This is a genomic window from Stenotrophomonas cyclobalanopsidis (genome assembly GCF_008710035.1).
Lineage (GTDB): Bacteria > Pseudomonadota > Gammaproteobacteria > Xanthomonadales > Xanthomonadaceae > Stenotrophomonas > Stenotrophomonas cyclobalanopsidis.
Genome location: NZ_VYKI01000022.1, coordinates 1 through 55504, shown reverse-complemented (window position 1 = coordinate 55504; position 55504 = coordinate 1). Strand labels below are relative to the sequence as shown.

At 67.5% G+C, this 55504-nt stretch carries 50 protein-coding genes, 1 other RNA gene and 2 pseudogenes; 26 read left to right on the top strand and 27 right to left on the bottom strand.

What is annotated here, in order from left to right:
• Positions 1-215: pseudogene (locus tag FJU31_RS15025) on the top strand (IS110-like element ISStma4 family transposase); the annotation flags it as partial.
• Between the two features lie 191 nt (positions 216-406).
• Here FJU31_RS15025 and FJU31_RS15020 read toward each other — a convergent pair.
• The 6 genes from FJU31_RS15020 to FJU31_RS14995 form a co-directional block, all read right to left on the bottom strand.
• The gene (locus FJU31_RS15020) at positions 407-3367 is read right to left on the bottom strand and encodes an autotransporter family protein (protein WP_150455453.1); all 2961 of its coding nucleotides are present in this window, start codon (positions 3365-3367) and stop codon (positions 407-409) included.
• A 370-nt stretch (positions 3368-3737) separates the two neighbouring features.
• A complete protein-coding gene (locus FJU31_RS19485; RefSeq protein WP_246161366.1) occupies positions 3738-4076 on the bottom strand; it encodes a hypothetical protein in 339 nt (112 codons plus the stop codon).
• 474 nt (positions 4077-4550) lie between these two features.
• On the bottom strand, positions 4551-5537 hold the full coding sequence (locus FJU31_RS19480) for a fimbrial protein (RefSeq protein ID WP_246161364.1): 987 nt from the start codon (positions 5535-5537) through the stop codon (positions 4551-4553).
• Positions 5538-5560: 23 nt separating this feature from the next.
• Positions 5561-6556, bottom strand: coding sequence for a fimbrial protein (locus tag FJU31_RS19475; protein ID WP_246161362.1), 996 nt, complete (start codon positions 6554-6556; stop codon positions 5561-5563).
• A 36-nt stretch (positions 6557-6592) separates the two neighbouring features.
• Positions 6593-7102: a fimbrial protein gene (locus FJU31_RS15000; protein ID WP_150455452.1), complete on the bottom strand. Its 510-nt coding sequence runs from the start codon at positions 7100-7102 to the stop codon at positions 6593-6595.
• 34 nt (positions 7103-7136) lie between these two features.
• The gene (locus FJU31_RS14995; RefSeq protein ID WP_425473717.1) at positions 7137-9599 is read right to left on the bottom strand and encodes a fimbria/pilus outer membrane usher protein; all 2463 of its coding nucleotides are present in this window, start codon (positions 9597-9599) and stop codon (positions 7137-7139) included.
• A gap of 500 nt (positions 9600-10099) precedes the next feature.
• Here FJU31_RS14995 and FJU31_RS14990 point away from each other — a divergent pair, with 500 nt between their 5' ends.
• Complete coding sequence (locus FJU31_RS14990) at positions 10100-10615, top strand: fimbrial protein (protein WP_150455451.1); 516 nt, start codon at positions 10100-10102, stop codon at positions 10613-10615.
• Positions 10616-10668: 53 nt separating this feature from the next.
• A complete protein-coding gene (locus FJU31_RS14985; RefSeq protein WP_188115510.1) occupies positions 10669-11397 on the top strand; it encodes a fimbrial biogenesis chaperone in 729 nt (242 codons plus the stop codon).
• Positions 11398-12452: 1055 nt separating this feature from the next.
• Here the strand turns inward: FJU31_RS14985 and recG are convergent.
• From recG to FJU31_RS14950, 7 genes are all read right to left on the bottom strand, one after another.
• Positions 12453-14564, bottom strand: coding sequence for an ATP-dependent DNA helicase RecG (gene recG / locus FJU31_RS14980; protein WP_150455450.1), 2112 nt, complete (start codon positions 14562-14564; stop codon positions 12453-12455).
• 7 nt (positions 14565-14571) lie between these two features.
• Entirely contained in the window at positions 14572-14958 is a 387-nt protein-coding gene (locus FJU31_RS14975; RefSeq protein WP_145479312.1) for a RidA family protein, read from the bottom strand.
• Positions 14959-15180: 222 nt separating this feature from the next.
• Complete coding sequence (locus FJU31_RS14970; RefSeq protein WP_150455449.1) at positions 15181-17343, bottom strand: RelA/SpoT family protein; 2163 nt, start codon at positions 17341-17343, stop codon at positions 15181-15183.
• A 105-nt stretch (positions 17344-17448) separates the two neighbouring features.
• Positions 17449-17745 (bottom strand): DNA-directed RNA polymerase subunit omega, encoded by a 297-nt coding sequence (gene rpoZ / locus FJU31_RS14965; protein WP_079223054.1) that lies wholly within the window; start codon positions 17743-17745, stop codon positions 17449-17451.
• 110 nt (positions 17746-17855) lie between these two features.
• Entirely contained in the window at positions 17856-18521 is a 666-nt protein-coding gene (gmk, locus tag FJU31_RS14960) for a guanylate kinase (RefSeq protein WP_150455448.1), read from the bottom strand.
• Positions 18522-18714: 193 nt separating this feature from the next.
• Positions 18715-20328, bottom strand: coding sequence for a Fic family protein (locus FJU31_RS14955; RefSeq protein WP_150455447.1), 1614 nt, complete (start codon positions 20326-20328; stop codon positions 18715-18717).
• 172 nt (positions 20329-20500) lie between these two features.
• Positions 20501-21361, bottom strand: coding sequence for a YicC/YloC family endoribonuclease (locus FJU31_RS14950; protein ID WP_150455446.1), 861 nt, complete (start codon positions 21359-21361; stop codon positions 20501-20503).
• Positions 21362-21485: 124 nt separating this feature from the next.
• On the opposite strand from FJU31_RS14950, the gene rph reads away from it, so the two are divergent.
• The 7 genes from rph (at position 21486) to pepQ (ending at position 28676) form a co-directional block, all read left to right on the top strand.
• Entirely contained in the window at positions 21486-22211 is a 726-nt protein-coding gene (rph, locus tag FJU31_RS14945; protein WP_005410889.1) for a ribonuclease PH, read from the top strand.
• Positions 22208-22594, top strand: a complete 387-nt coding sequence (locus tag FJU31_RS14940) for a VOC family protein (protein ID WP_150455445.1) — start codon at positions 22208-22210, stop codon at positions 22592-22594. The genes rph and FJU31_RS14940 overlap by 4 nt, the downstream gene beginning before the upstream one ends.
• Positions 22594-23190: an RdgB/HAM1 family non-canonical purine NTP pyrophosphatase gene (gene rdgB / locus FJU31_RS14935; RefSeq protein ID WP_150455444.1), complete on the top strand. Its 597-nt coding sequence runs from the start codon at positions 22594-22596 to the stop codon at positions 23188-23190. The genes FJU31_RS14940 and rdgB overlap by 1 nt, the downstream gene beginning before the upstream one ends.
• Before the next feature lie 57 nt (positions 23191-23247).
• Positions 23248-24480, top strand: coding sequence for a radical SAM family heme chaperone HemW (gene hemW / locus FJU31_RS14930; RefSeq protein WP_150455456.1), 1233 nt, complete (start codon positions 23248-23250; stop codon positions 24478-24480).
• A gap of 144 nt (positions 24481-24624) precedes the next feature.
• Positions 24625-26898 carry a DUF1631 family protein gene (locus FJU31_RS14925; RefSeq protein ID WP_150455443.1) on the top strand — a complete coding sequence of 758 codons (2274 nt, stop codon included), beginning with the start codon at positions 24625-24627 and terminating at the stop codon, positions 26896-26898.
• Positions 26895-27269 carry a PilZ domain-containing protein gene (locus tag FJU31_RS14920; RefSeq protein ID WP_108769876.1) on the top strand — a complete coding sequence of 125 codons (375 nt, stop codon included), beginning with the start codon at positions 26895-26897 and terminating at the stop codon, positions 27267-27269. The genes FJU31_RS14925 and FJU31_RS14920 overlap by 4 nt, the downstream gene beginning before the upstream one ends.
• 75 nt (positions 27270-27344) lie before the next feature.
• The gene (pepQ, locus tag FJU31_RS14915) at positions 27345-28676 is read left to right on the top strand and encodes a Xaa-Pro dipeptidase (RefSeq protein WP_150455442.1); all 1332 of its coding nucleotides are present in this window, start codon (positions 27345-27347) and stop codon (positions 28674-28676) included.
• A 366-nt stretch (positions 28677-29042) separates the two neighbouring features.
• On the opposite strand, the gene FJU31_RS14910 is transcribed toward pepQ, so the two are convergent.
• The gene (locus FJU31_RS14910; RefSeq protein WP_150455455.1) at positions 29043-30365 is read right to left on the bottom strand and encodes an aminopeptidase P N-terminal domain-containing protein; all 1323 of its coding nucleotides are present in this window, start codon (positions 30363-30365) and stop codon (positions 29043-29045) included.
• A 5-nt stretch (positions 30366-30370) separates the two neighbouring features.
• Positions 30371-30919 (bottom strand): UPF0149 family protein, encoded by a 549-nt coding sequence (locus FJU31_RS14905; RefSeq protein WP_150455441.1) that lies wholly within the window; start codon positions 30917-30919, stop codon positions 30371-30373.
• Between the two features lie 151 nt (positions 30920-31070).
• On the opposite strand from FJU31_RS14905, the gene FJU31_RS14900 reads away from it, so the two are divergent.
• The 8 genes from FJU31_RS14900 (at position 31071) to FJU31_RS14865 (ending at position 35154) form a co-directional block, all read left to right on the top strand.
• Positions 31071-31292, top strand: a complete 222-nt coding sequence (locus tag FJU31_RS14900) for a TIGR02449 family protein (protein ID WP_108769879.1) — start codon at positions 31071-31073, stop codon at positions 31290-31292.
• On the top strand, positions 31289-31585 hold the full coding sequence (locus FJU31_RS14895; RefSeq protein ID WP_108769880.1) for a cell division protein ZapA: 297 nt from the start codon (positions 31289-31291) through the stop codon (positions 31583-31585). Before FJU31_RS14900 ends, FJU31_RS14895 begins: the two co-directional genes overlap by 4 nt.
• A gap of 97 nt (positions 31586-31682) precedes the next feature.
• Positions 31683-31868, top strand: a non-coding RNA gene (gene ssrS / locus FJU31_RS14890) — 6S RNA.
• 84 nt (positions 31869-31952) lie between these two features.
• Positions 31953-32546, top strand: coding sequence for a 5-formyltetrahydrofolate cyclo-ligase (locus FJU31_RS14885; protein WP_150455440.1), 594 nt, complete (start codon positions 31953-31955; stop codon positions 32544-32546).
• Positions 32543-33022: an EVE domain-containing protein gene (locus FJU31_RS14880; protein WP_150455439.1), complete on the top strand. Its 480-nt coding sequence runs from the start codon at positions 32543-32545 to the stop codon at positions 33020-33022. Before FJU31_RS14885 ends, FJU31_RS14880 begins: the two co-directional genes overlap by 4 nt.
• A 22-nt stretch (positions 33023-33044) precedes the next feature.
• A complete protein-coding gene (rpiA, locus tag FJU31_RS14875) occupies positions 33045-33692 on the top strand; it encodes a ribose-5-phosphate isomerase RpiA (protein ID WP_150455438.1) in 648 nt (215 codons plus the stop codon).
• Between the two features lie 20 nt (positions 33693-33712).
• Positions 33713-34156 carry a DUF192 domain-containing protein gene (locus FJU31_RS14870; protein ID WP_150455437.1) on the top strand — a complete coding sequence of 148 codons (444 nt, stop codon included), beginning with the start codon at positions 33713-33715 and terminating at the stop codon, positions 34154-34156.
• A 152-nt stretch (positions 34157-34308) separates the two neighbouring features.
• Positions 34309-35154 carry a SirB1 family protein gene (locus FJU31_RS14865; RefSeq protein ID WP_150455436.1) on the top strand — a complete coding sequence of 282 codons (846 nt, stop codon included), beginning with the start codon at positions 34309-34311 and terminating at the stop codon, positions 35152-35154.
• Between the two features lie 86 nt (positions 35155-35240).
• Here FJU31_RS14865 and FJU31_RS14860 read toward each other — a convergent pair whose 3' ends face one another.
• Complete coding sequence (locus tag FJU31_RS14860) at positions 35241-35465, bottom strand: rubredoxin (RefSeq protein ID WP_150455435.1); 225 nt, start codon at positions 35463-35465, stop codon at positions 35241-35243.
• 34 nt (positions 35466-35499) lie between these two features.
• Here FJU31_RS14860 and thiE point away from each other — a divergent pair, with 34 nt between their 5' ends.
• Positions 35500-36126: a thiamine phosphate synthase gene (thiE, locus tag FJU31_RS14855; RefSeq protein WP_150455434.1), complete on the top strand. Its 627-nt coding sequence runs from the start codon at positions 35500-35502 to the stop codon at positions 36124-36126.
• A gap of 16 nt (positions 36127-36142) precedes the next feature.
• Positions 36143-37432, top strand: a complete 1290-nt coding sequence (hemL, locus tag FJU31_RS14850; protein WP_150455433.1) for a glutamate-1-semialdehyde 2,1-aminomutase — start codon at positions 36143-36145, stop codon at positions 37430-37432.
• Between the two features lie 107 nt (positions 37433-37539).
• Here the strand turns inward: hemL and azu are convergent, their stop codons facing one another.
• Positions 37540-37989 (bottom strand): azurin, encoded by a 450-nt coding sequence (azu, locus tag FJU31_RS14845; RefSeq protein WP_150455432.1) that lies wholly within the window; start codon positions 37987-37989, stop codon positions 37540-37542.
• Between the two features lie 124 nt (positions 37990-38113).
• On the opposite strand from azu, the gene FJU31_RS14840 reads away from it, so the two are divergent.
• Positions 38114-38716: an HAD-IA family hydrolase gene (locus tag FJU31_RS14840; protein WP_150455431.1), complete on the top strand. Its 603-nt coding sequence runs from the start codon at positions 38114-38116 to the stop codon at positions 38714-38716.
• 75 nt (positions 38717-38791) lie between these two features.
• On the opposite strand, the gene FJU31_RS14835 is transcribed toward FJU31_RS14840, so the two are convergent.
• Positions 38792-40018, bottom strand: coding sequence for an acetylornithine transaminase (locus tag FJU31_RS14835; protein WP_150455430.1), 1227 nt, complete (start codon positions 40016-40018; stop codon positions 38792-38794).
• A 63-nt stretch (positions 40019-40081) separates the two neighbouring features.
• Between FJU31_RS14835 and FJU31_RS14830 the strand changes: the two are divergent.
• Positions 40082-40953: pseudogene (locus FJU31_RS14830) on the top strand (ion transporter).
• Between the two features lie 97 nt (positions 40954-41050).
• Here the strand turns inward: FJU31_RS14830 and FJU31_RS14825 are convergent.
• The 3 genes from FJU31_RS14825 to FJU31_RS14815 form a co-directional block, all read right to left on the bottom strand.
• Positions 41051-42001 carry a YiiG family protein gene (locus FJU31_RS14825; RefSeq protein WP_150455428.1) on the bottom strand — a complete coding sequence of 317 codons (951 nt, stop codon included), beginning with the start codon at positions 41999-42001 and terminating at the stop codon, positions 41051-41053.
• A 32-nt stretch (positions 42002-42033) separates the two neighbouring features.
• Positions 42034-43023, bottom strand: a complete 990-nt coding sequence (locus FJU31_RS14820; RefSeq protein WP_150455427.1) for a YiiG family protein — start codon at positions 43021-43023, stop codon at positions 42034-42036.
• 91 nt (positions 43024-43114) lie between these two features.
• Positions 43115-43957 (bottom strand): SDR family oxidoreductase, encoded by an 843-nt coding sequence (locus FJU31_RS14815; protein WP_150455426.1) that lies wholly within the window; start codon positions 43955-43957, stop codon positions 43115-43117.
• Between the two features lie 84 nt (positions 43958-44041).
• Between FJU31_RS14815 and FJU31_RS14810 the strand changes: the two genes are divergently transcribed.
• Positions 44042-44722 (top strand): hypothetical protein, encoded by a 681-nt coding sequence (locus tag FJU31_RS14810; RefSeq protein ID WP_150455425.1) that lies wholly within the window; start codon positions 44042-44044, stop codon positions 44720-44722.
• A gap of 95 nt (positions 44723-44817) precedes the next feature.
• Here FJU31_RS14810 and FJU31_RS14805 read toward each other — a convergent pair whose 3' ends face one another.
• Both FJU31_RS14805 and FJU31_RS14800 read right to left on the bottom strand, forming a co-directional pair.
• Positions 44818-45363, bottom strand: coding sequence for a DUF2867 domain-containing protein (locus FJU31_RS14805; RefSeq protein ID WP_150455424.1), 546 nt, complete (start codon positions 45361-45363; stop codon positions 44818-44820).
• Positions 45360-46022, bottom strand: coding sequence for a serine/threonine-protein kinase (locus FJU31_RS14800; protein ID WP_150455423.1), 663 nt, complete (start codon positions 46020-46022; stop codon positions 45360-45362). Before FJU31_RS14800 ends, FJU31_RS14805 begins: the two co-directional genes overlap by 4 nt.
• Before the next feature lie 85 nt (positions 46023-46107).
• Between FJU31_RS14800 and FJU31_RS14795 the strand changes: the two genes are divergently transcribed.
• Positions 46108-48102 (top strand): bifunctional DedA family/phosphatase PAP2 family protein, encoded by a 1995-nt coding sequence (locus FJU31_RS14795; protein ID WP_150455422.1) that lies wholly within the window; start codon positions 46108-46110, stop codon positions 48100-48102.
• A 235-nt stretch (positions 48103-48337) separates the two neighbouring features.
• Here FJU31_RS14795 and FJU31_RS14790 read toward each other — a convergent pair whose 3' ends face one another.
• The 3 genes from FJU31_RS14790 to FJU31_RS14780 form a co-directional block, all read right to left on the bottom strand.
• Positions 48338-48916, bottom strand: a complete 579-nt coding sequence (locus tag FJU31_RS14790; RefSeq protein WP_079223110.1) for an LON peptidase substrate-binding domain-containing protein — start codon at positions 48914-48916, stop codon at positions 48338-48340.
• Positions 48913-50277, bottom strand: a complete 1365-nt coding sequence (mpl, locus tag FJU31_RS14785; protein WP_150455421.1) for a UDP-N-acetylmuramate:L-alanyl-gamma-D-glutamyl-meso-diaminopimelate ligase — start codon at positions 50275-50277, stop codon at positions 48913-48915. Before mpl ends, FJU31_RS14790 begins: the two co-directional genes overlap by 4 nt.
• Before the next feature lie 330 nt (positions 50278-50607).
• Entirely contained in the window at positions 50608-51171 is a 564-nt protein-coding gene (locus FJU31_RS14780) for an adenylate kinase (RefSeq protein WP_150455420.1), read from the bottom strand.
• Positions 51172-51307: 136 nt separating this feature from the next.
• Here FJU31_RS14780 and FJU31_RS14775 point away from each other — a divergent pair, with 136 nt between their 5' ends.
• Entirely contained in the window at positions 51308-52564 is a 1257-nt protein-coding gene (locus tag FJU31_RS14775; protein WP_150455419.1) for a 6-phosphofructokinase, read from the top strand.
• 68 nt (positions 52565-52632) lie between these two features.
• Here FJU31_RS14775 and FJU31_RS14770 read toward each other — a convergent pair whose 3' ends face one another.
• A complete protein-coding gene (locus tag FJU31_RS14770) occupies positions 52633-53136 on the bottom strand; it encodes a hypothetical protein (protein WP_150455418.1) in 504 nt (167 codons plus the stop codon).
• A 288-nt stretch (positions 53137-53424) separates the two neighbouring features.
• On the opposite strand from FJU31_RS14770, the gene FJU31_RS14765 reads away from it, so the two are divergent.
• A complete protein-coding gene (locus FJU31_RS14765; RefSeq protein WP_150455417.1) occupies positions 53425-55452 on the top strand; it encodes a sodium-translocating pyrophosphatase in 2028 nt (675 codons plus the stop codon).
• The last annotated feature ends 52 nt before the right edge of the window (positions 55453-55504 follow it).

The window sequence follows — 55504 nt, the reverse complement described above, 5'->3', positions numbered from 1 at the left end:
GGGTTGGTGACGCCAATTTCCGCAAGAAGTTGTACATGCCGGCGCTGACCGGGAAGACCTACAACCCGACTCTGAAGGCCTTTGCAGAACGTCTCAGCGAGAAAGGAAAGCCATTCAAGGTCATCATGTGTGCGCTGATGCGCAAGCTCATACACCTGGTCTGGGGAGTACTGAAAAGCGGCCGACCGTTTGAGCCTGAAGTCGTCCTTGCCTAGGCAAGGACAACACGGTATCTACAGGGGGGCCGCGAAGGGATCTGACCCCGGCGCGAAGAGCAGCCGAGCGTGGGCTCGGCTCTACAGAGGGGGCCGCGAAAGGCCGCCGGGCATGGCCCGGCGCTACCGGTGGGAAGGGAGTCAGCGCCCTTTGCGCAGCAAAGGGATCTGACCCAGACCGGTGAGCGGGCTTACCAGCTGTAGCTGACGCCCATCTGTGCGCTGGTCTGGTGGTAGCCCGAGGCGCGCTGCAGCGTCAGGCCGCCCCACACCCCTGCCCCGCCCGCAAACTTCACCGACGCACCGCCACTGAACTCGCCACGGCTGCGCGGGATGCGCGCATCCACCCGCTCGTCATCCATCAGCACGCTGGAGGCAGCGCGCTGGTGCAGCCAGTGCACGGCAAGGTACGGCTGCACCTGGGCCGCCCCATTGCTCCAGCGGGTCACGCCGGACAGGCGCACACCGGCGCGGCCAGACACGCCCGACGCATCGCCGGCGGTGACCACCGTGCCGTTATCCTCGGTGTGACGCAGGCGCTCCCAGCGGTTGTAGCCGACCTGCAGCTGCGGCTCCAAGAACAGGCCGCCCTGCTCAGCACCGCCTACGCGCAACGCGTAGCCCGCTTCCAATGCGCCCTGCCACGCCTTGCTGTCATAGCGTTCGGGGGTAAGCGCCACACCTTCCACCCGGTTGCGGAACTGCGCGCGCTGCAGCGACCCATCCACGTACAGGCCGGCATAAGGATCAGCACTCGCCGCGCGCCAGGTGCCATACAGGCCCAGTGCTTCACCTTTCACCCGGCCACGGGCGTAATAGCCGGTCAGCACATTGGTGGACGTACTGCTGGCGGTGCCGCTGGACAGCATCACGCCGAATGCGCTGCCACCTTCGCTGCGCAGCAGATCCGCGCCCACGCTGAGCGCCTGGTGGTGGCCGCGCACATCCAGCTGGCGGCTGACCGCGTCGAATCCATTGCGGCCACCATCCACGCGCGCCCAGCCACGGCCGCCGTTCTGGCCCGCCTGGCGCTGGTGATAGCCCAACGCAAACATGTCCTGCGCCGCGCTCAGGTTGGCCAGATAAGTGCCGCCCTCTGGGCGCAGCACCGGGTCCGGGATCGGATCCACGGGCGGAACCACAGGCGGGTCGATCGGCGGGTCGATCGGCGGGTCGATCGGCGGGTCGATGGGCGGGTCGATGGGCGGATCAACCACTGCACCGCACTCGGGCAGCGTGGGGTCCACATCGCACGGGTCCGGCGGCAACAGCTGCGAGCGCAGGTACCAGTTGCCTGCGCCACCGGCCACCCCGCCTTTGTGCAGGAAGTACTCGTACTGACCGCCAACGGCACGCCCGGCCAGGTCGAAGCGGCCATCCGACAGGCCGTCCACGCGGATCACTTCAATGCCATTGACGGTCTGCGCACCGGCACCCCCGATGTTCTTCACCGAAACCCGTGCATCACCGGAGGTATCGCCACGCACGTGCAGGCGGTCGATGGGCGAGCCATCGCCCCCCAATGCCCCCTGGAACAGGAACGTGGCGCCTTCACTGTGCAGGTTGCCATCCACGGTAAGCGTGTTGAAGCGCCCACTGCCATCGGACAGCGCGACGCCACTGTCGCGCACCTGCAGTTCGCCCACTGTGGCATCGCCGGTCAGCGTCCACTGGCTGGCGCCCTCCAGTGCCAGCGACTGCAGCAGCTGCGACCTGCCCTGCCACAGCGATCCATCGGCCAGGCGCATATGCACCTCCGACTGCGGCACCAGGCCGGCATCCTCATCCTCGGGCGTAATGACGATATCGCCGTGCAGCTGCGAGCCGCCCTGCAGCGCGACATCGAAGCGCCCAGCAACTGCGGCATCCAGTGCCAGGCCGATGCCGTTGCCGCCAGAGACCACCGCACCGTTGCCCAGGGTCAGGCCAGCATCGCGGCTGCTGCGCACCCAGATGCCGCCGTGCTGTGCACTCACCAGCGAGCCGCCGTCGATGCGCATGAGGCCCCTGTCGTTGATCACCGCCGCCCAGGCGCCCTCGCCTTCGGTGCGCACGTGGGTGTTGCTCAGGGACATTTCGCCGGTGCCGCCGGACACTACGCCGTGCGACTTGCTGCCGGTGGTCAAAACGCTGCTGTCGCGCAGGTGGATGCTGCCCCCTTTGCGCGCGATGGCACCGGCGGCGCCCACACCGGAGGTGCGCACCTGGCCGCCGCGCGCGTCGATGACCGGTCTGTCGCCAAAGGAGGTGAAGTCGGCATACAGGCCGTGGCTGTTTGCGCCGGACGTGGTCACCTGCACGCTGTCCATCTCCACCGCACCGCTGCGCACGTCGATGCCGACCGCGCGATCACCCTCGCTGATGACGGTACTGCGGGCCATTGCCAGCGTTGAATCGGCGACCATGTTGACGGTTGCGATACCGTCGCCGGTACTGTGGAAGCGGGAGTCCGCCACAGTCACCGCATTGCGGCGGCCATTGACGTCCAACGCAATCTCGCTGGCCTTGACGGTGCTTCCTGAGATATCGAACTGGTTGCCATCGGCCAGCCAGATACCCGACGCGCCTTCAATCGCAACGCCAGCCAGGGCCATGTTCGCGCCGGTGGCCGACACTGCACGACTGCCCAGGCCCATGGCCGAGATCGAGCCACCGGTCATGCTGATGTCACCGCCTCCGGCGAGGCCGACTGACGAAACGCCCTGCATGCGGATGTTCACGTCCTGCAGCGTGGCCCGGCTTCCGGTATGCGCCACGACGCCCATGCCGGTGCCCTTGTTGATCACGTCGGTCGCCGTCAGACGCAGCTCACCGCCCGTCGTCGCCAGGGCCGTCATGGCGCCAAAACCTGACGTGGTCATGGTCGAGCCTGTCAGCTCGATGCGGCTGCCGGCACCCTCGGCACGGGCGGCCGACGTGCTGTCGCCAGTGGCACTCACATTGACTGCCCCCAGTGGCACGATGCTGCCACCGTTGAGCGCGTGGAAAGCAGGGTTGCCCACGCCTGAAGCGCTGTAGTCGCCCGCTGCCGGGGTCTGATCATCCCCATCGGCAATGATCTGCTGTGCAAACACGCCTGTGGGAGCGGCTGTTGCGAGCACCGTGGCCAGCGCCACTGCAAGGGCCGAGTGCTGCATCTGACGGGTTCCCATGGTGGGGCCTCCGGTTGTAAAGACCGGCATAGTGGAGAGGGGGCTACCCGGCCACCATGGAAATCGTTGCAAATCGACCTCCGCAACGGCGTTGGCCCGCATCGACCGCGCGGCGGCGGGCCTGACCGTGCCGTTGGAAATGCTGCACGCCAGTGAGCGCCTGCGCGTGGATGGAGAGGAGGTGCAGAACGTGGGCGATGACGTACGCGAGGGCCTGCTGCTGGCGCGAAGAGCAGCCGAGCGTGGGCTCGGCTCTACAGGGGGGCCGCGAAATGTTGTCGGGCGTGGCCCGGCGCTACCGCCGCGCTGTGGGAATGGGGTCGGTTCCCTTTGCGCAGCAAAGGGCTCTGACCCCACCCAACGCATCGGCTTACCAGCTGTAGCTGACGCCCATCTGTGCGCTGGTCTGGTGATAGCCCGAGGCACGCTGCAGCGCCAACCCGCCCCACAGCCCTACCCCGCCGGCAAACTTCACCGACGCACCGCCACTGAGGTCACCTCCACACTGTCCAGATCCACCGTGCCGGCCCGCACATCGATGCCGACCGCACTGGACCCTTCGCTGATGATGGCGCTGCGTGCGGATGTCCACATCCTGCAGGTTGGCCGGGCTGCCCACCTGCGCCACAACGCCCATGCCCGTGCCGTTGTTGATCACCTCGGTTGCGGTCAGGCGCAGTTCGCCGCCGGTGGTCGCCAAGGCCGTCATGACGCCAAAACCGGAGGTAGTCAGGGTCGAACCGTTCAGCTCGATGAGGCTGCCGGCAGTCTCCGCACGCGCGGCCGATGCACTATCGCCGGATGCACTTACGTTGACCGCCCCAATGGCACGATGCTGCCACCGTTCAGTGCGTGGAAAGCATGGTTCCCAAAACTTGAGACGCTGTAGTTGCCGGCCGCCGGGGTTTGTTGATCGCCGTCAGCGATGACCTGCTGCGCGTGGACTGGACTGGAGATACCAATAGTGAGTGCGCTGGCCAGGACCAGCGTAAGCGGGGAGTAGCGGGTGTGCCGGGATTGCATGAGGGAACCTCCTGAATCGGGGCTGTGCAAGGTCGAGTGTCGCTTGGGAGCTACGCCATCGAAGGGATTGCACCGCGGAATGGAGCAGCGCAGCAGGGCCAGCGTTGTTCAGCCTCCGTGGAACAGCCGTGATGCGACATCGAGGCACGCCGGCGTGGGATTACCAATAGTCCACGCTGAGTACGGCTTCGCCCTTGATCAGGCCGGGTACAAGCGGCTCGTCGGTGCGGATGTAGCGTGCGGTGAACGGGAAATCATGGTTGCCTCCCGTGCCGGGGTTGAAGAACCAGGCCTTGCCGAACTGTACTTCCACGCCAGCGCTCAACAGCTGCATGCGTACGCCGCGTGCTGTCGAGTCGGCCGTTGCGGACAGAATGCTGCCACTGTTGGACGCATCGCCTGCATCGCGCAGCACCATATCTGCCCGTGGCTGTGCGGCGCCGCACTCCATCCGCAATGCCAAGGGCTTTTCCCGTGCGCTGTCACCCGGCCGCCCCAGCTCTGCAGCCGTGACGTCCTGCAGGACTTCAGCCACATCCCGCATGCTGCAGGTTGTCGGCGGAAACGCAATCGTGATGTCCACCGGCACTTTCACGTCAAAGCCGGGGTGAGCACTGGCGGTGATATCCAGCGAAGCCAACGTCTGCGTGTCGCGCATTTTCTGGCCGCGACTGAACATGAACGCATTGATGATGAAACTGTCGCTGCTGTTGCGGACAGGGTAGATCAGTGTGTTCGACCCAAGCCTCAACGCCGTTCTGGGGCCGTCATAGGTTGTTGCGAAGCCGATCAGCGGTGAGTCGGGCCCGGATTCGTACAACGGCATCCCGCCGTCTACGGGCCAGACCGGTACCTCAGGCAGATCCATGACCCAACGCAGGCCGGGCCCCTGGATGTTGACGGTCATCTCCAGGTTGGCACCCACCGGACACCCGCTGTAACTGACATTGGTGCCAGCATCCACCAGCATATGGATCTCTTCACGGTAGCCCGGCTTCTGCCGATCCTCCACGATGGGCCACGTGATCGTGGCGGAGCAGGCGTGTGCCAGGCCAGGCAGCGCCAGCGACAGCGCCAGGACCTGCACGCGTGCGCAGGCCAGCGGCCCAACGAACAGTGACGAAGAATGGCGAGAGCGGGAATGCATTGTCAGAATCCTCGGAAAACCACTCACCAGTAATCCACATTGAGTACGGCTTCGCCCTTGATCACGCCGGGCACCAGCGGCTCGTCAGTGCGGATGTAGCGCGCGGTGAACTGGTGGTCATGCACGCCGCCTACGCCCGGATCGAAATCCCAGGTCTGGCCAAACTGCACTTCTGCGCCATTGCGCAGCAGCTGCACGCGCACGCCTTCGGCATCGGAATCGGCCGTAGGCGTCAACTGGCTCCCGATGTTGCCCGCATCGCCGGCATCACTGAGCGTCATCCGTGCGCGCGGCGGGTCCACGCCGCAGTCCATGCGGATGGCCACCAGCTTTTCCTTGGCAGTGCTGCCAGGCACGGATAGTTCTGCGGTCTGCACATCGGCCAGCGATTCGGCTTTGTCCTGCAGGGGGCAGGTGGTGGCGGGGAACTGCAGATCCAGCCGCACCATCGATTGATGGTCAAGGGAGGGCTCCGATGGCGCGCGCAAGGTGATCGTGCCGGTCATGACCGGTGGCGTCCTCATGCGACCGCCGCGGGAAAAGACCACTACCCAGTACTGGATTGCAGCCTCAACGGCTCCCCCCCCGCTCATTTCGAACAGCCCGGGCATCTCCACGCCCACACGCAGCGGACCGTCCTCAGAATGAGCGACTTGATGATAGAACATCACCAGTGGCCCATCGGGTGCCGCTGCATACGCAGGATAGGCCTGTCCTTTGTAGGTCACTTCGCCTTGATAGGTAAGGCCAGGCATCTCCAGGGTCATGAAGACCGGCACATCCCGCTTCCCAGGGCAATCCCTGAAGGACCGCGCGGCAAGCTTCTTGTCAAACTGCACTTCGCCTGCATCCGGGTATGTGGCATAGATTTTGTCCAGCAGCAGGTCACGGTTCATGCCGTACTCGACACAGGCAATGGCATTGCCGGCGCAGAACAGAAGGCCAAACAGTGAAGCAGCCAGAAGCCTGCGGGCGCGGGGCCGGGTGAAGGGCCTCTCAGATGAGGTTTTGATGCTCATATCCATCTCCTGGGTCAGGTTCGAACCTGAAAGGGCTTATTCGTAGTCAGCAGTGACCACGATCTCGGTGGACACATCACCTGCGCTCGGCGTTTCGCCAGTGGGCAGGAAGTACGCCGCACGCAGGTCGTAGCGCGCCGTGGCACCGGTAACCGGCACGTCGATGCCGGTGTCGCCGTCCTTCAGGTAGTTGCTGCCGGTGGTGCCGGACAGCAGCGAGATCGACACGCCCCCGGCGGCATCGCTGGCCGCCGTGTTCTTCCAGCGGGTGGCATCACCATCGGCGGCGGTGCCGGCAAACGACAGCACCGCCTTGCTGACGCCCACGCAGCCACTGAACTGCAGCGCGCCGGTCTTGATCTGGCTGTCCGCACCCGGGGTCAGATCACTGGCCTTCACCGCATCCAGGGCGATGGGGGCGGCGGTGAGCGTGCAGGTGCCCGGCAGCACCTTGCCGCTGATGGTGAGCGTGGCCGTATCGGCCAGGGCCAGCGGTGCGGCAGCCAGCAGGGCGGTGTAGAGGGTGATGCGGTTGAACAGGTTCATGGTTGGAACTCCTTGCAGGTAAGAAAGAAAGGGATCAGAACGAGGTCCGCTCGGCAGCCTCCAGCGCAGCCTGCAGCCCCGGGCTGGGAGCGGGCAGCGGCGTGCATACCGCTTGGCTCCACGACAGGCCGTAGGCATCGGCTGCGTCAGGGGTGCTGTAGTCCAGGCGGCAGCGGTGCGGGCCGTCCGGATCGACAATCAACTGGCCCTGTTCGGGCGCGCCGCGCAGCTGGATGACACCGCCCTGCCCCACCGCACCGTAGCTGCGGCCACTCTCGTCCTCGACGCGCGCGGCAAACGGCAGCGGCTGGCCCAGCGCATCGGTGGTATCGATGAACAAGGTGCGCTCGCGCGTCGCAGTGAAAGCGACGCGCACGATGCTGCCGGCCGTGGGCGCCACCCGCTGCGAGGTCTGCAGCAGCTCCACGTCCATCGACAGGCCGGAAGGATCCAGCTCGATCTGGTTCCAGCGGTACGGGCTGACGTGCGGCAGCAGGGCATAGCCGTTGCGAGCGATGCGCACCTCATTGCCATAGCCGATGCGGGCACCTTGCGCGCCCTCGGCCTGCACCAGCGCAAAGCCGTCCCCCAGCGGCGCACCGACGTTGATGCCGCCACGATGCAGCACCACGCTGCCGGCGGCACTGGCGTTGACGGCACTGTAATCGCCGGCGCGGCTGAGGCCGGCGGTGACCGTGCCATGGCCACTGCGGTAGGACGCGTAAGCGCTGCTGCTGCCCGGCCCCTCGCTGGCCTGGCTGGCAGACAGGCTGTAGTTCAGTTGCTGGTCTGCGCCCAGGCTGCCGTTCAGGCCCAGCTGCGCCTGCCCGCCGCGCGCCGAATGGGCCAGCTGCGAACTCAGGCGCGGCGCGCGCGGTGCCGTGCCCAGCGGGATGCTGAGGGTGGCCGCGTAACGGGTGTCCTGTCGGCCCTCACCCACGCGCAGGCGCATGGCCGACAGGCCCACATTGGCCCGGCCGATCTGGGTCTGGAAGCGCAGCTGCAGATCGTTCTGCTGCTGCGTGCTGTCCCAGTAGCGCACGTGCCCGCCGCTGAGCGACAGCGTGCTGCGCTCGCCCAGGCGCTGGGAGAAGTTGACCTGGAAGCGCTGCCGCGCGCGGCCGGCAAACCCCCAATCATCGTTGTAGACCTGGGCGAAATCGTTCAGGCCCAGGTAGCCACGGGTGCTGTAACGCAATGCGGCCAGGCCGAAGTTGGTGCCCGTGGCGGCAATGTAGCGCTGGTAGTTCAGCCGGACGCTGTTGCCAGCCATCTGCTCGCCATGGGCCAAACGCGCACGCGCATGGGTGATGTCGGCACCAAACGCGCCGAGCGGCGTATTGATGGCACCACCCAGCAGCACGGACTGGAAGCCCTCGGCGATCTGCACCCCACCCAGCGCGGTGAAGTGGTTGCTGATGCCGCGTGCGTAGGTGCCTTCGGCAAAGCGCAGTGCTTCGCGCTCGCCGCGCGTATCACGCAGTTGGCCGGCGGTGGCGCTGAAGCGGCTGGCACCCGGCCGCAGTGCCTGCGGCACGGCCGAGAAGCTGACGTTGAACTGCTGCTGGCGGCCGTCAGCCTCGGTGACGGTCACCTGCAGATCGCCACCGAAACTGGTGGGGTACAGGTCTTCGATCGAGAACGGACCGGGCGCAACGCTCACCTCGTGGATGACGTGCCCGTTCTGCCGGATGGTGACCACCGCGTTGGTCTCGGCAATGCCCTGTACCACCGGCGCAAAGCCGCGCAGCGAGTCGGGCAGCATGCGCTCATCGCTGGCCACGCGTGCCCCGGTGAAGGACAACGACTCGAATAGCTCGCCACCGGTGCTGCCCTGGCCCAGCAGCAGTTGCGCGTTCCATCCCGGCAGATCGCGCTGCAGGGTGCTGCTGATCACGTCGTGGCGGGACCCATGGCTTCCCTGGCTGAAGGACGAGCGATGGCGCAGCCGCCATGCGCCCAGGTTCACCCCGGTGTTGAGGCCGAGATAGGTGTTCTGCTGGCCGTGGCTGCGGCTGTGGTTGGCGCTGTAATCGAAGAACGCTGCCGTGACGCCATGGTCGCGCTGTGCCGGCGCCACGTAGCCGCGGGCATCGCGCGCCTGCGCCGCCTGCGCCGCCTGCGGCACGTTGACCAGCAGCTGCAGGTTGCCGGCATCGAACTCCACCGTGGCACCGTCGATCAGCGTGGCCAGTGCAACGCAGCTCTCGTCGTCGTCCGGGTCCAGTTCGGCCAGGTAAGCCGCCTTCAGCGGCAATTGGCGTACCAGGCCGGCGGGCAGGCATGGCGTCGCCCCCAGCGGCGCAGGTGCGGGCACGAAGGTGATGTCGCGCCGTGCATGGAACTGGCCGTTGACCAGCACGTCCAGCGGATACACACCCGGCTCCATCGGGTTGCCCTGTGCATAGCGCTGCATGTCGATGGCCTTGCCGCCGATCAGGAAACCGTCACTGAACTGCAGCGGCGCTTGTTCACTGGCACGGGCATGGCTGGCCATCGCCATCACCACGGCGATGGCAATGGCCAGGCCCTGAAGGTGGGGGTCCCGGCACGGCGGACGAACAGAAGGAAGGGGGCGCTTGCACATGGCGAACCTCACTCGATGGGGCCAAAGCCGACATCGCTCGTTGTCGAAGTGGGCCGAAGCGTAGAGAGCGCCCGTGCGTCTTCCCATGCAATTTGTTGCAAAGCGACAGCGCCGCACGGAAACACAGGGCCCTGCGCACACGCCCTGTTTCCACGGCATTCAGGCTGGTTTTCACGCAGACGCGGCTGTCAATCGAAGCAGTTGCAGATGCCCGGCCTCACTGCTGCGACGGTCTGCCGCAGCCGGGAAGCGGGATTTCTAACTGCGAGCTTTATCGCAAGCACTTATTGCGCAGGTACGCAAGCACTTTGCAACTAATTGCATGTCCGGGCGGCAGACGACCGGGAACACTGCGCCCATCCGCTGGCGCATTCCCTGCGGGCCTCTGACTCCCAACCAAGGACATCTGTATGTCGAACCGATTGAACCTGATGGCTGCCGGCGCACTCGCACTGGCCCTGTCCCCCGCTGCATCCGCCGAAAAGCTGGAGATCACCGGCGAACTGATGGCCAGCACCTGCGCGGTGGATGCCACCGGCGGCACCATCACCGTGCCGATGGGCAAGGTGGATGTGGCGTGGGTGAATGGCGCTGAGCGTGCCGGCATGAAGAACTTCAGCATCGTGCTGGATTGCACCGGTGCCGGCGCCGCGCAGGACGTGGGCGTGCGCTTTGGCGGTACGCCCGATGGCAGCACCGGCAACTTGGCACTGACGGCGGCTTCCACCGCAAGCAACGTGGGCGTGGCGCTGTACGACGCTGCCGGCAACCACCAGAAACTGGGCGACGATCCGCTGCAGTGGGTGAACATCCCGGCCGCCGGCAAGGGCCAGCTGGACTACACCGCCTGGTACTCCTCGCCCGGCAAGGATGCGAAGGCCGGCACTGCCAACGCATCCGGCGATTTCGTGGTGCTTTACAAGTAAGCCCCCGCGCGCCGCCGGCAAGGGCGGCGCGCCCCCTACCCGAGGATGAAGCAATGAAAATGCGTGCAATGACGTGGACAACCGCGCTGCTGGCTGGCGCATTGGCGCTGCCGGCATCGGCAGCGGTGACGCTGCAGGGCACGCGTATCGTGCACGACGCCGCGCAGGGGCGCGACGTGACTGTCAAAGCGACCAATGGCGGCGAACAGGCGGCCATGGTGCAGGTCTGGATTGATGACGGCGACAGCCACGCACGGCCTGAAAACGTGCGCACTCCCTTCCGGCTTACGCCCGCCGAGCCGCGCCTGCTGCAGGCCCACCAGGGTCAGGCGTTCCGTATCACCTATGCGCCGCGCCCATCGGAGGCGCCGCTGCCGACCGATCGCGAATCGGTGTTCTATTTCAACCTGCTGGATATTCCGCCCAAGCCCGGCGATGCGGCAGGCAAGAACCTGCTGCAGTTTGCCGTGCGCACGCGGGTGAAGCTGTTCCATCGGCCTGCGGGATTGCCCGGCAACGCCCGCGACGCGGCAGGACAACTGCAATGGCGCGCGGATGGCAACGCGCTGCAGGTGAACAATCCCAGCGCCTACCACGTGACCGTGAGCAGCCTGAACCTGCCCGACGGGCGCACGGTGGAGGCAGACATGATCGCCCCCGGCGCCCAGGTGCGTCTGCCGCTGCCGGCCGGTGTCGCGCAACCGGCGTCGGTGACGTTCCAGTGGCTGGACGACTACGGCACCCCGCGCGACGCGCAGGCCACGGTGGCCAGCGGCCCGTAGAGCGGCAGCCGAGCATGGGCTCGGCGCTACCGATGCTTCGGCCACCGCGGCTTCTGTAGCGTCGAGCCTACGCTCGACTCACGCGCGCAGCGCAAACGGCCGCCGGGCATGGGCTCGGCGCTACCGATGCTTCGGCACCGCAGCTTCTGTAGAGTCGAGCCTACGCTCGACTCACGCGCGCAGCGCGAATGGCCGCCGGGCATGGGCTCGGCGCTACCGATGCTTCGGCACCGCAGCTTCTGTAGAGTCGAGCCCACGCTCGACTCACGCGCGCAGCGCGAAAGGCCGCCGGGCATGGCCCGGCGCTACCGATGCTTCGGCACCGCAGCTTCTGTAGAGTCGAGCCTACGCTCGACTCACGCGCGCAGCGCGAACGGCCGCCGGGCATGGCCCGGCGCTACCGATGCTTCGGCCACCGCGGCTTCTGTAGCGTCGAGCCTACGCTCGACTCACGCGCGCAGCGCGAACGGCCGCCGGGCATGGGCTCGGCGCTACCGATGCTTCGGCACCGCAGCTTCTGTAGAGTCGAGCCTACGCTCGACTCACGCGCGCAGCGCAAACGGCCGCCGGGCATGGGCTCGGCGCTGCCGATGCTTCGGCACCGCGGCTTCTGTAGAGTCGAGCCCACGCTCGACTCACGCGCGCAGCGCGAACGGCCGCCGGGCATGGCCCGGCGCTACCGACGCTTCGGCCACCGCGGCTTCTGTAGAGTCGAGCCCACGCTCGACTCACGCGCGCAGCGCGAACGGCCGCCGGGCATGGCCCGGCGCTACCGATGCTTCGGCACCGCAGCTTCTGTAGAGTCGAGCCTACGCTCGACTCACGCGCGCAGCGCGAAAGGCCGCCGGGCATGGCCCGGCGCTACCGATGCTTCGGCCACCGCGGCTTCTGTAGAGTCGAGCCTACGCTCAACTCACGCGCGCAGCGCGAACGGCAGCCGAGCATGGGCTCGGCGCTACCGATGCTTCGGCACCGCGGCTTCTGTAGAGTCGAGCCCACGCTCGACTCACGCGCGCAGCGCGAACGGCCGCCGGGCATGGCCCGGCGCTACCGGGTTACGCCGAGGCGTAGCGCACGGCGGTGCCGATCCAGCGGTTGACCACGCGGTCGGCCAGCGCCGGTTGCTGGGCCAGCAGGCGTTCGGCCAGGTCGTGCACGCCGGGCAGCAGGCCGGCGTCGCGGGCGAGGTCGGCTATGCGGAAACCGGCCAGGCCGGTCTGCCGGGTACCCAGCAGTTCGCCGGGGCCGCGCAGTTCCAGATCCTTCTCGGCGATGACAAAGCCATCATTGGTTTCGCGCATGGTCTGCAGGCGCTCGCGCGCCATCTGCGAAAGCGGTGCCTGGTACAGCAGCACGCAGCGTGACACCGCCGAACCACGCCCCACCCGGCCGCGCAGCTGGTGCAGCTGGGCCAGGCCGAGACGCTCTGCGTTCTCGATCACCATCAGCGAGGCATTGGGTACGTCCACGCCCACTTCGATCACGGTGGTCGCCACCAGCAGGTCGATCTCGCCGGCCTTGAACGCCACCATCGTGGCCAGCTTTTCCGCCGCCTTCAGGCGGCCGTGCACCAGGCCCACTCGCACGCCGGGCAGCAGCGCCTGCAGCGATTCGTAGGTGGCCTGCGCTGGGGTGGCATCCAGCTCTTCGCTTTCCTCGATGAGCGTGCAGACCCAGTACACCTGGCGCCCTTCCTGGCAGGCCAGCGCGATGCGTTCGATCAGTTCGGGGCGACGGTCGTTGTTCAGCGCCACGGTCTGCACCGGGGTGCGGCCGGGCGGAAGTTCATCGATGGCCGAGACATCCAGGTCCGCGTATTCGGACATCGCCAGCGTGCGCGGAATGGGCGTGGCGGTCATCACCAGCTGGTGCGGCACGCTGTGCGCGCCTGCCCCCTTGTCACGCAGGGCCAGCCGCTGGTGCACGCCGAAGCGGTGCTGCTCATCGACGATGGCCAGGGCCAGGTCCTGGAACACCACCGCGTCCTGCATCAGCGCATGGGTACCGACTACGACCTGCGCTTCGCCGTTGGCGACCTGCTCGATCACTTTGGCGCGTGCCTTGCCGGTGACCTTGCCGGCCAGCCAGCAGACGCGCACGCCCAGTGGTTCCAGCCAGCCACGCAGGTTGTTGAGGTGCTGTTCGGCCAGCAGTTCGGTGGGCGCGGCCAACGCCACCTGCTTGCCCTGCTCCACCGCCAGCATGGCGGCCAGCGCGGCCACCACCGTCTTGCCTGAGCCGACATCGCCCTGCACCAGCCGCAGCATCGGGCTGGGGCATGCGAGGTCTTCGCGGATCTGCTTGAACACGCGGGCCTGCGCGCCGGTCAGCGCGAACGGCAGCTGCTTCAGCAGGGCCTTGGCCAGCTTGCCCGGGCCGGCCAGCGGCGGCGCGTGATGCGCCTGCAACGCGATGCGCTGGCGGCGCAGGCTGAGGTGGTGGGCCAGCAGTTCTTCCATCGCCAGACGCCGCTGCGCCGGGTGGGTTCCGGCAGCCAGCGCGGCCAGATCAGCATCCGGTGGCGGCTGGTGCACGGTCAGCAGCGCACTGCGCAGCGACGGCAGGCCCAGGCCATCGAGCCAGCCTGCGGGCAGCAGTTCCAGCGTGCTTTCCTCGGGCAGGCGGTCCAGCGCCTGGCCGATCAGCTTGCGCATGGTCATCGGGCCAACGCCTTCCACGGTGGGATACACCGGGTCGAGGCGGTCGCCGAGTTCGGGGTCATCGTTGCGGCCCAGCACCTGGTAGCTGGGGTGGACGATTTCCAGGCCGAGGTGGCCCGGCTTGGGCGTGCCGAAGCAGCGCAGCCGGTTGCCCACCGCGAACTGGCCGACCTGCTGCTGGCGGAAGTGGAAGAAGCGCAGCACCAGGGTGCCCCGCCCTTCGTCTTCCACTGCCACCTTCAGCATGGGCCGGTAGCGCATGCCGCGTTCGACCGCGGTGACCCGCACTTCCACCTGCGCGGGCACGCCCGGACGCAGGTCTTCGATGCGGGTCAGCCGGGTGCGGTCTTCATAGCGCAGCGGCAGGTGCAGCCACAGATCCTGCAGGGTGGCCAGGCCACGCGCCTGCAGTTTGGCGGCCACGGCCGGCCCCACGCCGGCCAGCATCGCCAAGGATGCTTCGCCGGACGGTGACAGTGCCGGGGTGACCGCCGCCTTGCGTGCCACGGGTGGGTCAGTCGATGACCATCACCGCGTCGACCTCGAAGTTGGCGCCCTTCGGCAGGCCGGACACTTCGATGGTGGAACGGGCCGGGAACGGGGCCTGGAAGTAGTCCTGCATGACGGCGTTGACCTTGGCGAATTCGGCCAGGTCGGTCAGGTACAGGCCCAGGCGCACGACCTTGTCCAGCGAACCACCGGCAGCTTCGGCCACGGCCTTGAGGTTGTCGAAGGCGCGACGGGCCTGTGCTTCCACGTCACCCACGCCGACGATGTCGCCGGTGGCCGGGTCCAGCGGAATCTGGCCGGAGAAGTACACGGTATTGCCGGCGCGCACGGCCTGCGAGTACGGGCCGATGGCGGCAGGCGCGTTTTCGGTGTTGATAATCTGGCGGGACATGGGTCGCTCCGGTGCGTTTGGGGAAAACAGAGCGGTGATTGTAGCGGGTGGGCGCGATATCGGCTGGGTTCACGTTCGCGGAACATCATCCACGCATGGCCTGGATCTACTGGACTCGCCTGATGCACCGTCTGTAGAGCCGAGCCCATGCTCGGCTGCTTCAGGCAAGAGCAGCCGAGCATGGGCTCGGCTCTACAAAAACCATCCACGCATGGCGTGGCTCTATTGGCGGCGCACCGCCTGCACCACCGACAGGCGGCGCAGGCGGCGCATGACTTCGGCGAGGTGGTTGCGGTCGCGCACCTGGATGTTGAACGCCAGCACGGCGGCGTTGAAATCGCGGTCCAGGTAATCCACGCGCTCGATGTTGGAGTGACTCTGCGCGATGGCCGCGGCCAGCTGCGCCAGCACGCCGGTGCCGTTCTCCACTTCCACCACCAGCGACGTGTTGTAATCGCCCGACACAGTGGTGTCCCAGCCGATCGGCACCCAGCGTTCGGGCGACTTGCGCAGCTCGGCCAGGTTCGGGCAATCCACCCGGTGCACCACGATGCCCTTGCCGGCGGTGTGGTAGCCCATGATCTCGTCGCCGGGAATCGGCTGGCAGCAGCCGGCGAAGGTGACCACGCCGCGCTCGCTGCCGTTGATGAGGATCTTTTCCTGCGAGTACTGACGGGAATTCGGACCGCCGCGCAGTTCGGCGTAGGCCATCAGTGCCTGTGCGGCCTGCGTCGGCATCCAGTTGCCCAGCGCCACTTCGGCCAGCAGGGCCTCCAGGCGCGGAAAACGGTGTTCGGCCAGGAACGCATCCAGGCGGCCCTTGGGCAGGCGCTCCAGCGAGGAGTCCATCGCTTCCAGCGCGCGGTCCAGCATGCGGTGGCCCAGCTGCACGGCGTCCTCATGCTCCAGCTGTTTGAGCTGGTGGCGGATGGCGGTGCGCGCCTTGCTGGTGACCACGAATTCCAGCCATTGCGGCTTGGGCGTGGCCGAACGCGCGGTGATGATTTCCACCGACTGACCCGAAACCAGCTTGGTGCGCAGCGGCACCAGCTTCTTGTCCACGCGCGAGGCCACGGCCATGTTGCCGACGTCGGTATGCACCGCGTAGGCGAAATCGAGCGCGGTCGAGTTGCGCGGCAGGGCCAGGATCTTGCCCTTCGGGGTGAACAGGTAGACCTCGTCCGGGAACAGGTCGACCTTCACGTTGTCGAGGAACTCCAGCGAGGAACCGGCGGCGCGCTGCGAATCGATCAGCTCGACGATCCAGGCGTGGGCACGGCTCTGCGCGCTGTTGGGCGAATCGCCACCGAACTTGTAGGTCCAGTGTGCGGCCACGCCGCGTTCGGCGATCAGGTCCATCTCCTCGGTGCGGATCTGCACTTCGATGGGCGAACCGTAGGGCCCGAACAACACGGTGTGCAGCGACTGGTAACCGTTGGCCTTGGGAATGGCGATGAAATCGCGGAAGCGGCCATCCAGCGGCTTGAAGGTGGCGTGCACCGAACCCAGCGCGTGGTAGCAGCTGGGCACGCTGCGCACGACCAGGCGGAAGCCGAACACGTCCATCACCTGGTCGAAGGATTTGTTCTCGTCGCGCATCTTGTTGTAGATGCTCCACGGGGTCTTGATGCGGCTGACCAGGCGGTGTTCGATGCCCTCCTTCGCCAGCCGCTGCGACAGCTGTACTTCCACCTGCGCCATCGCCTCGCGGCGTACCACCGGCTGGCTGCGGATGTGTTTTTCGATGATGGCGTGGCGCCACGGATACAGCGCCTTGAAACCCAGGTTCTGCAGCTCGCTCTTGACCAGGCTCATGCCCAGGCGCTGGGCGATGGGCGCGTAGATCTCCAGCGTTTCGCGGGCGATGCGGCCGCGCGCTTCGCGGCTCTGCGCGCCTAGCGTGCGCATGTTGTGCAGGCGGTCGGCCAGCTTGATCATGATCACGCGCAGGTCGCGCGACATCGCCAGCAGCATCTTGCGGAAGCTCTCGGCGGCCGCTTCCTGGCGGTCGCGGAACTTCAGCTTGTCCAGCTTGGTCACGCCGTCGACCAGCTCGGCCACGGCTTCGCCGAACTCGGACGCCAGCTCCTCGCGGGTCAGCGGCGTGTCTTCGATGGTGTCGTGCAGGATCGCGGCGATCAGCGCTTCCACGTCCAGGCCGAGCTCGGCCAGCACCTGGGCCACGGCCACTGGATGGGTGATGTAGGGCTCGCCCGACTTGCGCGTCTGCCCAGCATGCGCCGACGCACCGACTTCCCAGGCACGGCGCAGCAGCGGCAGCTGTTCCGGCGGCAGGTAATGGGCGGCGCGTTCAAGCTGGAGGACGTAATCAGGTACGGCCGCGGCGGTGGGCGCGGCTACCTTGGCAGTGGGGCCTGGGTTCATGCCAGAAGCCTATGCCAGCGCGCCGATTACGGCAAATCCTGAATGCGAAACAGCCCGCACGGGGCGGGCTGTTCAGCGGTCAAGCAACGGCATTGATCGATGCGATCAATCGTCGTTCTTGGACATGTCTTCGTCGGCGACCACTTCAGCGGCAGCCCACTCCAGTGCTTCACGCTCGGCACGCTCGCGCTCGGCCTTCTCGACTTCGTCGATCAGCGCGTTGTCGATCTTGCGGGCGGCGATTTCGCGCAGTGCCAGCACGGTCGGCTTGTCTTCGGTGTCGTTGTCCAGGGTGGCCTGCACGCCGTTGGCGAGCTGGCGGGCGCGCTTGGAGGCCATCATGACCAGCTCGAAACGGTTGTTAACGACTTCCAGGCAATCTTCTACGGTGATGCGGGCCATACGGGCTCCCGGCGACCGGTCGGCCGCTCAGTCGAATGAGGGAAAGGGGACGGAGTGTACTGGCAAGGGCTGGACAAAATCAAGCCAGCCCCCACCCGATTCTTTTGGAATCAGTCAGTTGCGCCCGCATCGGGGGTCAGCAGGGCCTGGATCAGGCCGGCGTGGCGGACCTTCTGGGCCTCCCGGCGCAGGCGGCTGGCGGTGAAGATGGCGCACAGCTCGTCGACGGCGGTGTCGAACACCTCGTTGACGATGACGTAGTCGAACTCGTTGAAGTGCAGCATTTCATCGCGGGCGGCGCCCAGGCGCTGGGCGATGACCGCCTCGCTGTCCTGGCCGCGCTTGCGCATGCGGTCCTGCAGGGCCTGCTTGGACGGCGGCAGGATGAACACCGTCACCGTGCCCGGCACCAGCTGGCGCACCTGCTGGGCGCCCTGCCAGTCGATTTCCAGCAGCACGTCCTGGCCGGCGGCCAGTTGCGGTTCCACCGACTGGCGGGCGGTGCCCTTCCAGTCGCCATGCACCCAGGCATGTTCGAAGAAATCGCCGTCGGCGATCATTTCCTCGAACCTCTCGGCGCTGACGAAGTGGTAGTGCTCGCCGTTCACCTCACCCGGGCGCATGGCGCGCGAGGTGAAGGAAATGGACAGTGCAATCTGCGGGTCGCGCGCCAGGGTGGCGTTGACGATGCTGCTCTTGCCAGCGCCGGAAGGGGCGGCAACGATGTACAGCGTGCCGCGCGCAACGGCGGCCGACGGGGTGGACGGGGCGCTCATGCGCGGAGCCCAAGTTGTTGATTTCGCAAAATTTATCCTCGATGTTCCCGAACCGGCGCGGAGGATCGCGCCAGCACGGCGGGAGCTGCGCGGAACATCCTGGAACCAGGCCCGGCAGACGGCTCCGCGGGGTGCGGGCACGCAACTTTAACAGAGCGGACTGGAGGGGGCAGTTCCTGCCAAGCCGACGCCGCTAGCGGCCCGCCGGTTTACCGGGCTGATATCGCACAATCGCTGCACCCTGGCCCGGCACGGCTGTGGCATACACCTGCGATACGGCATCCACAATTGCCGCCCAGACACCCGGTTGCGCCAATACCGGCATTTCCTTGGCCAACACGTTGCTCAGTTCGCCGTGGTTCTGCTCGATCGAGCGCAGTACGCGATCTGCCTGCGGATCGGGCATCTCGACAACATCCTTCAGGACAGCACGTGCACGGGCGTGGTTGCGAAGATAGCGCGACTGCTCCGGCATCTGCTCGGTCAGGGTCCGGGCAATGATGTTGGACAGGAAAACGACGTGCGGCCCCAGATCAGGATGGCGCCAGACCGGCCGTACCTGTGCAGCGCCTTCAAACACAAGGTTCGAGGCGACTCCGTCGGGGTAGGTCGTCCGCGCAGCAGCAAAGGTCACGTCCTGGCGTACGGTCTCCATCAGTGGCTTGGAGACCTGGTCAAGCACCTGATCGTAGCTTCGCCGCTCACCCGCATCGTCGGTGATGACGGCGGAGATCGGGAGGATCACCGGCTCCGGGATGAGGCCATCCCTGCGCAGGATGTCGTTCACCAGGAATCGATGCACCCTGCCGTTGCCGTCGGCCAGAGGATGGATATAGACAAACCCGAACGCCGCCACGGCGCTGCGCATGACCGACGATTGGCCGGTCGTCTTTTCGAGAAAGACGCGGAGCCCGTCCAGCATGGGAACAACGTCCTCCGGCGGCGGCGCGACGTAGTGGACGATTTTCTGGTACCTGATGGTTTCGCCTACATAAACGGGCGACTGGCGGATGCCGAACTGCTCAAGGGTCGTAAGGGAGCCCAGAATTTCCTGTTGCAGCTCGGCCAGAGCGGCCCCACTCAACGGCGCGTCGCCCGCACCCGTACGGCGCGCCATCACGTCTGCAAAACGCTGCACCCGCCCTACTTGATCGCCTTCACCTTCGATTGCGAAGCTGGCCCGGCTCTCTCGCAGCGTCATCCATACAGCGGCACGGAGCAGCAATGCGTCGCCAAATTCCTCCGCCAGTTCAGCAAACAGCCCGCGCACGTCCAGATCTGCAGCCCGTTCCATGGCTTCGGTCTTGACCACGATGGGGCAGAACCACGGCGTCCCAGGCAGATTGTCATTGATCCGCCAGCGTGGGTTTCTGACCATGCGGTCGTGGGATGAGGCGACCAGTTTGGCCTCATCAATGGCGTTGACATAGTTGCCCGCCAACCGCTCAGGCACGACCAGCTCCACACCCGTCAGCCACTCGAACAGGAAAGCGGCCCTGCGCGCATACTGGCCCGTCGGCTCGCGCGCTACCCAGGCCTGCACCGGCTCTGGACCGGTCTTGGAGAACAATCGCGCCAGAAATTCCACATGCGGTACTTCATGACGCAGATGGAACTGCAGATGTCCGGCCAGATCGGCCGCTGGGCGCATGCTTTCCGGATAGGTCTCCAGCCGGAAGCCATTGATGTCACGGGTGGCGCGTCGGCTACCCACCTGACTCACCACGGGCAGGCGGCCACACGGCATGACACCGTGGGCCCTGGCCAGCCAGGCGGCACCGATGGGATCTGCAGGCACATCGTTCATACGGATGCTCCGAGAGGCGGGAACCTGCTCAAAACGGGGTCTGGCGACCCTGTTTCGTCCAATGCCGCTTAGGATTGCACAAATATAATTAGATTGCCGGCTACCTGCTCAAATTTGATTTTGCGGACCCGGGTTTGGCAATGCGCTGCGGCGCAGAGCCTGCCGCTGCACATCATTCGATGTTCTGCACCTGCTCGCGGATCTGGTCGATCAGCACCTTCAGCTCCACCGCGGCATTGGACGTGCGGCTGTCCACCGACTTCGACCCCAGCGTGTTGGCTTCGCGGTTGAACTCCTGCAGCAGGAAGTCCAGGCGGCGGCCGACCGGCTCGCGCTGCTTGAGCACGCGGCGGATTTCGACGATGTGGCTGCCCAGACGGTCCAGCTCCTCGTCCACGTCCAGCTTCTGCAGCCACATCACCAGCTCCTGCTCGGCACGGCCGGGGTCGACCGGGTGCGGCAGGTCGGCCAGGCGGGCGGCCAGCTTGGCGCGCTGACCGTCGCGAATGGCCGGAATCAGCGTGCGGACTTCATTCGCGATGCGCTCGATGCCGTCCACGCGCTCGGCAATGGCGGCGGCCAGCTTGTCGCCTTCACGTTCACGGGCAGCGACGAAGCCGTCCAGCGCCTGGTCCAGCAGCGACAGCGCCTCGGCCTGCAGGGCGGCCGCGTCGGTGGCCTCGCCCTGGGTCACGCCCGGCAGCTGCAGCAGTTCGGTGAAACTGACCTGCAGGTTGGGGAAATCGGAGGTCAGGCGGTGCGCGAGCTGGCCCAGCTGGCCCAGCAGCGCTTCGTTCACCTGCAGGCTGGCCGCACCTTCCGGCGCACGCAGGCGCATGACCAGGTCCAGCTTGCCGCGGCTCAGGCGCGCGGCGATGCGCTCGCGCAGCTGCGGTTCAAGCGCACGCAGTTCCTCGGGCAGGCGGGTGCCCACTTCCAGGAACCGGTGGTTGACCGAGCGCAGCTCGCAGCCCAGCGTGCCCCACGGGGTGACGCGCTCGCCGCCGGCATAGGCGGTCATGCTTCGAATCATGGAATGTGTCCGGTGCGTGCAAAGGGGGAATGGTACCCTAGCGCCCTCACCTGAGCCCCCCTGCCCGCCCCGTCAAGGTCGCGAGCATGGCGGCGTACTCCCATGCCCTTACGGAACCCGCACCATGTCCGATTCCCGCCCCAGTGGCCGCCAGCCCGACCAGCTCCGCCCGGTCGTCATCCAACGCGGCTTCACCCGCCATGCCGAGGGTTCGGTGCTGGTGTGCTTCGGTGAAACCCGCGTGCTGTGCACCGCCAGCGTGGAAAACCGCGTGCCGGGCTTCCTGCGTGGCAAAGGCGAAGGCTGGGTGACCGCCGAGTACGGCATGCTGCCGCGCGCCACCCACACCCGCAGCGACCGTGAAGCGGCGCGTGGCAAGCAGGGCGGCCGCACCCTGGAAATCCAGCGCCTGATCGGCCGCAGCCTGCGCGCCTGCGTGGACCGCAACGCGCTGGGCGAACGCACCATCACCCTGGACTGCGACGTGCTGCAGGCCGACGGTGGCACCCGCACCGCCGCCATCACCGGCGCCTACGTGGCCCTGGTTGATGCGGTGAACGTGCTGATGAAGCGTGGCGACATCAAGCGCAACCCGATCCTCGGCGCAGTCGCTGCCGTGTCGGTGGGCGTGTACCGCGGCACCCCGGTGCTGGACCTGGACTACGCCGAAGACAGCGACTGCGACACCGACATGAACGTGGTGATGAACGACGGTGGCGGCTTCATCGAGCTGCAGGGCACCGCCGAAGGCCACGCCTTCCGCCGCGATGAACTGGACGCGCTGCTGGGCCTGGCCGAAAAGGGCGTGGGCGAGCTGCTGGCCGCACAGCAGGCGGCGCTGTCGGCATGAACCGCCGCATCGCCCTGACCACCCTGGTGGTGGCCGACTACGACGAAGCCATTGCCTGGTACACCAGCAAGCTCGGCTTCGCCCTGTTGGACGACATCGACCAGGGCAGCAAGCGCTGGGTTGTGGTCGGGCCGACTGATGGCAGCGCTGCCGCCCTGCTGCTGGCCCGCGCCAGCACCGAGGAACAGCGCAGCCGCATCGGCAACCAGACCGGTGGCCGCGTCGGCTTCTTCCTCAACACCGATGACTTCCACCGCGACCACGCGGCGATGGTCGCCGCCGGCGTCGAGTTCCTGGAAGCGCCGCGCGAAGAAGCCTATGCCACCGTTGCGGTGTTCCGCGATCTGTACGGCAACACCTGGGACCTGTTGGAGCCCCGCTGATGAAGACGCTCGTGCTTGCCAGCCACAACGCCGGCAAACTGGTGGAAATGCAGGAGATCCTCGCCGACCTGCCGCTGCAGATCACCTCGGCCGCCGAACTGGGCCTGGGTGACGTGGAGGAAACCGGCCTGACCTTCGTCGAGAACGCGCTGCTGAAGGCACGCGCGGCCTGTGAAGCGACCGGCCTGCCGGCACTGGCCGATGATTCGGGCCTGATCGTCGATGCCCTCGGCGGCGCGCCCGGCCTGTACAGCGCGCGTTACGCCGGCCACCCGACCAATGCCGCGGACAACAACGCCAAGCTGCTGGAGGCGATGGCCGACATTGCCGATGGCCAGCGCACGGCCCGCTTCTATGCGGTCATCGTGCTGCTGCGGCATGCCACCGACCCGCAGCCGCTGATCTGCGAAGGCCGTTGGGAAGGTCAGATCATCCGCGAACTGCGCGGCACGAACGGTTTCGGCTACAACCCGGTGTTCCTCGATACCACCCACGGCCTGACCGCCGCGGAGATGGAGCCGGCGCTGAAGAACGCCATCAGCCACCGCGCCATCGCCCTGCAGCAGCTCAAGCAGCAGCTGGTCCGCTGGCTCTGACGCCCCTCTGATGACCCCAGGGAAGCCGGCCAGCGGCCGGCACTACCGATGAAACCCATGCCGCACGACCACGACCACTGCAACCACCTGCCCGGCGAAGCCTGTTCCGGCGACCACGTGCACGACACCGCGCCGCGCCTGGTGCCGCCGCCGCTGTCGCTGTACGTGCACCTGCCGTGGTGCGTGCGCAAATGCCCGTACTGCGATTTCAACTCGCACCAGGCCAAGGGCGAGCTGCCGTTCGAGGCCTACATCGACGCCCTGCTGCGCGACCTCGACCAGGACCTGCCCCTGGTCTGGGGCCGGGTGGTGCACAGCGTGTTCTTCGGTGGCGGTACGCCCAGCCTGTTCCCGCCGGAAGCGATCGACCGCTTCCTGCAGCAGGCCAGCGCACGCCTGCGCTTTGCCCCCAATGCCGAGATCACCCTGGAAACCAACCCGGGCACCGCCGAGCACGGTCGCTTCGACCGCTACCGCGCGGCCGGCGTGAACCGCCTCAGCTTCGGCATCCAGAGCTTCGACGATGCCGCACTGAAGCGCCTGGGCCGCATCCATGACAGTGGCGAAGCCGAGCGCGCGGTGAAGATGGCGCAGGACGCCGGCTACGACAATTTCAACATCGACCTGATGTACGCGCTGCCGGAACAGACCCTGGCCGGTGCCGAGGCCGACCTGGAGCGCGCCTTCGCACTGCAGCCGGCACACATCTCGCACTACCAGCTGACCCTGGAACCGAACACCGTGTTCTTCGCGCGGCCGCCGCAGGGCATCCCCGACGAGGACAGCGCCTGGGACATGCAGGAGCACTGCCAGGCGCTGCTGGCGCAGGCCGGTTTCGGCCAGTACGAAGTGAGTGCCTATGCCCGCCCCGGCCGGCAGAGCGCGCACAACCTGAACTACTGGCGCTTCGGCGATTACCTGGGCATCGGCGCCGGCGCGCACGGCAAGATCAGCTCCGGTGCCGAGGAACACGTGCTGCGGCGCTGGAAGCTCAAGCACCCGCAGGCCTACATGGACAGCGCCGGCAGCCCGGCCTCGTTCGGTGGCGACGAAGTGATCGCCGCCGACCGCCTGCCCTTCGAGTACATGCTGAACCTGCTGCGCCTGCACGAGGGCTTCGGCCTGCGCGATTTCGAATCGCGCACCGGCCTGCCGCGCAGCGTGCTGGACGCATCGCTGGCCGAGGCCGTGCAGCGCGGCTGGCTGGAGGTGAGCGGCGACCACGTGCGGCCGACCGAACTGGGCCTCCGCTTCACCAACGATGTGGTGAGCCTGTTTCTGGAGGAATGATCTTCCGGTGATACGTCCGCCGGGCATGGCCCGGCGCTACCGGATGCCCTCGGGTAGCGCCGGGCCATGCCCGGCGGCTGGCGCCTTCACCTGCCAGACGGTAGATTCCCATGTTGATTCGCGGGAATCCCGGAACTGCACCCGATGTCTGCCGCTTTCCCCTTTGCCACCCCTGACAGCGCGCGCTTGGCCGCCGCAGACCTGCCCCCCCGCGTGCGCGAGCTGCTGGGTGAACTGCTGGTGCTGTGCCGCCATGTGCTGACCGCGCCGCTCATCCTTACCGTGGAAGCGGCCGAACAGGCGTTGCTGCACGATTCCGACCGCGCACGCAATCCGCAGATGCAGGCCGAGCTGCTGACACAGCGTGGCCAGCTGCACGCGTTTGCCGGCACCTTCTGCGACCGCATGCTCGATACGCTGGCCGACAGCCTGGTGCAGCTGCGTGCGCCGCAGGACACCGCGCCGCCGAGCGTGCCCGCTCGCCCGCAGGGCTTGCTGGGCCTGTCGCTGGTGGATGACCACGAAGTGGACCGCAACCTGGTACTGACCGAAATGGTGCGCCGGGAAAACCAGCGCTCGGGCAATGCCCTGAACCTGCTCGGCCAGCGCCTTGCAGTGCTGGCCGCCGCCCCGGCGTTCGACAACGACACCCTGCCGCTGGCGCCGCAGGCGCTGTGCACCCTGGTGCGGCGCCTGGCCGAACAGGATGGGCTGAGCGCGGAACTGCAGCTGGCGCTCTATCGCAGCTTCGAACGCCAGCTGCTGGAACGCCTCGGCGATGTCCTGGAGCGCGCCAACACCCTGCTGGCCCAGCACGGCGTGCTGCCGGGCCTGGTCTACACCCCGTACCTGGCGCGCTCGTCCAGCACCCGCCGCATCATCACCCAGTCCGTTGGCGGTGGCCGCGCGACGCAGCCTGCACCGCGTTCGGCCGAGCCGTTGACCGGCTGGGGCAGCTCCGGCCGCGCGGGTTCGTGGTCGGCGCTGATGCAGAACGCCTTCGCCGACACCGTGCCGCCGGGTGCGGTCAACCCGGAACTGACCACGCCCCCGGCCAACCTGCTGCACGACCTGCTGCAGCAGGCGCGGCACGCCGCGCCGATGGCCATCGAACCGCCGTCAGTGCCCAGTGGCCTGGTGGATGCCGTGCTGGCGCGCCTGCAGGCACAGGCCGGTGCTGCCACCAGCATCACCGACCTGCAGACCGCGGTGACCGCGCAGCTGCGCAGCGAGCACGGTGCGCAGGCCCAGCTGGCCAGCCATGACCGCGACCACCTGGACCTGCTGCGCCTGTTGCTGCAGCAGGTGCAGCAGCAACAGCGCCCCGACCCCGTGCCGGCCGCCCTGCTGGCCCGCCTGCAGGTGCCGCTGGCACGCGCGGCGATGGCCGACCCTGCCTTCTTCGTGCACGACGAACACCCCGCCCGCGAACTGCTCAACACCATCGCCGAAGCCGGTGCCAACTGGCTGGGAGACGACGATGTGGACCCGCAGCTGATGCAGCGACTGGCGCAGAGCGTGCAGGGACTGCTGGGCGAGGACGCGCGTACGCCGGAAGCGTTCGCTGCGGCCAATGAAGACATCCAGCAGCACCAGCGCGCCGCCGCGCATCGCGCCGAGCTGGCCGAACGCCGTCATGTGGAAGCAGCACGTGGCAAGGAGCGGTTGGCCTTGGCCCGCCGCGAAGCCAGCGCGCAGATCGACCAGCAATGCCAGGCACAGGCGCCGCCGCGCTTCGTGCAGACCCTGCTGCGCGAGGCCTGGGCCGACGCGCTGACCCTGACCCGGCTGCGCCACGGCGATGACTCGGCGCAGTGGCAGGAGCGCCTGCAGCAGACCGAACGCATTGCCGTAGTCACCGCCGCGCCCGCCGGGGCCGACAGCGTGCCCGACGCGCCGCTGGCCGCGGAAGTGGAAGCGGCCCTGCTGCAGGTCGGCTACCACCCCGAGGAAGCCTCGGCGGTCGCCCGCCGCCTGGCTACGCCCGGCGGCGAGGACGAGCACACCTCGCGCACCGAACTCAGTGCACGCTTGAAGGCGCGCGCGCGGCTGGGCGAGCATGCAGCGGGCAGCACCCGCACCCACGACGCCGCACCGCGCAGCGCGGCCGAGCAGGCCTGCCATGAGCAGCTGACCCACCTGCCCTTCGGCAGCTGGTTCGACCTCGCCGACGAGGACGGCGGCGTGCGCCGCCAGCGCCTGTCCTGGTACAGCCTGCTGACCGGCCATGTGCTGTTCGTCAATCCACGCGGGCAGAAAAGCAGCGAGACCGACCTGGATACGCTGGCCCGGCAGATGGCCGCAGGCCGGGCGCAGCTGGTCACCGAAGAAAAAGGCCGCCTGGTCGACCGTGCGTGGCAGGCCAGCCTGTCTGCCCTGCGCGCGTTGGCCGGTCGTCGCCAGGAGCCTGACGCATGAGCCAGCTACCGCCGCAGGACACCCGCCGCGCGCCCCGCCGCCAGGTGTCCGACCTGGTCCCGGTCACCGACCAGATGCGCGACAGCGTGGTCGGCCGGCTGGGCAATGTTTCCGAAACCGGCATGCTGATGCTGGCCAGCCAGCCGCTGCGCGACGACGCGCTGTACCAGCTGCGCTTCCCACTGCCGCTGGGCGACGGCCGCAGCGCGGCCATCGATGTGGGCGTGCACCTGCTGTGGAGCGAGCCGGCGCATGCCCCGGGGCAGAGCTGGGCCGGTTTCCGTTTCCTCACTTTGTCGCGCGAACACCGGCAGCTGCTGCGTGCCTGGATCGGCGAGGACAGCGACGAGGCGCCGGTTTCGACAGGCTGAGTGCCGGTTCCTGCACAGCGGTTTTTTGCGGTATGCGGCAGAATCTAGGGCCGTTTTCCGTGTCGAGCCACCGCAATGATCCAGCAAGACCCTGGCGCCCTGTATTCCGACCACCTGGCCGTGCTGTGCCGACGCGCCGAACAGGCGCTGGCCCGCGGCGGCTTCGACCACCTGGTGGTGCCCAGCGGCACCCTGCACTACCAGATGTTCGACGATCGCGATTACCCGTACGCGGTGAACCCGCAGTTCAAGGCGTGGCTGCCGCTCACCCGCGTGCCCAACAGCTGGGTGGTGTTCACCCCGGGCAAGCGTCCGGCGGTGATCTTCCACCAGCCGTTCGATTACTGGCACGTAGTGCCCGACGCCCCCAGCGGCTGGTGGGTGGAGCACTTCGACATCCACATCATCCGCAAGCCTGAAGAGGCGCTGGCCCTGCTGCCCGCCGATCCGTCGCGCTGCGCGATCCTCGGCGAGCCGCAGAGCGCGCTGGGCGCCTACGTGCCGAACAACCCGGCGCCGGTGGTGAACCATCTGGAATGGCACCGCGCCTACAAGACCCCGTATGAAATCGCACTGATGCGCCAGGCGCAGGTGCTGGGCGTGCGCGGCCATCGTGCTGCCGAGGCGGCATTCCGCAATGGCGCCGATGAGTTCAACATCCACATGGCCTACTGCCAGGCCGTGGGCCAGGATGCCCACGAGCTGCCGTACGGCAACATCGTTGCGCTGAACGAGCACGCCGCGGTGCTGCACTATACCGAACTGGGCCGCACCGCACCGCAGCCGCTGCGCAGCTTCCTGATCGATGCCGGTGCCAGCGCGTACGGCTACGCCAGCGACATCACCCGTACCTACGCGGCCAAGGGCCATGACGAATTCGCGGCGATGATCGAGGCCGTTGATGCTGCCCAGCAGCAGATGTGCGCGGCGGTGCGCGCCGGCTTCGACTACAAGCAGCTGCACGTGGATGCGCATCTGTCGCTGATGGGCGTGCTGAAGGACTTCGGCGTCATCAAGGTCTCGCCGCAGACCGCGCTGGAAACCGGCGTCAGCGCCGCGTTCTTCCCGCACGGCATCGGCCACCTGATCGGCCTGCAGGTGCACGACGTGGCCGGTTTCGCGGCCAGTGAGGAAGGCGGCCGCATCGAGCGCCCGGCCGGCCATCCCTACCTGCGCCTGACCCGCGTGCTGGAACCGGGCATGGTGGTGACCATCGAACCGGGCCTGTACTTCATCGACATGCTGCTGGACGAAGTGAAGGCTGCCGGCCATGGCGATGCGGTCAACTGGGACCGTGTGGACTTCTTCCGCCCGTATGGCGGCATCCGCATCGAGGACGAAGTGCTGTGCACCGAGGGCGAAGCGGACAACCTGACGCGGCCGGAGTTTGCGGCAGCCAACGGCTGAGCCCCTCGTGGCTGGGCGCGGGTGCGGCGGGATTACTGACGCCCGGAGAACAATGTAGAGCCCAGCCATGCTCGGCTGCTTTTCGCCAGGAAATTCCTGCGCTTCGCGCGTAAGCCGAGCATGGCTCGGCTCTACAGAAAAGCGGTATCCATGCATGGCATGGATCTACTGCGTTGCCTCAACCCGCCATCACCGCTTCGATACTGACGCCTGGCCGGGCCGGCCCAACCACGTAGAACACTGTAGAGCCGAGCCATGCTCGGCTGCTTTTCGCCAGGAAATTCCTGCGCTTCGCGCGTAAGCCGAGCATGGCTCGGCTCTACAGAAAAGCGGTATCCACGCATGGCGTGGATCTACTGCGTTGCCTCAACCCGCCATCACCGCTTCAATCTCGTCCGCACTCCGCGCCAGCCCTTCGGTCAGCACGCGATGGCCGTCATCGGTGATCAGCACATCATCCTCGGTACGGATGCCGATCCCGCGCCAACGCGGTTCCACCGTCGTGTCATCCGCGCCGATGTACAGGCCCGGCTCGATGGTGAAGGCCATTCCCGGTTCCAGCAGGCGCGAATCGCCGGCCAGGCGGTAATCGCCCACGTCGTGCACGTCCAGGCCGATCCAGTGCCCGGTCTTGTGCCGGTAGAAACGCTGGTACAGGCCCTCGGCCAGGTTCTTCTCCAGCGTGCCCTTCAGCAGGCCCAGCCGCAGCAGGCCTTCGGTAAGCGTCTGCACTGCCGCCAGGTGACCGGTCTCGTAGGCCACGCCCGGCCTGGCCTGCGCAAGCGCTGCCGCCTGCGCCTCGCCCACCAGGTCATGCAGCGCGCGCTGCTCGGCACTGAAGCGACCGTTCACCGGGAACGTGCGGGTGATGTCGCTGGCGTAGCCGCGGTACTCGGCACCGGCATCGATCAGCACCAGCTCGCCATCGCGCGAACGCGCGTTGTTGTCGCGGTAATGCAGGATGCAGCCGTTGCGGCCCGCACCAACGATGCTGCTGTAGGCCGGCACCGCATCGCTGGCGCGGAACACGCGTTCCAGCTCGGCCTGCAGCTCGTACTCGTGGATGCCCGCCTTCGCCGCCCGCATCGCGGCCAGGTGCGCACGCACGCTGATCTGCGCGGCGTGGTGCATCAGCGCCACTTCCGCGCCGGATTTGAACAGGCGCTGCTCATGCAGCAGGTGGCCCAGTTCCAGGAACTCATGCGGCGGCTGCGCGCCGTGGCGCACCTGCGAACGCACGCGGTTGACCCAGCCGATCAGCTTCAGGTCGAAATCCGCGTCGCGGCCGAAGTGGTAATAGACGCGCGAACGCCCTTCCAGCAGGCCCGGCAGGATGTCGTCCAGGTCATCGATCGGGTACGCATCGTCCATGCCGTACTGCGCCACCGCCCCGTCCTGGCCGGCGCGACCGCCGTCCCAGGCTTCGCGTTCGGCATCGCGCTCGCGGCAGAACAGGATGGCCTCGCCGTGGGGGCGGCCGGGAATCAGCACCAGCACCGCTTCCGGTTCCGGGAAGCCGCTCAGGTACTGGAAGTCCGAGTCCTGCCGGTACGGGTAATGGGTATCCAGGCTGCGCACCTTTTCCGATGCGGCCGGCAGCACCAGGATCGCGTCGTCGCCCGCCATGTCCATCAGCTGGCGGCGGCGACGCTTGTACTCGCCGGCCGCGATGCCGGTGCGCTGCTTGATATCCATCAGTTCAAGCGCTGGCGGTGGCGCGCGGCCAGCACCACGTCACCGTGCAGCAGCAGCACCGCCACGCGGATGAACTCCTCGATCTCGGACAGGGCTTCGTCGTCGTCCTCGCCCCCGGCCTCGAAATCTTCGCTGGAGGCACGGGCCAGGCTGGCCATGTCGGTCAGCGCCTCCTCGCCCTCTTCGGACAGGGTCGGGCGGCGGCCGCCGCTGCCAAGGCCAAAGCCACCGAGGAAACTGCGGGTCCAGGCGAACATCGCGTCGGCCTGCGCGGCCACGTCGTCGTTGTCGGTCAGCAGCAGTTCGAAGGCGAAGTCGCGGTCTTCCAGCTGCTTGATGGTGGCTTCCAGCAGCTGCGCCAGCGCACTGCCAGCAGCAACCGGGGCCAGGTTGTCGTCGGCCAGCACGCGGGCCGGCCAGTCATTGCCGGGGGCGCCGCCGGCGGCCAGCCAGCCGCACAGGCCGCCATGCAGCTCGGCAGCGGTCGCGCCCAGGCCCAGTTCCTGGCTGGCGCGGGAAACGTCGTCGACGGAGGGAAGTTCGGTCATCGTGCGGCTCGTTCGTAAGGGAAACCCGGGGCGCGCACGCGCGCGCCCGTGAGCCCGGTAGTGTAGCAACCCAACCGGGTCCTCCCCGTGGCAGCCCGGCCCTGCTGCGGCAACGCTTGACCGCCCTTGCCCGGCTTGCCTATCGTGCGGCATGGAACCCGCCGACCCCCTTGCCCAGTTGCAGGCCTTCGCCGCCCGCGTGGAAGCGTTGCTTGAACGCAACCAGCGCCTGGCCGAGGAGAACCGCAGCCTGCGCCACCAGCAGGAACAGCTGGTGACCGAGCGTTCGACGCTGCTGGCCAAGAACGAGCAGGCCCGCTCGCGGGTGGAAGCGATGATCAGCCGGCTCAAATCCCTGGAGCAGCACACATGAGCGCCGAACCGGTCAGTGTCCGCATCCTCGATCGTGAATACACGGTGGGCGTCGGTGGCGATGAGCGCGACAGCCTGATGGCCGCCGCGCGCCTGCTGGATGCGCGCATGCGCGAGATCCGTGGCAGCAACCGCATGGCCGCGGTCGACCGCGTGGCCGTGCTGGCCGCGCTCAACCTGGCCCACGAGCTGCAGCTGCTGCGCGATGAGAACGCCCGCCAGGCGGTGGCCCTGCAGCAGACGCTGGCCGATCTGAACCGGCGGCTGGACCGGGCGATCGACAGCAGCACGTGAAGATCGCGCGCAGTGCGTCTTTTCATAGCTGAATTAGCACGTACTGTTGCCGACGAACGGCCTATCCAGGTCCTGCGCGCTGGCTATAATGGCAACGCGTTCTCTGCGGTACTCGACGGCATGTGCAAACATTCGCCTTGTCCCTTAAGAACGACACCGGGAGCGCGACAGCGCCGGGAGTGCAGGTCCGCCTTGTAGCGGGAAGCCCGATGGTTCTCCAGCGTTCCCACTTGAGCCCCCGGGTTCAAGGTCGTTTCGCATGCATCGACATTGCGGAGAATGCAATATTCCAGCAAGGGCGGCGTCTTCGGGCGTCGCCCTTGTTCTTTCCGGCACAATGACGGCTGTTCCCCCGCCGCACGCTGCCATGACCGACCCGCGCCAGGCCCTGCGCCACGACCTGCGGCAACGCCGCCGTGATCTTTCCGCGCCCGCGCGCATCGCCGCCGCCGAATCGCTGGCCGATGCCCTGCTCGCCCTGCCCTTCGCCCCGCGCTCCGGCCCGGTGGCCGGCTACTGGGCGCTGGATGGCGAGATCGCCCTGCACCGTTGGCAGCTGCAGCTGCCCGAAGGCCTGACCTACTGCCTGCCGGTGCTGGCCGGCGAAGTGCTGCGCTTCGCGCCGTGGGGCCCCGGCCAGCCGCTGACCAGCAACCGCTACGGCATTCCGGAACCGGACGTGGCCCTGGAAGACACTTTGGAACCGGCGCAGATGGCGCTGGTGGTGACCCCGCTGGTCGGCTTTGACAGCCACTGCCGGCGGCTGGGCATGGGGGGCGGCTGGTATGATCGCAGCTTCGCCTTCCGCCACGGCCGGCCGGCGCCGCCCTGGCTGGTCGGTGCTGCGTTCGCGGTGCAGCAGGTCGAGTCCTTGCCGGTGGCGTCGTGGGACGTGCCGGTGGATGCGATCTGCACCGAAGACGGCACCCTGCTCCCCTCCGCTGCCCCCGTGAACGCATGACCGCCCGCAAGCGCTATTGGCTGATGAAGTCCGAACCGGACGCTTTTTCCATCGATGACCTGGCCAAGGTGAAGGTCGAGCCCTGGAACGGGGTGCGCAACTACCAGGCGCGCAACTTCATGCGCGATGGCATGCAGGTCGGCGATGGCATCCTGTTCTACCACTCCAATACCAAGGTGCCGGGCATCGTCGGCCTGGCCACGGTGGCCAGCGCGGTCTACCCGGATGACACCCAGTTCGACCCGAAATCCGACTATCACGACCCCAGGAGCACGCGCGAAAACCCGCGCTGGATGCTGGTGGACGTGGCTTTCGAGCGCAAGCTGAAGCAGGTGATCGCGCTGGACGAGATCAAGCTGCACGCCGACGAGCTCGGCGAGGGCTTCCCGCTGGTTGCCAAGGGCAACCGCCTGTCGGTGTTCCCGGTGACGGCCGCGCAGTGGAAGCTGCTGCTGTCGCTCGAAAAGAAATCCTGATTCCCTGCCTGAGAGTCCTCCCATGTCCGAAGCCAAGCGCCTGGCCGCCGAGAAAGCCATCGACTACGTCCAGGACGGCATGATCGTCGGCGTCGGCACCGGTTCCACCGTGGCCTACTTCATCGACGCCCTGGCCCGTATCCAGCGCCGCATCAAGGGCGCGGTGTCCAGTTCCGAACAGAGCACCGCCCGCCTGAAGCAGCACGGCATCGAGGTGATCGAACTGAACCACGCCGGCAGCCTGTCGCTGTACGTGGACGGCGCCGATGAGTGCGATACCAACAAGTGCCTGATCAAGGGCGGTGGCGCCGCGCTGACACGCGAGAAGATCATCGCCGAGGCCAGTGAGCGCTTCGTCTGCATCGTCGACCCGAGCAAGCAGGTGCCGGTGCTGGGCAGGTTCCCGCTGCCGGTGGAAGTGATCCCGATGGCGCGCAGCCTGGTGGCTCGCCAGATCCGCGACATGACCGGCGGCCAGCCGACTTGGCGCGAGGGCGTGGTGACCGACAACGGCAACCAGATCCTGGACATCCACCACCTGGAGATCACCGACCCGGAAAAGCTGGAGCGCGAGCTCAACCAGCTGCCGGGCGTGGTCTGCGTCGGCCTGTTCGCGCGCCGTCGCGCCGATGTGGTGATCGTCGGCGGCGAACCGCCGGTCGTGCTCTGATTTTGCCGAAGGACGCTGACATGTCGCTGCGCTCGCTGCTGATCCTCCCCCTGCTAGCCCTGACCGGCTGCGCCACCGATGCTGCCCGCCACTGGGTGGAGCTGGGCGGCGCCCGTTACCAGGTGGAGCTGGCCACCAATGATGAAACCCGCGCCCGCGGGCTGATGTTCCGCGACCAGATGCCGGCCGACAACGGCATGCTCTTCATCCACGACCGCGAAGAAATGCAGGCGTACTGGATGAAGAACACCAAGATCGCGCTGGACATCCTGTACTTCGACAGCGAGCGCAGGCTGGTCAGCCAGCAGCGCGATGTGCCGCCGTGCTCGGCCGGCGACATGTGCCCGCCCTACCCGAGCAGCGGCCCGGCGCGTTACGTGCTGGAGCTCAACGCCGGCCAGGCCGAGAAGCTGAAGCTGAAGGACGGCACGCCGCTGACTTTCGGCCCGGGCATCGAAAAATAAGGGTTGGCCGGGCTGCGCCCGGCACCCGCGGTCGGAACCCGGGGTCGGATCCCTTTCGCGCGCGAAAGGGCTCTGACCCCGCTTCTTCATGGCAATGTACTTTTCACGCCTCACCGCTTGAAACCGCCTGCGATTGCCGCCAGTCTGTGGCCATGCAGGACCGGATCACTCTCCCCGACTGGGATGCACTGGCCGACGTCGATGACGAGGCGCTGCCACTGTTGCCGACCGCGCTGCTGATCGCGCGCGATGAATACCCTGACCTGCAGCCCGGCGTGTACGACGCGCTGGTGCAGAGCCATGTCGACCACCTGCGCGCGGAAGTGGACACCATCGAGCGCTGGCCGCTGAAGATGGCCGCGGTCAACCGCCACCTGTTCGACGAACTGGGCTACAGCGGCGACCACCAGGAGTACTACGACCCGCGCAACAGCTACCTTAACCAGGTGTTCGAGCGCCGGCTGGGCAACCCGATCTCGCTGGCCCTGGTGCAGATGGAAGTCGCCCGGCGCCTGGGCATTCCGCTGGATGGCGTGTCCTTCCCCGGCCACTTCCTGGTACGCCTGCCGGTGGACGACGGGGTGCTGGTGATGGACCCGTTCAACGGCGGTCGCCCGCTGGATGTGGACGAACTGCGCGAGCGCGCCAAGTCACACTTGGGCGGGCAGGCCCCGGACGACCAGGTACTGGCGCAGATCCTCGACCCGGCGCCAGCCCGCGCAATCCTCATCCGCATGCTGCGCAACCTGCACGGCGTGTATGCCGAAGCCAGCGAGTGGGACCGTGCCGCGCGCAGTGCCGACCGCCTGCTGAAGCTGGCCCCGGAACAGGACGATGCCCTGCGCGACCGTGGCCTGGCCTACCTGCAGCTGGACTACGTGGCCGGTGCCCGCCACGACCTGGGCCAGTACCTGCGCCGCAACCCCGAGGCCAACGATGCGCAGTGGCTGCGCGAGAAGCTGATCGACCTCGGCGGGCCGATGCCGCGGCTGCATTGAATCACCGGTGTGCGGACCAACGGTCCGCACCTACCACAACGGTCCGCCCCCACAGGTAGCGCCGGGCCATGCCCGGCGGCCTTCGATCAATCGATCTCGACCATCTCGAAATCGTCCTTGGTCACCCCGCAGTCGGGGCAGGTCCAGGTCTCGGGAATGTCCTCCCAGCGCGTGCCCGGGGCGATGCCCTCTTCTGGCAGACCGTCCGCTTCACGGTAAATGAAGCCGCAGACCACGCACATCCAGGTACGCAAGGTGGTGGGGGGGGCGTCGCTCATCGGATAATCAGGGCTGGATTCACGGGCCGCCATTGTCCCATCGCGGCCCACTCACCGGTAGCCATCGATGACTTCTGCTTCCCCGGCGCCCCGCGGCGTCTACCTGATCACCCCGGATGAACCCGATACCGCACGCCTGCTGGCGCGCACGGCGCCGCTGCTGGCCGCCGGCGCCACCTGGCTGCAGTACCGCAACAAGACCGCCAGCGACGCGCTGCGCCAGGAACAGGCCACCGCCCTGCAGGCGCTGTGCGCCGCCCACGGCGTGCCGCTCATCATCAACGACGACCCGCAGCTGGCCTTGGCCGTGGGCGCGGCCGGCGTGCACCTGGGCGGCACCGACGGCGACATCCCCAGCGCGCGCGCCCTGCTCGGCCCGGCCGCCATCATCGGCGCGTCCTGCTACGACCAGCTGGCCAACGCCGAAAAGGCCGTGGCCGCCGGCGCCAGCTACGTGGCCTTCGGCGCCTTCTACCCCACCACCACCAAGGTCACCCGCAGCCGCGCCCACACCGACCTGCTGCGGCAAAGCGCCGCACTGGGTGTGCCGCGGGTGGCGATCGGCGGCCTGACGCCGGACAATGTCGGTCCCATCATCGATGCCGGCGCCGACCTGGTGGCCGTGGTCAGTGGCATCTATGCCGCGCAGGACCCGGTCGCGACCCAGCGCGCCTTCCTCGCCCAGTTCGCGTAACACGCAGGAAAGTCCCATGAACCACGACCAGTCCCACGCTCTGTTCTCCCGCGCCCAGCAGCTGCTGCCGGGTGGCGTCAATTCGCCGGTGCGCGCGTTCAAGTCCGTCGGCGGCGAGCCGTTCTTCGTCGAGCGCGCCGATGGCGCCTACCTGTACGACGTCGACGGCAACCGTTACATCGACTACGTCGGTTCCTGGGGCCCGATGATCGTTGGCCACAACCACCCGGCCGTGCGCCAGGCAGTGAAGAAGGCCATCGACAACGGCCTGTCCTTCGGCGCGCCCTGTGCGGCCGAAGTGACCATGGCCGAAACCATCACCCGCCTGGTGCCGTCCTGCGAGATGGTGCGCATGGTCAACTCGGGCACCGAGGCCACGCTGTCGGCCATCCGCCTGGCCCGGGGCGCCACCGGCCGCAACCGCATCGTCAAGTTCGAGGGCTGCTACCACGGCCATGGCGATTCGTTCCTGGTCAAGGCCGGCAGCGGCATGCTGACCCTGGGCGTGCCGACCTCGCCGGGCGTGCCGGCCGGCCTGAGCGAGCTGACCCTGACCCTGCCCTACAACGACTTCGACGCCGCCACCGCGCTGTTCGAAGCGCAGGGCAGCGACATCGCCGGCCTCATCATCGAACCGGTGGTGGGCAACGCCAACTGCATCCCGCCGCGCGACGGCTACCTGCAGCACCTGCGCGCGCTGTGCACGCAATACGGCGCGCTGCTGATCTTCGATGAAGTGATGACCGGCTTCCGCGTGGCCCTGGGCGGCGCGCAGGCGCACTACGGCATCACCCCGGACCTGAGCACCTTCGGCAAGATCATCGGCGGCGGCATGCCGGTCGGCGCCTACGGTGGCCGCCGCGAGCTGATGCAGCAGATCGCCCCGGCCGGCCCGATCTACCAGGCCGGCACGCTGAGCGGCAACCCGGTGGCGATGGCCGCCGGCCTGGCGATGCTGGAACTGGTCTCGCAGCCGGGCTTCCACGACGACCTGGCCGCGCGCACGGCGCGTCTGTGCGAAGGCCTGGAAGCGGCCGCCGCCGAAGCCGGCGTGGCCGTGACCACCACTCGCGTGGGTGCGATGTTCGGCCTGTTCTTCACCGGCGAAAAAGTGGAGACCTATGCACAGGCCACCGCCTGTGACATCCCGGCGTTCAACCGCTTCTTCCACGCGATGCTGGACCAGGGCGTGTTCCTGGCGCCGTCGGCCTACGAGGCCGGTTTCATGTCCAGCGCGCACGACGATGCCGTGATCGAAGCCACCCTGGCCGCCGCCCGCATTGCGTTCAAGGCCGCCAAGGGCTGAGCCCTGCTCTGGTAGGTGCCAACCTTGGTTGGCACTGCCGCATCTGGTGGGTGCCAACCTTGGTTGGCACGCGTGCAGTCGAGCATGGCTCGACTCTACAAACGGCATCAACCGAAGACGAAGCTGCCCTTCATCATCGCGAAGTGGCCGGGGAACGAGCAGAAGAAGGTGTAATCGCCGCCCTTCTGCAGGCCCTTGGTCGAGAAATGCACGCGCGTGGTTTCGCCGCCGCCGATCACCTTGGTGTGCGCCAGCACGCGCTTGTCGGCCTTGGGCAGGTAGCTGTCGGCCAGGGTCATGCGCATGCCGGCCATCGCCACCGGCTGGTAATCGGCCGTGCGGGTCAGCACCCAGTTGTGGCCCATCGCCGTGGCTGCCAGCTTGCCGGTGTGGCGCAGGGTCAGGTCCACTTCGCTGCAGTCGGCAGCCACCTTGATCTGGCGTGTGCTGAAGCTCATCTGGTCGGTGCTGTCGATGCTCACCGCGCACACGCGCGCCATCGCCGACGGCGCCAGCATCAGCGCACCCAGTCCCACTGCCACCATCCAAGCCTTCATCGTTGCGTCTCCTGCGGGTTCACCGACCATTCTAGGCAGGGCCATGCGCCACCGGCTGCGACCGTCTGTCGCATGCACGCAGCAGAGAGTGTTCGCGCACCAACGGCAATGGCATGCTCAGGCGATGCGGATCGACCTGTTGCTGCTCGATGTGGATGGCGTGCTGGTGCAGTACCAGCGCGCGCAGCGCGTGCTGCATCTGGCACAGGCGCTGGATGTGAGCGCCGATGCCGTGCAGGCGGCGCTGTACGGCAGTGGGCTGGAAGCGGCACACGACAGCGGCGCGCTGGATGGCACGACCTATCTGGCGCGTCTTGGAGAACTGCTGGGCCGCACCGTGGATGCGCAGACCTGGATCGCCGCACGCCAGGCCGCCAGCCATCCGCAGGACGCGGTGCTGCAGCGCCTTGAACACCTGCAGATGCCGCTGGCAGTGCTGACCAACAACGGCGCGCTGATGGTGCAGGCGCTGCCCCAGCTGCTGCCGGGCCTGTTCCCGGCGCTGCACGGGCGGGTGTTCTGCAGTGCCGATTTCGGCCTGCGCAAACCGCAGCCGGCGGTGTTCCAGCGTGTGCTCGATGTGCTGCAGGTGGCACCTGCACACACGTTGTTCGTCGATGACCTGTTCGCCAACGTGCGCGGCGCACGCGCAGCCGGCCTGCACGCGGAAAGCGTGCGCGACGGGCGTGGGTTGGGGAAGGTGTTGAAGCGCTATGCAATCCTGTAGAGCCGAGCCCATGCTCGGCTTACGTGCAGCAGCCGAGCATGGGCTCGGCTCTACAGGGGTTCCCCTGCGCCGGGATCAGCGCGCGGCGATGAACGCGGCAACTGCCGCGCGCAGGCGCTTGAGGCCTTCGGCCACTTCTTCGTCGGTGATGTTCAGCGACGGGACGAAGCGCAGCACGTCCGGGCCGGCCTGCAGGGTCAGCAGCCCCTGGTCGGCAGCATGGTCGAGGATCGCACCGGCCTGGCCGGCGAAGGACGGGCTCAGCACCGCGCCCAGCATCAGGCCGCGGCCACGCACGCCACTGAACACGCCGAACTCTTCGCTGATGCGGTCAAAGCCATCGCGCAGCGCCTTCGACTGGCGGCTGACGTTGGCGGCGATCTCCGGCGAGGCCAGCTTGCGCAGGGCCACGCGGGCGACGGCCGCGGCCAGCGGGTTGCCACCGAAGGTAGTGCCGTGGGCGCCGAACTGCATGGTTTCGGCCACCTTCGGGCCGGCCAGCATCGCGCCGATCGGAAAGCCGCCGCCGAGGGCCTTGGCCAGGGTGACCATGTCCGGCACCACGTCATCCTGCCAGTGCGCGAACAGGGTGCCGGTGCGGCCCATGCCGGCCTGGATCTCGTCCAGCACCAGCAGGGCATCGTGCTGGTCGCACAGCTCGCGCACGCGCTTGAGGAAGCCGGGCTTGGCCGGCATCACGCCGCCCTCGCCCTGCACCGGTTCAAGCATGACCGCGGCAACGTCGCCGGCGGCCATCGCGGTTTCCAGCTGCACCTCATCGTTGAAGTCGATGTAGCGGAAACCACCGGGCAGCGGCTCGTAGCCTTCCTGGTACTTCGGCTGGGCGGTGGCGGTCACCGCGCCCATGGTGCGGCCGTGGAAGCTGCCGCGGAAGGTGATGATGACGCGCTTGTCGGCCGGGCGACCCTTGCTGGAGGCCCACTTGCGGACCATCTTGATCGCCACTTCGTTGGCTTCGGCGCCGGAATTGCACAGGAACACGCGCTCGGCGAAGCGGCTGGCCTGCACCAGTTCCTCGGCCAGGTGCAGCGGCGGCGCGCTGTAGAAAACGTTGCTGGTGTGCCACAGCTTGCCGGCCTGCTCGACCAGCGCAGCCACCAGGTCCGGGTCGTTATGGCCTAGGCCGCACACGGCGATGCCGGCGGCCAGGTCGATGAACTCGCGGCCCTGGCTGTCCCACACGCGGGCGCCCTGGCCTCGCTCCAACACCACCTGGCGGGGCTTGTACACCGGCAGGTAGTAGTGCGACAGGGAGATCAACGGGTCGGTAGCGGCGGTCATGGCGGTGAGCTGGTTTCGGGAATGCCCATTCTCGCCCCCCAGCCCCTGCGGCACAATGTGCGGATGCGCCCGTTTTCCGCCCCCAGCTGAACCCCGCCACCGCGTCCGGCTGGCGCCGCACCTGGTTCGACATCATCTACCGCCACGACACCCGGCCGTCGCGCAATTTCGACCTGATCCTGGTGGTGGCGATCATCGCCAGCATCGGGGTGGTGATGATCGACAGCGTGCAGCACCTGCACGTGGCGTGGTCGGACGGGCTGTACGTCATCGAGTGGGGCTTCACCGCCCTGTTCACGATCGAATACCTGCTGCGCCTGGCGGTGGTGAAGCGGCCGCTGCGCTACGCGGTCAGCATCTGGGGCATCATCGACCTGCTGTCGATCCTGCCTGCCTACCTGTCGCTGTTCATCCCCGGCGCGCAGAGCCTGCTGGTGGTGCGCGCGCTGCGCATCCTGCGGGTGTTCCGCATCCTCAAGCTGACCCGCTACATCGAGGAAAGCGGCATCCTGCTGCAATCGCTGTGGCGCAGCCGGCGCAAGATCCTGCTGTTCCTGTTCACGGTCATCACCATCACGATCATCGCCGGCACCCTGATGTACATCATCGAGGGCCCGGCGCATGGGTTCAGCAACATCCCGGCCAGCATGTACTGGGCGGTAGTGACCATGGCCACGGTCGGTTTCGGCGACATCGTGCCGCAGACCGTGCTCGGCCGTTTCGTCACCTCGGTGCTGATCCTGATCGGTTACAGCATCATCGCCGTGCCCACGGGCATCTACACCGCCGAACTGGCCAACACCATGCGCGATGCCGAGATGGCCGCGCGCCGGGATGCACGTGGCTGCCCGCAGTGCGGGCTGGAAGGCCACGAGCCCGACGCGCGCCATTGCCGCCGGTGCGGCAGTGCCCTGCCGGATATCTTCAACACGTAGATCCACGCCGTCCGGAACCAGTAGATCCACGCCATGCGTGGATGAGAGCACTGCACAGTGCGGACCAACGGTCCGCACCCACCAGAGTCGGTACCCGTCAGCGCATGCGGTTGCTGGTGGTCACCAGGTCGTTGTACGCATCCAGGATGTCCGACTGCGCACCTTCCGGGGCCGAGGTGAGCCAGCTGCCGGAGGCCTTGCGCTCGGCGGCCAGGCCTTCGGCGCTGATCGGCTTGCCCTGCTCGATGCGCTCGATGCCACGGCCGGCCTTGCGGATCAGCATCTCGGCCGAGCGCTGCACATGGCCCCACATCGGGTCGTCCTTGCCGATGCCGGCGGCCTGCATTTCCTTCACCAGCGCCTCGTAATCCGCCAGGCGCGTACGCAGCGCGGTGACGTCCGGCTTCTCCTCCTGGAAAGCCACCGCAAGCTGCTTGCCCTCGCCCACCAGGCGCAGGTGGTAATAGGCCATCGAGCGGCCTTCGCTCTTTTCGATCTGCTTCAGCTGCGCGGCACGGCGGTCTTCCTCGTTCTTTTCCAGCGCCACGTCCAGTGCGTCGCTGGCCTTGAAGAAGGCCGCATAGGCCTGCATCAGCGGTGCGTGCTGGCTGCGCATGCCTTCGCCGCCATCGCGACGGAATTCCTCGCGGCTGAAGTAGCCATCGGCCTGCTCGATCTTCGCGTACAGAGCCTGGAAGGCCTGCTGGTATTCACGCACCGGCGCATCCAAGGGCGTCGCAGGCGTCATCGCCAGCGCGTCGGTCAGCGGCTGGCCGCAGTACTCCACGCGGTGCGACAGCACCTTGCCCGGCGAGCGCGGCTGCGCTTCCTTGCCGGTCGGGCCGGCCTCGACATCCTTGATCCAGCCAGTGTAGGTCTCGTAGCCCTCGTGGATGGGCTGCTCGACACCGTTGTAGCACTCGATATAGGCATTGACCTTGGCCAGGCTGGGATCGGGCAGCGACAGGCCGGTAGACTTGTTGCAGCCGGACAGGCCGGCCACGGCACCCAGCAGCAGCACCGGCAGTACACGTACAGAAGCGTTCACTTCAGTTCCTTGCATGCAGAAAACAGGGGACCTTACTGGCGGTTGCTCTGGAAGACCAGCGCGTTATATTCCTGCATCAGCTTGCTTGGCGAGCCCTGCGGCGCCATCGACGGAGAGTCGAGCATGCCGCTCTCGAACCTGCTGTAGGGCCTTTTTTCGCTGACTCGCTGCAGCCGTTCCTTGCCCTGGCGGCGGAAGTTTTCCGCCTCGCGCTCGAAGCCTTCCCAGTCGGATTTGCCAGGCTCCTGATCTGCCACCTTGGCATGCGCTTCGTCCGAAATGCGGTTGAAGGCGTCAAGACGCTCCTGCGCCTTGGCCGTGTCGAACGCGTCCTGCGTCATCAGTTCCACGATGGCCTTGGCTTCCAGCATCATCGCCAGGCGGTAGTACTCGCGGGTGCGGCCCTCGGCCTGCTCCAGCACCTTCAGCTGCTCACGCTGCGCGGCATCGTTCTGGCGTTCGAGTTCAGCATTGAACTGCTCGCTCGCTGCGACAAACTGCTTGAACGCGACCATCAGCGGGCCGTGCATCTGCTTGGCCTTGGCAAACTGGTCGTCTTCGTAATCCTGCCGCTCGTAGTAGTCGTGGGCCTCCTTGCTGACCGGCGCCAGCGCCTTCAGCGCCTGCTGGTAGCGGCCGGCAGCGTCATCGAGCTCGGCCAGTGCAGGCTTGGCCGCAATCGCTGCCGTCAGCGGGGCGTCGCACTGCTTCATGTCGTAATCGCTGATCTCGAAGGGCCCGTAGATGCTCGATTCGCGGCCGGTCGGGCCTGCGTCGACATCCTTGATCCAACGCGTGTAGGACTGGATGCTGTCATGCGTTTTTGAATCCAGTGCGTTGAAACAGCCGATGTAGGCGTTGAGCTTGGCGGTCAGCTGCTGCTGCGCGTCCACGGCAGCCGTCGCAGCGCGCTGCTCGGCCGAGCCCGACGTGGCCTGGTCGCCGGCAGGTGTATTGCCGCAGGCAGACAGGGCAAGCGCGAGCGCAGCAGCCAGCGCGGTGGAAGAAAGAATACGGGGCATGCGGGCCTTCCTTGAAAACGATTACAGCCGCGTATTCTAACCGAGCCCGCCGTGATGGCCGGCTCAATCCCCGTAGCATTTCCTACCGCAGTCAGTCGAGGAACAGATCCGGCAGCAGCGGCCGCGACGCGTCCACGGCGTAGCGGGACAGATCGGTCACCCCGGCTTCGGCCAGCACCTCGTCATCGATCAGGAAGCGGCCGTGGAAACCGGCGGCCTCGCGCACCAGCACCGCGTGCGCGGCGTCGGCCATGATCTGCGGCGTACGGCAGCCGGCCGCATCCACACCGGGGATCATGTTGATCGCATCGGTGGCGATGACCGTACGCGGCCACAACGCATTGATCGCCACGCCCTGCGGGCCGAATTCCGCAGCCAGGCCGAGGCTGACGAAGCTCATGCCCATCTTGGCCAGCGTGTAGCCCGTATGCGGGCCCCACCACTTCGGTGCCAGGCTGGGCGGCGGGGCCAAGGTGAGGATGTGCGGATTGGGCGCCTGCAGCAGGTACGGCAGGCAGGCCTGCGCGCACAGGAAACTGCCGCGCGAATTGACCTGCTGCATGAGGTCGAAGCGCTTCATCGGTGTGTCCAGCGCGCCGCGCAGCCAGATCGCGCTGGCATTGTTGATGAGGATGTCGATGCCACCGAAGGTATCCACCGTCGCGGCCACGGCCGCCTTCACCTGCTCCTCTTCGCGGATGTCGCACTTCAGCGCCAGGCCTTGGCCGCCGGCCGCGGTCACGGCTTCGGCGGCGCTGTGGATGGTGCCGGGCAGCTTCGGGTTGGGCACTGACGACTTCGCGGCGATGGCCACGTTGGCACCGTCGCGCGCGGCGCGCAGTGCGATGGCCAGGCCGATGCCACGCGAGGCACCGGTGATGAAAAGGGTTTTGCCTCGCAGACTGCCCACGTTCCACACTCCAGCGTATGCCATGAGCCGCCAGTATGCCGCGCCGACGCGGAGTTCACCGCGCGTTGACGATACTGATGCCCCGGTCACACGCACGAGGTTTACGCCATGCGCCGTTCCCGCCTGCTGCTGCCTGCCTTGGGCCTGGCCCTGCTCACCGCCTGCCAAGGCCATTCGCCGGAACCCGGCACCGAACCCGCCACCGGCGATGCGCCTGCCGCCAACAAGGCCACCGATGGCTCACTGCGCTGGAGCGAGTCGGTGGTCTGGGATGGCGACCTCAACGCATGCCGCCAAGGTGAGAACAGTGCAACGCGCGCGTGCCTGGCTGAAACGATGAAGTCCGCCGGCGCCAGCGCCGATGCCGTCGCCGCTGCCGAGCAGTTGTCCACCGGCGGCGAGCTGGCCTATGTGACGGCCTGGCATGAACACGATGGCCTGGGCGTGGCCACGGTGGAGTATCCGTTCCGCGCCAACACCAACGAAGGCACGCGACTGGTGGATGCCGGTGGCAAGCGCATCGATGTCGACGCGGTGCAGCTGGACGACACCCTGCGTGCCGATCCGGGCGTGCAGGCCGTGCTGGCCGCGCATCCTCAGGCCACGCCGTTCGCACCCGCACAGGCGGCCGGTACTGCACCGCTTGATGGCGGCGGCATCCGCCTGCTGTACCGCACGCCGCTGCGCGACTGCCATGCCTGCCCGGATGTAGGCCAGCTGCAGATCGGTTATGACTTCGACGGCAAGCGCAATTTCATCGGCCAGCAGGTGGTGCCGGCAACGCCGTAGTGCAGGAACGTTGCGTGCCCGCCGGGCATGGCCCGGCGACAGGCAAGACGCTGCACCTGCCGTAGAGTCGAGCTTGCTCGACTGCTCCTGGCGCTTCAGTCGAGCAAGCTCGACTCTACCGAACCGCCTGGCTTCCGGCGGTACGCCTGCACCTGCTTCTTCAGAAGGTGCGGCACGATCCATCGATGCACCGGCGCCACCGGCAGCATGTATACCCGGCCAAACGCGTTGTGGGTATGCACCACGGTGGCCACTTCGAGCACGTCGCCGTGCCACTGCAGCACCAGCTGCACACGCAGGTGGCGGTCGTTGTCTTCCAGCACGATGGCGTCCTCATCCAGCGATTGCAGGGTGAAGATGCCCAGACGCTGGCCCGGTCGCGGCGCGGCGGTCTCCTGCACGGCGCGCAACGAACCCAGGTCCTTCATGCCGAGCAGGCGCATGCCGCGGTTGCGCAGCGCCATCAGGCCATCGAACCAGCCAGGAATGGTCGCGGCCATGTCGCGGTAAGCCAGCAGGGCGCTGCGGCCGTCGCGCCGGGTGCTGGCCTGGCAGGCGTGCACGAAGTCGGCTCCGGGCAACTGCGCGCGCAGCACGCTGTCCACACTCGGCGGCGCGGTCACCACCTGCTCTGCGGTCACGGCTTCGGCCCCTGCCCTTCGTTGTCTTCCCAATGCAGGATGCGGCGGGTGACGAAGCGGTAGACCGGCTTGCCGGTGGCGAACCACAGCTCGCGCACCCACGAGGTGCGCTTGAGCACGCGCTTCTCCACCGGGGTGAGCGACTCGCGGCAGTACATGCGCTTGTGCTTGAGCAGGTGGCGCAGGTCTTCGCGGGCCAGCAGGCGCATCCAGCGCGAACGCGGGTTGCCGATCACCGCCAGCTGGAAATCAATCAGCGCCGGGCGGCCGTCCTCGGTCACCAGCCAGTTGGCTTCCTTGGCCAGGTCGTTATGCGCCACGCCGCGCCGGTGCAGCTGCTGCAGCAGCCGGCGCGCGGCACGGAACCAGGCCAGGTCGCCACGCGGCGGGCGCTGGTACATGGCATCGCCGGCCATGAAGCTGCGGTCGAGGTGGCGGCCATCCCAGTCCAGCAGCTGCGGCACGTCGGCCATGCCCTCGATATACCGCAGCGCGCGTGCTTCGCGGCGGGCCAGCCACCACGCCGGCACGCGCAGCCACAGCGGCGTTGCGCCCAGGTCGCGACGCACGAAGGGGCCCTGCGGCCCCTGCACGAGCAGGATGCGGCCGAAGCTGTCGGCCTTCAGGGCATGCATTGGAGCGTCGGTCGAGTGCGGCATGCGCCCATTCTAGGCGATGGCGCGGGTTGCAAACGGTCACCAAGCCGCTGGGAACCAGTCACCTTCACGCCTCTATAATCGGGCAATGGACTCTTCATGGATCGACGCCACCCTCGCGTGGATTGCCGCCCATCCCGTACTCGCGGGCGCGGTTATTTTTCTGATCGCCTTCTGCGATGCGGTCATCATTCTCGGCGCCATCGTGCCGGCGCTGCCCCTGCTGTTTGCGGTGGGCGTGTTCATCGGCCTGGGGCAGATCTCCGGGCCGTATGCCGTGGCCGCGGCGGCGCTGGGTGCGTTTGCCGGTGATGGCATCAGCTATTGGATCGGCCGCCGCTGGGGCGACCGCCTGCGTGGGGTCTGGCCGTTCAGCCGCTACCCGCAGCTGCTGGACCGCGGCGAGAACCTGTTCCGCCGCAATGCCTTCAAGAGCATCCTGATCGCGCGCTATGTCGGTGCCATCCGGCCGTTCGTGCCGGCCATCGCCGGCATGCTGAAGATGCCGGCCAGCCGCTATGTGCAGGCCAGCGGCATCGCCAGCCTGTCCTGGGCGGTGCTGTTCCTGGCGCCGGGCTGGATCCTGGGCGAGGCGTATGACGCGGTTGCCGCTGTTGCTGGACGCCTGGTGGTGGTGGTCGGCCTGCTGGTGGTCATCCTCGGCCTGGTCTGGGCCATCGTGCTGTACGGCTACCGCTGGTCGGCCGCGCGCATGGACCACTGGCTGGCGCGCCTGCTGGACTGGTCCAACCGCCACCCCACGCTGGGCCGCTACACGGTGGGCGTGCTCGACCCCAAGCGTCGTGAATCGGTACCGCTGGCGATGCTGGCGCTGATGCTGCTGTTGCTGGGCTGGGGCTGGTTCGCGCTGCTGACCGTGGTGGTCGCCCATGGCGAACCGCTGGCCATCGACCTGCTGGTGCACCAGGCCATGCTGGCCCTGCGCAACCCGCTGGCCGACTACCCGATGGCGGCACTGGCCTCGCTCGGCGCATGGCAGGTACTGATGCCGGCCACCGCCGCGGCCATGGGCTACCTGGTGTGGCGCCGGCGCTGGATGGCCGCCGCGCACTGGCTGGCCGCACTGGCCTTCGGCCTGGCACTGACCAAGCTGCTGGGCACCACCGTGGACGTGGTGCGGCCGGTCGATGCCAGCAGCGGCTTCGGCTTCCCCTCGGTGTCGGTGACCATGGCCACCATCACCTTCGGCTTCTTCGCCGTGCTGATCGCCCGCGAAATGCCCGGCCGCACCCGCGTCTGGCCGTACCTGGTGTCGGGCATCGTGGTCAGCCTGATCGGCTTCGCGCGCCTGTACCTGGGCGCGCACTGGCTGAGCGATGTGATCGGCGGGATGCTGTTCGGCACGTTCTGGCTGCTGGTGCTGGGCATCGCCTACCGCCGCCGCTTCAACCGCTCGTTCTGGGTGAAGCCGGTGGCGTGGCTGTTCTACGGCGTCTTCGCGGTCGCGGCGATGTGGTACGCGCCGCGCAACATCCCGGTGAAGCTGGAACGCTTCGAACCGACCCTGCCGGCACCGCAGGCCATGGACATGCAGGCCTGGTGGCAGCACGACTGGGCCAAACTGCCGGCGCGCCGCAACGAGTTCGACGATGACCAGCGCTGGCCGCTGGATGTGCAGGTGGCCGGCCCGCTGGCACCGCTGCAGGCGCAGCTGGAAGCGCGTGGCTGGACCGTGCAGGCGCAGGCGGGCTGGGAAGAAGCCCTGCTGATGCTGGACAAGAACACCGGCGCCGACGAACTGCCGGTGCTGCCCGCCACGCTGGAAACGCGCGTGGAAGCACTGTTGATGGTGCGCCAGGGAGCGAAGCCGGAAGAGCGCTATGTGCTGCGCCTGTGGCCGGCACCGGGCCAGCTGCAGCCGGGCGACGTGCCGCTGTGGCTGGGCAGTGCGCAGACCCTGCGCTACGAGCGCCACTTCGAGTGGATCGGCATGTGGCACCCGGTGCGTGGCATCGATCCCGCGTTCAACGCGGTGAAGGAGGCCGTGCAGGGCATGCCGCAGCAGGAGGACGTGCACGCCGAGACCGGGTTGCCGGTGCTGCGGTTGAAGACGCAGCCGTGATGGATCCGCCGGGCATGGCCCGGCGCTACCGGGACGTGGACCACGCCGTGATGGATCCGCCGGGCATGGCACGGCGCCACCGGAACGTGGACCACGCCGTGATGGATCCGCCGGGCATGGCACGGCGCCACCGGAACGTGGACCATGCCGTGACGGATCCGCCGGGCATGGCCCGGCGCTACCGGTGCGTGGACCATGCCCGGCGGCGTAGATCCACGCCACGCGTGGATGCCTGTTACGGCATCCAGCCCAGCAACTGCTGCAACCGCTGGTGCGGATCGTCCATCTGCAGCAGCTGCAACCGCTGCTGTTCGCCCAGCGGCAGCAGTTCGGCCAGCCGCCAGCCAACCCAGCTGGCCTGGTCCAGCAGCGCCGGGTTGGCCGGTGCATAGGCTTCGCCTGCCTGCTCGATGATGTGCCCCAGCACCGTGGCCAGCAGCGCATGCTGCGGCTTCAGTTCGTCATCGGGGTCTTCTTCGCACCAGCGCACATCGGCCACGACCAGGCCGTTGTCGCGCACGCGGGTACGCTCGACATGGAAACGCCGGGTACCGCGCAGGCGCAGCTGCAGCACGCCATCGGCGCCGACATCGAAATCCTCGATGCGGACCTGCACACCGTAGGCCGCCGGGGTAGCCGGCTCCCCCACTTCCTGCCCTTCCAGTATCAGGCAGACACCGAAGCCCTCGCCGCTGCGGCCGGTGTCGCGCACCAGGTCCAGGTAGCGGCGCTCGAACACGCGCAGGCCAACCGCCGCGCCGGGCACCAGCGTGGTGTGCAGCGGAAACAGCGGCAGCGAAACGTCGGTGCTCATCGGGCCTGCAGGACGGCGAGGAAGCGGCGCGGCGCGCCGTCGAAGCCACCGTTGGACATGAACACCACGTGGTCACCGCTGCGCACGCTGGACTGCAGCTGTGCCAGCAGTGCATCGGTATCGGGCACGGCATGGGCCTGGCCACGCACGGCGGCGATCACCGAAGCGGCATCCCAGGCCAGTTCCGGGCGGTGCAGGAAAACGACTTCGTCGGCCAGTGCCAGCGACGGTGCCAGCGCCTGCGCGTGTGCGCCCAGCCGCATCGAGTTGCTGCGCGGCTCCATCGCCACCACGATGCGCGCGTCGCCGACCTTGGCACGCAGGCCATCCAGCGTGGTCGCGATCGCGGTGGGGTGGTGGGCGAAATCATCGTAGACGGTGATGCCGTCATGGCTGCCGATCACTTCCATGCGCCGCTTGACGCTGCGGAAGCGGGCCAGCGCCGGGATCACCTCGGCCGGGGCCACGCCCACCGCATGCACGGCGGCCAGTGCGGCCAGCCCGTTGAGTACGTTGTGGCGGCCCAGCAGCGACCAGTGCACATCGCCCAGCGCTTGCCCACGGTGATGCACGCGGAACGCGCTGCCATCGGCGGCCAGCAGCTCGGCATGCCATTCCAGCGCCGGGTCGAAACCGAAGCGCTCGACCGGGGTCCAGCAGCCCATCTGCAGCACCTTGGCCAGGTGCGCGTCCTCGCCATTGACGATCAGGCGGCCGCGCGCGGGCACCGTGCGTACCAGGTGGTGGAACTGGCGCTCGATGGCCTCCACGTCCGGGAAGATGTCGGCGTGGTCGTATTCGAGGTTGTTGAGGATGGCCACCAGCGGCCGGTAGTGCACGAACTTGCTGCGCTTGTCGAAGAAGGCGGTATCGTACTCATCGGCCTCGACCACGAACTCGCGGCCCTGGCCCAGGCGTGCGGAGACGCCGAAATCCTCGGCCACGCCACCGATCAGGAAGCCCGGCGAGCGCCCGGCGCTTTCCAGCAGCCAGGTGAGGATGGTGGTGGTGGTGGTCTTGCCGTGGGTGCCGGCCACGGCCAGTGTGTCGCGGCCCGGCAGCACCTGCTCGGACAGCCACTGCGCGCCGGAGATGTAGCGCTGGCCGGCATCGAGCACGGCTTCCACGGCCGGGTTGCCGCGCGACAGGGCGTTGCCGATCACCACCTCGGCGGTGCCCGGCGGCACGCTGTCGGCGCGGTAGCCCTGGTCCAGGGCGATGCCCAGCTGCTCCAGCTGGGTGGACATCGGCGGATAGATGGCCTGGTCGCTGCCACTGACCGTATGGCCCAGTTCCCGCGCCAGGGCGGCCACGCCACCCATGAAGGTGCCGGCGATTGCAAGGATATGTACGCTGCTCATGACCGGGGATTGTGACCGATCACGGCTGTATAGGGCCATTGTCGGCAGTGGGGTCAGACAACTCCTACAGCGCTTGTGAGAAAAGTCCAATCGTCTGTCAGGGAATTCCCGATAGCGCAGGTATGTGAACCCGTACACAATTCAGGAAGCCAGCCGTAGTACCCGAACCGGTCCTACTCCCCAAGAGGCCATCCCCAAGGGAGCTCATGCTGCGGAGCCCTGAGCAAGCTCATCGCTGGCACCTATGAAACGAAACAGGCCTGGTCCGCAAGGATCAGGCCTGTTTCGTTGTCGCTGCAGGGTGGCCGACGCAGGGCCGGCCAACCGCCATCAACCCTTGATCGCCGCCAGGATGCGGGCTTCGATCTCGTCCAGGTCACCAACGCCATCGACGCGGGCCAGGGTGCCACGGCCGGCGTAGAAGTCGACCACCGGGGCGGTCTGGTCGTTGTAGACCTGCAGGCGCTGGCGCACCGCTTCCGGGTTGTCGTCGGCGCGGCCCTGTTCCTGCGCGCGGCCGGCGATGCGCTCGACCAGCAGCTCGGTGGCCACGTCCAGCTGCACCACGGCGTCCAGCGGCTGGCCGATCTTGGCCAGCAGGCCGTCCATCGCATTGGCCTGGGCCACATTGCGCGGGTAGCCGTCCAGGATGAAGCCCTTGGCGACATCGGCCTGGGTCAGGCGCGACTCCAGCATGCCCAGCAGGATGTCATCGGACACCAGGTTGCCGGCATCCATCACCGCCTTGGCCTGCTTGCCCAGCTCCGAGCCCGCGGCGATTTCCGCGCGCAGCATGTCACCGGTCGAAATATGGGCGATGCCCAGCTTTTCCTTCAGGCGCGCCGCCTGCGTCCCCTTGCCCGAACCGGGCGGTCCCAACAGAACCAATCGCATTGACCTGACTCCAACGTGTTGAAAACAAAGAAAGTTCGCGCCCCGGACGGACCGGTATCGCTGCACCGCAATAGCGCCACTTTAGCGCATACGGGTAATGTCACTGCAATGTCCCCCTCAGCGAGCAGGTAGAAGCATGCGCAACGGTACCCTCCTCTACGCCCAGTCCGGCGGCGTCACGGCGGTCATCAACGCCACCGCCGCGGCGGTCATCGAGCAGGCCCGGGCCAAGGGCATCAAGGTCCTGGCCGCCCGCAACGGCATCCTCGGCGCCCTGCGCGAGGAGCTGATCGACACCAGCAAGGAGAGTGCCGCCGCCATCCGCGCCCTGGCCCACACCCCGGGCGGCGCCTTCGGGTCGTGCCGGGTCAAGCTGAAATCGCTGGAGGCCGACCGGGCCCGTTACGACCGCCTGCTGGAGGTGCTGCGCGCCCACGACGTGCGCTGGTTCCTCTACAACGGCGGCAACGACTCGGCCGATACCGCGCTGAAGGTCTCGCTGCTGGCCAAGGCGTCCGGCTACGACCTGACCTGCATCGGCGTGCCCAAGACCATCGACAACGACCTGGCCGTGACCGACACCTGCCCGGGCTTCGGCTCGGCGGCCAAGTACACCGCGGTCTCGGTGCGCGAGGCCGCGCTGGACGTGGCGGCGATGGCCGAGACCTCCACCCGCGTCTTCATCTACGAGGCGATGGGCCGCCATGCCGGCTGGCTGGCCGCCGCCGCCGGCCTGGCAGGCAACGGCGAGGACGAAGCCCCGCACATCATCCTGCTGCCCGAGCGTGCCTATGACGAGGCGACCTTCCTGGCCAAGGTCAAGGCCGTGGTCGAGCGCGTCGGCTACTGCGTGGTCGTGGCCTCCGAGGGCATCGCCACCGCCGATGGCCGCTTCGTCGCCGATGCCGGTGGTGGCAAGGATTCCTTCGGCCACTCGCAGCTGGGCGGCGTGGCCGCGCACCTGGCCGGCCGGGTCAAGGACCAGCTGGGCCTGAAGGTGCACTGGGCCCTGCCCGACTACCTGCAGCGTTCGGCCCGGCACTTGGCCAGCAAGACCGACTGGGAACAGGCGCAGGCGGTGGGCAAGGCGGCCGTGCAGCTGGCGCTGAAGGGCCAGAACGGGGTGATGCCGGTGATCGTGCGCAGCAGCGACGCGCCCTACCGCTGGAAGATCGAGGCCGCACCGCTGGCGAAGATCGCCAACCACGAGAAGAAGATGCCGGCCGGCTTCATCCGCCGCGACGGTTTCGGCATCACCGCCAAGGCACGCGCCTACCTGTCGCCGCTGATCAAGGGCGAAGCCCCCCTGCCCTACGGCGCTGACGGGCTGCCGAAGTACGTGGCGCTGAAGAACGTAGCGGTGAAGCAGAAGTTGCCCGCGTTCGAAGGCTGACCGTCAGTAGATCCACGCCATGCGTGGATGCGACATCGGTGCCGACCCACGGTCGGCACCCACGCGTATCAATTACAGGCCTTGCCTTCCACCTGCAGTTGCGCGGCAAACATTGTCACCTGCGGGATCTTGCCGGCGGCCGCCTGCTTTTTCGCTTCTTCCAGATAGATGCGCGACTGGCCCTGGCCATCCAGCGCCTGGGTGTTGTTGACCGGCAGGCGCCACACCCGCACCACCGCCTGCTGCGCCGGGCAGGCGGCATTGGGCACACGGATCACGTCGTTGAGCTTCCAGCCCTTGTCAGCACTGGGCTGTGCCTTTGCGTAATCGACGAAGCGCGAACGCGGCTGGCACTGCTCGCTGGTGCGCACGGCGGAGAAACGGTACGGCTCGGCGGCCTGGCCGGTGAACACGCCTTCCAGGCGCGCGCAGGCTTCGGGAATCTGCCGCAACGTATGCACCGCACCCACCGACTGTGGTGCGCCGACCGCCCGCTGCAGTTCGGGGGTTTCCGCGGCCAGCGCCGGCAGGGCCGGGACCAGGGCGGCAAGCATCAGCAGGGACAGGCGCATGGGGGATCTCCGTCAGGACTGTGCGCAGGCTTGCAGAAGGTGGCTTAACGGCGTGCAAAGGGTCTGTGGCTCTCAAAGCATGCCGCTGCGCTCGCCGGGCATGGCCCGGCGCTACCATCCGGGCGCGGAGGGACGCATACTGCGGGCACCAGGGAATGCTGAACACCGCCATACGTCGGACGACCGTTTCGGTCGGTACGGGTTGGTTCCAGGCTGCAACCCGTCGTCCCCCTCGTGGTGCCGTTCATCGCCACTGGATGCTCACCATCCATTCTGCGGAGGGGTCTGATGCTGGAACGTCATGGGCTGTCACTGGCGCTGGGCTGCGCCATTCTCGCGATCCTCTACGGGATCATCTCGGCGCGCTGGATCCTGCGCCAACCCACCGGCAATGAACGCATGATCGCGATCGCCACCGCGATCCAGGAAGGCGCACGCGCTTACCTCAACCGCCAGTACCTGACCATCGGCGTGGCCGGCGTGGTGCTGTTCGTGCTGGTCGGCGTGTTCCTCAGCTGGTACACGGCCATTGGTTTCGCGGTCGGTGCGGTGCTGTCCGGCGCGGCCGGCTACATCGGCATGAATGTCTCGGTACGCGCCAACGTGCGCACCGCCGAGGCGGCACGCAACGGCATCAGCGCGGCGATGGACGTGGCGTTCCGCGGTGGCGCCATCACCGGCATGCTGGTGGTCGGCCTCGGCCTGCTGGGCGTGGCCGGCTACTACGCACTGCTGCTGCGCATGGGGCTGCCGGTGGAACAAGCGCTGCACGCCCTGGTCGGCCTGGCCTTCGGCTCCTCGCTGATCTCGATCTTCGCCCGCCTTGGTGGCGGCATCTTCACCAAGGGCGCCGACGTCGGCGCCGATCTGGTGGGCAAGGTGGAAGCCGGTATTCCCGAGGACGACCCGCGCAACCCCGCGGTGATTGCCGACAACGTCGGTGACAACGTGGGCGACTGCGCCGGCATGGCCGCCGACCTGTTCGAGACCTATGCGGTCACCGTCATCGCCACGATGCTGCTGGGCAGCCTGATGCTGAGCGAGGCCGGTGCCAACGCGGTGCTCTACCCGCTGGTGCTGGGCGGGGTGTCGATCATCGCGTCGATCATCGGTGCGTTGTTCGTGAAGGTGAAGCCAGGCGGCTCGATCATGGGCGCGCTGTACAAGGGCGTGATCGTCTCCGGCGTGCTGGCGGCCATCGCGTTCTACCCCATCACCACCGGGCTGATGAGCGACAACGTGCATGGCCCGCTGGCGCTGTACGGCTGCGCGCTGATCGGCCTGGTGCTGACCGGCCTGATCGTGTGGATCACCGAGTACTACACCGGCACCCAGTACAAGCCGGTGCAGCACGTGGCGCAGGCCTCGACCACCGGCCACGGCACCAACATCATCGCCGGCCTGGGCATCTCGATGAAGTCCACCGCCCTGCCGGTGGTGGCCGTGTGTGCGGCGATCTGGGGTGCGTATGCGCTGGCCGGCCTGTACGGCATCGCCATCGCCGCCACCGCGATGCTGTCGATGGCCGGCATGATCGTGGCGTTGGATGCCTACGGTCCGATCACCGACAACGCCGGTGGCATCGCCGAAATGGCCGAGCTGCCCTCGGACATCCGCGACATCACCGACCCGCTCGATGCGGTGGGCAACACCACCAAGGCGGTGACCAAGGGCTATGCGATCGGCTCGGCAGCGCTGGCCGCGCTGGTGCTGTTCGCCGACTACACGCACAACCTGCAGGCGGCCAACCCCGGCCAGGAGTTCCGCTTCGACCTCAGCGACCACACGGTGATCATCGGCCTGCTGATTGGTGGCCTGATTCCCTACCTGTTCGGCGCGATGGCGATGGAAGCGGTCGGCCGCGCCGCCGGTGCGGTGGTCGAGGAAGTGCGGCGCCAGTTCCGCGAGATCCCCGGCATCATGCAGGGCACCGGCAAGCCGCAGTACGACAAGGCCGTGGACATGCTGACCCGCTCGGCCATCCGCGAAATGATCGTGCCTTCGCTGCTGCCGGTGGCCGTGCCGGTGGTGGTGGGCCTGCTGCTGGGGCCACGCGCGCTGGGCGGCCTGCTGATCGGCACCATCGTCACCGGCCTGTTCGTGGCCATTTCGATGACCACTGGCGGCGGCGCCTGGGACAACGCCAAGAAGTACATCGAGGATGGCCACTTCGGCGGCAAGGGCAGTGAGGCGCACAAGGCCGCGGTGACCGGCGACACGGTGGGCGACCCGTACAAGGACACCGCCGGCCCGGCGATCAATCCGCTGATCAAGATCATCAACATCGTGGCGCTGCTGCTGGTGCCGCTGCTGTAGATCCACGCCATGCGTGGATGGGGTCGGAGCCACGCCCCGTAGAGTCGAGGGG

Bases quoted from the DNA above. Each gene is read 5' to 3' on its own strand.
- FJU31_RS15020 (WP_150455453.1), bottom strand. From the start codon at position 3,367: ATGGGAACCCGTCAGATGCAGCACTCGGCCCTTGCAGTGGCGCTGGCC.
- FJU31_RS19485 (WP_246161366.1), bottom strand. From the start codon at position 4,076: ATGACGGCCTTGGCGACCACCGGCGGCGAACTGCGCCTGACCGCAACC.
- FJU31_RS19480 (WP_246161364.1), bottom strand. From the start codon at position 5,537: ATGCATTCCCGCTCTCGCCATTCTTCGTCACTGTTCGTTGGGCCGCTG.
- FJU31_RS19475 (WP_246161362.1), bottom strand. From the start codon at position 6,556: ATGAGCATCAAAACCTCATCTGAGAGGCCCTTCACCCGGCCCCGCGCC.
- FJU31_RS15000 (WP_150455452.1), bottom strand. From the start codon at position 7,102: ATGAACCTGTTCAACCGCATCACCCTCTACACCGCCCTGCTGGCTGCC.
- FJU31_RS14995 (WP_425473717.1), bottom strand. From the start codon at position 9,599: ATGGCCAGCCATGCCCGTGCCAGTGAACAAGCGCCGCTGCAGTTCAGT.
- FJU31_RS14990 (WP_150455451.1), top strand. From the start codon at position 10,100: ATGTCGAACCGATTGAACCTGATGGCTGCCGGCGCACTCGCACTGGCC.
- FJU31_RS14985 (WP_188115510.1), top strand. From the start codon at position 10,669: ATGAAAATGCGTGCAATGACGTGGACAACCGCGCTGCTGGCTGGCGCA.
- FJU31_RS14975 (WP_145479312.1), bottom strand. From the start codon at position 14,958: ATGTCCCGCCAGATTATCAACACCGAAAACGCGCCTGCCGCCATCGGC.
- FJU31_RS14970 (WP_150455449.1), bottom strand. From the start codon at position 17,343: ATGAACCCAGGCCCCACTGCCAAGGTAGCCGCGCCCACCGCCGCGGCC.
- rpoZ (WP_079223054.1), bottom strand. From the start codon at position 17,745: ATGGCCCGCATCACCGTAGAAGATTGCCTGGAAGTCGTTAACAACCGT.
- gmk (WP_150455448.1), bottom strand. From the start codon at position 18,521: ATGAGCGCCCCGTCCACCCCGTCGGCCGCCGTTGCGCGCGGCACGCTG.
- FJU31_RS14955 (WP_150455447.1), bottom strand. From the start codon at position 20,328: ATGAACGATGTGCCTGCAGATCCCATCGGTGCCGCCTGGCTGGCCAGG.
- FJU31_RS14950 (WP_150455446.1), bottom strand. From the start codon at position 21,361: ATGATTCGAAGCATGACCGCCTATGCCGGCGGCGAGCGCGTCACCCCG.
- rph (WP_005410889.1), top strand. From the start codon at position 21,486: ATGTCCGATTCCCGCCCCAGTGGCCGCCAGCCCGACCAGCTCCGCCCG.
- FJU31_RS14940 (WP_150455445.1), top strand. From the start codon at position 22,208: ATGAACCGCCGCATCGCCCTGACCACCCTGGTGGTGGCCGACTACGAC.
- rdgB (WP_150455444.1), top strand. From the start codon at position 22,594: ATGAAGACGCTCGTGCTTGCCAGCCACAACGCCGGCAAACTGGTGGAA.
- hemW (WP_150455456.1), top strand. From the start codon at position 23,248: ATGCCGCACGACCACGACCACTGCAACCACCTGCCCGGCGAAGCCTGT.
- FJU31_RS14925 (WP_150455443.1), top strand. From the start codon at position 24,625: ATGTCTGCCGCTTTCCCCTTTGCCACCCCTGACAGCGCGCGCTTGGCC.
- FJU31_RS14920 (WP_108769876.1), top strand. From the start codon at position 26,895: ATGAGCCAGCTACCGCCGCAGGACACCCGCCGCGCGCCCCGCCGCCAG.
- pepQ (WP_150455442.1), top strand. From the start codon at position 27,345: ATGATCCAGCAAGACCCTGGCGCCCTGTATTCCGACCACCTGGCCGTG.
- FJU31_RS14905 (WP_150455441.1), bottom strand. From the start codon at position 30,919: ATGACCGAACTTCCCTCCGTCGACGACGTTTCCCGCGCCAGCCAGGAA.
- FJU31_RS14900 (WP_108769879.1), top strand. From the start codon at position 31,071: ATGGAACCCGCCGACCCCCTTGCCCAGTTGCAGGCCTTCGCCGCCCGC.
- FJU31_RS14895 (WP_108769880.1), top strand. From the start codon at position 31,289: ATGAGCGCCGAACCGGTCAGTGTCCGCATCCTCGATCGTGAATACACG.
- FJU31_RS14885 (WP_150455440.1), top strand. From the start codon at position 31,953: ATGACCGACCCGCGCCAGGCCCTGCGCCACGACCTGCGGCAACGCCGC.
- FJU31_RS14880 (WP_150455439.1), top strand. From the start codon at position 32,543: ATGACCGCCCGCAAGCGCTATTGGCTGATGAAGTCCGAACCGGACGCT.
- rpiA (WP_150455438.1), top strand. From the start codon at position 33,045: ATGTCCGAAGCCAAGCGCCTGGCCGCCGAGAAAGCCATCGACTACGTC.
- FJU31_RS14870 (WP_150455437.1), top strand. From the start codon at position 33,713: ATGTCGCTGCGCTCGCTGCTGATCCTCCCCCTGCTAGCCCTGACCGGC.
- FJU31_RS14865 (WP_150455436.1), top strand. From the start codon at position 34,309: ATGCAGGACCGGATCACTCTCCCCGACTGGGATGCACTGGCCGACGTC.
- FJU31_RS14860 (WP_150455435.1), bottom strand. From the start codon at position 35,465: ATGGCGGCCCGTGAATCCAGCCCTGATTATCCGATGAGCGACGCCCCC.
- thiE (WP_150455434.1), top strand. From the start codon at position 35,500: ATGACTTCTGCTTCCCCGGCGCCCCGCGGCGTCTACCTGATCACCCCG.
- hemL (WP_150455433.1), top strand. From the start codon at position 36,143: ATGAACCACGACCAGTCCCACGCTCTGTTCTCCCGCGCCCAGCAGCTG.
- azu (WP_150455432.1), bottom strand. From the start codon at position 37,989: ATGAAGGCTTGGATGGTGGCAGTGGGACTGGGTGCGCTGATGCTGGCG.
- FJU31_RS14840 (WP_150455431.1), top strand. From the start codon at position 38,114: ATGCGGATCGACCTGTTGCTGCTCGATGTGGATGGCGTGCTGGTGCAG.
- FJU31_RS14835 (WP_150455430.1), bottom strand. From the start codon at position 40,018: ATGACCGCCGCTACCGACCCGTTGATCTCCCTGTCGCACTACTACCTG.
- FJU31_RS14820 (WP_150455427.1), bottom strand. From the start codon at position 43,023: ATGCCCCGTATTCTTTCTTCCACCGCGCTGGCTGCTGCGCTCGCGCTT.
- FJU31_RS14815 (WP_150455426.1), bottom strand. From the start codon at position 43,957: ATGGCATACGCTGGAGTGTGGAACGTGGGCAGTCTGCGAGGCAAAACC.
- FJU31_RS14810 (WP_150455425.1), top strand. From the start codon at position 44,042: ATGCGCCGTTCCCGCCTGCTGCTGCCTGCCTTGGGCCTGGCCCTGCTC.
- FJU31_RS14800 (WP_150455423.1), bottom strand. From the start codon at position 46,022: ATGCCGCACTCGACCGACGCTCCAATGCATGCCCTGAAGGCCGACAGC.
- FJU31_RS14795 (WP_150455422.1), top strand. From the start codon at position 46,108: ATGGACTCTTCATGGATCGACGCCACCCTCGCGTGGATTGCCGCCCAT.
- FJU31_RS14790 (WP_079223110.1), bottom strand. From the start codon at position 48,916: ATGAGCACCGACGTTTCGCTGCCGCTGTTTCCGCTGCACACCACGCTG.
- mpl (WP_150455421.1), bottom strand. From the start codon at position 50,277: ATGAGCAGCGTACATATCCTTGCAATCGCCGGCACCTTCATGGGTGGC.
- FJU31_RS14780 (WP_150455420.1), bottom strand. From the start codon at position 51,171: ATGCGATTGGTTCTGTTGGGACCGCCCGGTTCGGGCAAGGGGACGCAG.
- FJU31_RS14775 (WP_150455419.1), top strand. From the start codon at position 51,308: ATGCGCAACGGTACCCTCCTCTACGCCCAGTCCGGCGGCGTCACGGCG.
- FJU31_RS14770 (WP_150455418.1), bottom strand. From the start codon at position 53,136: ATGCGCCTGTCCCTGCTGATGCTTGCCGCCCTGGTCCCGGCCCTGCCG.
- FJU31_RS14765 (WP_150455417.1), top strand. From the start codon at position 53,425: ATGCTGGAACGTCATGGGCTGTCACTGGCGCTGGGCTGCGCCATTCTC.